The 55,631-nt window shown below is 61.8% G+C and carries 60 protein-coding genes and 1 tRNA gene (2 of these 61 cut by a window edge); 53 read left to right on the top strand and 8 right to left on the bottom strand.

What is annotated here, in order from left to right; all coding sequences use genetic code 11:
• The 3 genes from GCN74_RS13305 to GCN74_RS13295 form a co-directional block, all read left to right on the top strand.
• Positions 1-1,150 carry the 3' portion of a methyl-accepting chemotaxis protein gene (locus tag GCN74_RS13305; protein ID WP_152257116.1) on the top strand. 620 nt of this gene lie to the left of the window's left edge, so 1,150 of the gene's 1,770 nt are visible here — the last part of the coding sequence; the start codon falls outside the window, past its left edge; it ends in the stop codon at positions 1,148-1,150.
• A 204-nt stretch (positions 1,151-1,354) separates the two neighbouring features.
• The gene (locus tag GCN74_RS13300) at positions 1,355-2,035 is read left to right on the top strand and encodes a tRNA-uridine aminocarboxypropyltransferase (RefSeq protein WP_152257115.1); all 681 of its coding nucleotides are present in this window, start codon (positions 1,355-1,357) and stop codon (positions 2,033-2,035) included.
• Between the two features lie 80 nt (positions 2,036-2,115).
• Positions 2,116-3,306, top strand: a complete 1,191-nt coding sequence (locus GCN74_RS13295) for a PA0069 family radical SAM protein (RefSeq protein ID WP_413541542.1) — start codon at positions 2,116-2,118, stop codon at positions 3,304-3,306.
• A 160-nt stretch (positions 3,307-3,466) separates the two neighbouring features.
• Here the strand turns inward: GCN74_RS13295 and GCN74_RS13290 are convergent, their stop codons facing one another.
• Positions 3,467-4,069, bottom strand: coding sequence for a gamma-glutamylcyclotransferase (locus GCN74_RS13290; RefSeq protein ID WP_152257127.1), 603 nt, complete (start codon positions 4,067-4,069; stop codon positions 3,467-3,469).
• A gap of 61 nt (positions 4,070-4,130) precedes the next feature.
• The gene (locus GCN74_RS13285; RefSeq protein ID WP_152257114.1) at positions 4,131-5,108 is read right to left on the bottom strand and encodes a LysR family transcriptional regulator; all 978 of its coding nucleotides are present in this window, start codon (positions 5,106-5,108) and stop codon (positions 4,131-4,133) included.
• Positions 5,109-5,226: 118 nt separating this feature from the next.
• Between GCN74_RS13285 and GCN74_RS13280 the strand changes: the two genes are divergently transcribed.
• The 15 genes from GCN74_RS13280 (at position 5,227) to GCN74_RS13210 (ending at position 17,086) form a co-directional block, all read left to right on the top strand.
• A complete protein-coding gene (locus GCN74_RS13280; protein WP_152249937.1) occupies positions 5,227-5,760 on the top strand; it encodes a VOC family protein in 534 nt (177 codons plus the stop codon).
• A 60-nt stretch (positions 5,761-5,820) separates the two neighbouring features.
• Positions 5,821-6,849: a fumarylacetoacetate hydrolase family protein gene (locus GCN74_RS13275; RefSeq protein WP_152257113.1), complete on the top strand. Its 1,029-nt coding sequence runs from the start codon at positions 5,821-5,823 to the stop codon at positions 6,847-6,849.
• A gap of 11 nt (positions 6,850-6,860) precedes the next feature.
• A complete protein-coding gene (maiA, locus tag GCN74_RS13270; protein ID WP_152257112.1) occupies positions 6,861-7,511 on the top strand; it encodes a maleylacetoacetate isomerase in 651 nt (216 codons plus the stop codon).
• Between the two features lie 141 nt (positions 7,512-7,652).
• Positions 7,653-8,432: a uracil-DNA glycosylase gene (locus GCN74_RS13265; protein WP_152257111.1), complete on the top strand. Its 780-nt coding sequence runs from the start codon at positions 7,653-7,655 to the stop codon at positions 8,430-8,432.
• Positions 8,433-8,470: 38 nt separating this feature from the next.
• Positions 8,471-9,022, top strand: a complete 552-nt coding sequence (locus GCN74_RS13260; protein ID WP_152257110.1) for an NADAR family protein — start codon at positions 8,471-8,473, stop codon at positions 9,020-9,022.
• A 240-nt stretch (positions 9,023-9,262) separates the two neighbouring features.
• On the top strand, positions 9,263-9,739 hold the full coding sequence (gene iscR / locus GCN74_RS13255) for a Fe-S cluster assembly transcriptional regulator IscR (protein WP_065310626.1): 477 nt from the start codon (positions 9,263-9,265) through the stop codon (positions 9,737-9,739).
• 40 nt (positions 9,740-9,779) lie between these two features.
• Positions 9,780-11,036 (top strand): IscS subfamily cysteine desulfurase, encoded by a 1,257-nt coding sequence (locus tag GCN74_RS13250; RefSeq protein ID WP_152257109.1) that lies wholly within the window; start codon positions 9,780-9,782, stop codon positions 11,034-11,036.
• Positions 11,037-11,210: 174 nt separating this feature from the next.
• Positions 11,211-11,597 (top strand): Fe-S cluster assembly scaffold IscU, encoded by a 387-nt coding sequence (iscU, locus tag GCN74_RS13245; RefSeq protein ID WP_034750082.1) that lies wholly within the window; start codon positions 11,211-11,213, stop codon positions 11,595-11,597.
• A 157-nt stretch (positions 11,598-11,754) separates the two neighbouring features.
• Complete coding sequence (iscA, locus tag GCN74_RS13240) at positions 11,755-12,075, top strand: iron-sulfur cluster assembly protein IscA (protein WP_034750079.1); 321 nt, start codon at positions 11,755-11,757, stop codon at positions 12,073-12,075.
• Positions 12,076-12,141: 66 nt separating this feature from the next.
• Complete coding sequence (gene hscB / locus GCN74_RS13235; RefSeq protein WP_152257108.1) at positions 12,142-12,657, top strand: Fe-S protein assembly co-chaperone HscB; 516 nt, start codon at positions 12,142-12,144, stop codon at positions 12,655-12,657.
• Positions 12,658-12,765: 108 nt separating this feature from the next.
• Positions 12,766-14,646: a Fe-S protein assembly chaperone HscA gene (gene hscA, locus GCN74_RS13230; RefSeq protein ID WP_152257107.1), complete on the top strand. Its 1,881-nt coding sequence runs from the start codon at positions 12,766-12,768 to the stop codon at positions 14,644-14,646.
• A gap of 71 nt (positions 14,647-14,717) precedes the next feature.
• Positions 14,718-15,059: an ISC system 2Fe-2S type ferredoxin gene (fdx, locus tag GCN74_RS13225; RefSeq protein WP_034750070.1), complete on the top strand. Its 342-nt coding sequence runs from the start codon at positions 14,718-14,720 to the stop codon at positions 15,057-15,059.
• A 1-nt stretch (position 15,060) separates the two neighbouring features.
• A complete protein-coding gene (gene iscX, locus GCN74_RS13220) occupies positions 15,061-15,255 on the top strand; it encodes a Fe-S cluster assembly protein IscX (protein ID WP_152257106.1) in 195 nt (64 codons plus the stop codon).
• On the top strand, positions 15,242-16,159 hold the full coding sequence (locus tag GCN74_RS13215; RefSeq protein WP_131372694.1) for a class I SAM-dependent methyltransferase: 918 nt from the start codon (positions 15,242-15,244) through the stop codon (positions 16,157-16,159). Before iscX ends, GCN74_RS13215 begins: the two co-directional genes overlap by 14 nt.
• Before the next feature lie 168 nt (positions 16,160-16,327).
• Positions 16,328-17,086, top strand: coding sequence for an rRNA pseudouridine synthase (locus GCN74_RS13210; protein ID WP_152257105.1), 759 nt, complete (start codon positions 16,328-16,330; stop codon positions 17,084-17,086).
• Here GCN74_RS13210 and GCN74_RS13205 read toward each other — a convergent pair.
• From GCN74_RS13205 to GCN74_RS13185, 5 genes are all read right to left on the bottom strand, one after another.
• On the bottom strand, positions 17,083-17,511 hold the full coding sequence (locus GCN74_RS13205; RefSeq protein WP_152257104.1) for a group III truncated hemoglobin: 429 nt from the start codon (positions 17,509-17,511) through the stop codon (positions 17,083-17,085). The two genes, GCN74_RS13210 and GCN74_RS13205, sit on opposite strands and share 4 nt — an antisense overlap.
• Before the next feature lie 63 nt (positions 17,512-17,574).
• Positions 17,575-18,108, bottom strand: coding sequence for an RDD family protein (locus tag GCN74_RS13200; RefSeq protein ID WP_152257103.1), 534 nt, complete (start codon positions 18,106-18,108; stop codon positions 17,575-17,577).
• A complete protein-coding gene (locus tag GCN74_RS13195; RefSeq protein ID WP_152257102.1) occupies positions 18,098-18,868 on the bottom strand; it encodes a DUF3106 domain-containing protein in 771 nt (256 codons plus the stop codon). The genes GCN74_RS13200 and GCN74_RS13195 overlap by 11 nt, the downstream gene beginning before the upstream one ends.
• Before the next feature lie 2 nt (positions 18,869-18,870).
• Entirely contained in the window at positions 18,871-19,275 is a 405-nt protein-coding gene (locus GCN74_RS13190) for a DUF3619 family protein (protein ID WP_152257101.1), read from the bottom strand.
• The gene (locus GCN74_RS13185) at positions 19,272-19,841 is read right to left on the bottom strand and encodes an RNA polymerase sigma factor (RefSeq protein WP_034779551.1); all 570 of its coding nucleotides are present in this window, start codon (positions 19,839-19,841) and stop codon (positions 19,272-19,274) included. The genes GCN74_RS13190 and GCN74_RS13185 overlap by 4 nt, the downstream gene beginning before the upstream one ends.
• A 495-nt stretch (positions 19,842-20,336) precedes the next feature.
• Here GCN74_RS13185 and GCN74_RS13180 point away from each other — a divergent pair, with 495 nt between their 5' ends.
• From GCN74_RS13180 to GCN74_RS13140, 9 genes are all read left to right on the top strand, one after another.
• Complete coding sequence (locus tag GCN74_RS13180) at positions 20,337-22,067, top strand: acetolactate synthase 3 catalytic subunit (RefSeq protein ID WP_152257100.1); 1,731 nt, start codon at positions 20,337-20,339, stop codon at positions 22,065-22,067.
• Between the two features lie 2 nt (positions 22,068-22,069).
• On the top strand, positions 22,070-22,561 hold the full coding sequence (ilvN, locus tag GCN74_RS13175) for an acetolactate synthase small subunit (protein ID WP_010399754.1): 492 nt from the start codon (positions 22,070-22,072) through the stop codon (positions 22,559-22,561).
• Positions 22,562-22,635: 74 nt separating this feature from the next.
• The gene (gene ilvC / locus GCN74_RS13170; protein WP_034750044.1) at positions 22,636-23,652 is read left to right on the top strand and encodes a ketol-acid reductoisomerase; all 1,017 of its coding nucleotides are present in this window, start codon (positions 22,636-22,638) and stop codon (positions 23,650-23,652) included.
• A gap of 191 nt (positions 23,653-23,843) precedes the next feature.
• On the top strand, positions 23,844-24,794 hold the full coding sequence (locus tag GCN74_RS13165) for an alpha/beta fold hydrolase (RefSeq protein WP_413541541.1): 951 nt from the start codon (positions 23,844-23,846) through the stop codon (positions 24,792-24,794).
• A 235-nt stretch (positions 24,795-25,029) separates the two neighbouring features.
• Positions 25,030-26,268: an MFS transporter gene (locus GCN74_RS13160; protein WP_226939023.1), complete on the top strand. Its 1,239-nt coding sequence runs from the start codon at positions 25,030-25,032 to the stop codon at positions 26,266-26,268.
• Positions 26,269-26,487: 219 nt separating this feature from the next.
• Entirely contained in the window at positions 26,488-27,243 is a 756-nt protein-coding gene (locus tag GCN74_RS13155) for an SIMPL domain-containing protein (protein WP_152257099.1), read from the top strand.
• A gap of 112 nt (positions 27,244-27,355) precedes the next feature.
• Positions 27,356-28,111 (top strand): SIMPL domain-containing protein, encoded by a 756-nt coding sequence (locus GCN74_RS13150; protein WP_152257098.1) that lies wholly within the window; start codon positions 27,356-27,358, stop codon positions 28,109-28,111.
• A 158-nt stretch (positions 28,112-28,269) separates the two neighbouring features.
• Positions 28,270-29,121 (top strand): CDP-diacylglycerol--serine O-phosphatidyltransferase, encoded by an 852-nt coding sequence (pssA, locus tag GCN74_RS13145; RefSeq protein ID WP_152257097.1) that lies wholly within the window; start codon positions 28,270-28,272, stop codon positions 29,119-29,121.
• Between the two features lie 48 nt (positions 29,122-29,169).
• On the top strand, positions 29,170-30,714 hold the full coding sequence (locus GCN74_RS13140) for a 2-isopropylmalate synthase (protein WP_152257096.1): 1,545 nt from the start codon (positions 29,170-29,172) through the stop codon (positions 30,712-30,714).
• A gap of 141 nt (positions 30,715-30,855) precedes the next feature.
• Here the strand turns inward: GCN74_RS13140 and bamE are convergent, their stop codons facing one another.
• Entirely contained in the window at positions 30,856-31,353 is a 498-nt protein-coding gene (gene bamE / locus GCN74_RS13135) for an outer membrane protein assembly factor BamE (RefSeq protein WP_152257095.1), read from the bottom strand.
• A 185-nt stretch (positions 31,354-31,538) separates the two neighbouring features.
• On the opposite strand from bamE, the gene rpsO reads away from it, so the two are divergent.
• From rpsO to nuoN, 26 genes are all read left to right on the top strand, one after another.
• Positions 31,539-31,808: a 30S ribosomal protein S15 gene (gene rpsO / locus GCN74_RS13130; RefSeq protein WP_010399743.1), complete on the top strand. Its 270-nt coding sequence runs from the start codon at positions 31,539-31,541 to the stop codon at positions 31,806-31,808.
• 220 nt (positions 31,809-32,028) lie between these two features.
• Positions 32,029-34,146, top strand: a complete 2,118-nt coding sequence (gene pnp, locus GCN74_RS13125) for a polyribonucleotide nucleotidyltransferase (protein WP_152257094.1) — start codon at positions 32,029-32,031, stop codon at positions 34,144-34,146.
• Positions 34,147-34,362: 216 nt separating this feature from the next.
• The gene (locus GCN74_RS13120) at positions 34,363-35,058 is read left to right on the top strand and encodes a hypothetical protein (protein ID WP_152257093.1); all 696 of its coding nucleotides are present in this window, start codon (positions 34,363-34,365) and stop codon (positions 35,056-35,058) included.
• Positions 35,059-35,067: 9 nt separating this feature from the next.
• Positions 35,068-35,364: a hypothetical protein gene (locus GCN74_RS13115; protein ID WP_226939022.1), complete on the top strand. Its 297-nt coding sequence runs from the start codon at positions 35,068-35,070 to the stop codon at positions 35,362-35,364.
• A gap of 121 nt (positions 35,365-35,485) precedes the next feature.
• The gene (locus GCN74_RS13110; protein WP_193317066.1) at positions 35,486-37,432 is read left to right on the top strand and encodes a methyl-accepting chemotaxis protein; all 1,947 of its coding nucleotides are present in this window, start codon (positions 35,486-35,488) and stop codon (positions 37,430-37,432) included.
• A gap of 159 nt (positions 37,433-37,591) precedes the next feature.
• The gene (locus GCN74_RS13105; protein ID WP_152257091.1) at positions 37,592-37,801 is read left to right on the top strand and encodes a hypothetical protein; all 210 of its coding nucleotides are present in this window, start codon (positions 37,592-37,594) and stop codon (positions 37,799-37,801) included.
• A gap of 109 nt (positions 37,802-37,910) precedes the next feature.
• Entirely contained in the window at positions 37,911-38,672 is a 762-nt protein-coding gene (locus tag GCN74_RS13100) for a GIN domain-containing protein (RefSeq protein WP_152257090.1), read from the top strand.
• A gap of 64 nt (positions 38,673-38,736) precedes the next feature.
• Positions 38,737-39,345 (top strand): tetratricopeptide repeat protein, encoded by a 609-nt coding sequence (locus GCN74_RS13095; RefSeq protein WP_152257089.1) that lies wholly within the window; start codon positions 38,737-38,739, stop codon positions 39,343-39,345.
• Between the two features lie 96 nt (positions 39,346-39,441).
• Positions 39,442-40,422, top strand: a complete 981-nt coding sequence (locus tag GCN74_RS13090) for an NAD(P)H-quinone oxidoreductase (protein WP_152257088.1) — start codon at positions 39,442-39,444, stop codon at positions 40,420-40,422.
• Positions 40,423-40,494: 72 nt separating this feature from the next.
• Positions 40,495-41,244 carry a triose-phosphate isomerase gene (tpiA, locus tag GCN74_RS13085; protein WP_152257087.1) on the top strand — a complete coding sequence of 250 codons (750 nt, stop codon included), beginning with the start codon at positions 40,495-40,497 and terminating at the stop codon, positions 41,242-41,244.
• A gap of 28 nt (positions 41,245-41,272) precedes the next feature.
• Positions 41,273-41,677, top strand: coding sequence for a preprotein translocase subunit SecG (gene secG, locus GCN74_RS13080; RefSeq protein ID WP_034749996.1), 405 nt, complete (start codon positions 41,273-41,275; stop codon positions 41,675-41,677).
• Positions 41,678-41,868: 191 nt separating this feature from the next.
• Positions 41,869-41,953 (top strand) — tRNA-Leu (locus GCN74_RS13075).
• Positions 41,954-42,130: 177 nt separating this feature from the next.
• Positions 42,131-42,490 (top strand): NADH-quinone oxidoreductase subunit A, encoded by a 360-nt coding sequence (locus tag GCN74_RS13070; RefSeq protein ID WP_010399734.1) that lies wholly within the window; start codon positions 42,131-42,133, stop codon positions 42,488-42,490.
• 3 nt (positions 42,491-42,493) lie between these two features.
• A complete protein-coding gene (locus tag GCN74_RS13065; protein ID WP_010399733.1) occupies positions 42,494-42,970 on the top strand; it encodes a NuoB/complex I 20 kDa subunit family protein in 477 nt (158 codons plus the stop codon).
• A gap of 17 nt (positions 42,971-42,987) precedes the next feature.
• Positions 42,988-43,581: an NADH-quinone oxidoreductase subunit C gene (locus GCN74_RS13060; protein WP_152257086.1), complete on the top strand. Its 594-nt coding sequence runs from the start codon at positions 42,988-42,990 to the stop codon at positions 43,579-43,581.
• Positions 43,581-44,834, top strand: coding sequence for an NADH-quinone oxidoreductase subunit D (locus GCN74_RS13055; protein WP_010399731.1), 1,254 nt, complete (start codon positions 43,581-43,583; stop codon positions 44,832-44,834). The genes GCN74_RS13060 and GCN74_RS13055 overlap by 1 nt, the downstream gene beginning before the upstream one ends.
• A 12-nt stretch (positions 44,835-44,846) precedes the next feature.
• The gene (gene nuoE / locus GCN74_RS13050) at positions 44,847-45,326 is read left to right on the top strand and encodes an NADH-quinone oxidoreductase subunit NuoE (RefSeq protein WP_034779513.1); all 480 of its coding nucleotides are present in this window, start codon (positions 44,847-44,849) and stop codon (positions 45,324-45,326) included.
• Complete coding sequence (gene nuoF / locus GCN74_RS13045) at positions 45,323-46,618, top strand: NADH-quinone oxidoreductase subunit NuoF (RefSeq protein WP_010399729.1); 1,296 nt, start codon at positions 45,323-45,325, stop codon at positions 46,616-46,618. Before nuoE ends, nuoF begins: the two co-directional genes overlap by 4 nt.
• 22 nt (positions 46,619-46,640) lie before the next feature.
• A complete protein-coding gene (nuoG, locus tag GCN74_RS13040; protein ID WP_152257085.1) occupies positions 46,641-48,974 on the top strand; it encodes an NADH-quinone oxidoreductase subunit NuoG in 2,334 nt (777 codons plus the stop codon).
• The gene (gene nuoH, locus GCN74_RS13035) at positions 48,974-50,056 is read left to right on the top strand and encodes an NADH-quinone oxidoreductase subunit NuoH (RefSeq protein ID WP_152257084.1); all 1,083 of its coding nucleotides are present in this window, start codon (positions 48,974-48,976) and stop codon (positions 50,054-50,056) included. The genes nuoG and nuoH overlap by 1 nt, the downstream gene beginning before the upstream one ends.
• Before the next feature lie 14 nt (positions 50,057-50,070).
• Positions 50,071-50,559, top strand: a complete 489-nt coding sequence (gene nuoI, locus GCN74_RS13030) for an NADH-quinone oxidoreductase subunit NuoI (protein WP_010399726.1) — start codon at positions 50,071-50,073, stop codon at positions 50,557-50,559.
• A gap of 66 nt (positions 50,560-50,625) precedes the next feature.
• Complete coding sequence (locus GCN74_RS13025; RefSeq protein WP_034779507.1) at positions 50,626-51,258, top strand: NADH-quinone oxidoreductase subunit J; 633 nt, start codon at positions 50,626-50,628, stop codon at positions 51,256-51,258.
• Positions 51,255-51,563 carry an NADH-quinone oxidoreductase subunit NuoK gene (gene nuoK / locus GCN74_RS13020; RefSeq protein WP_010399724.1) on the top strand — a complete coding sequence of 103 codons (309 nt, stop codon included), beginning with the start codon at positions 51,255-51,257 and terminating at the stop codon, positions 51,561-51,563. The genes GCN74_RS13025 and nuoK overlap by 4 nt, the downstream gene beginning before the upstream one ends.
• A 46-nt stretch (positions 51,564-51,609) precedes the next feature.
• Positions 51,610-53,709: an NADH-quinone oxidoreductase subunit L gene (gene nuoL / locus GCN74_RS13015; RefSeq protein ID WP_152257083.1), complete on the top strand. Its 2,100-nt coding sequence runs from the start codon at positions 51,610-51,612 to the stop codon at positions 53,707-53,709.
• A 29-nt stretch (positions 53,710-53,738) separates the two neighbouring features.
• A complete protein-coding gene (locus GCN74_RS13010; RefSeq protein ID WP_152257082.1) occupies positions 53,739-55,238 on the top strand; it encodes an NADH-quinone oxidoreductase subunit M in 1,500 nt (499 codons plus the stop codon).
• A 16-nt stretch (positions 55,239-55,254) separates the two neighbouring features.
• On the top strand, positions 55,255-55,631 hold the start of the coding sequence (gene nuoN, locus GCN74_RS13005) for an NADH-quinone oxidoreductase subunit NuoN (protein WP_152257081.1). The gene runs 1,126 nt beyond the window's last position; 377 of the gene's 1,503 nt are visible here — the first part of the coding sequence; it begins with the start codon at positions 55,255-55,257; its stop codon lies beyond the right edge, outside the window.

Raw genomic sequence — 55,631 nt, 5'->3', positions numbered from 1 at the left:
GATCACGCGTTCCATCACGCGGCCCATCACGCGCGCCGTGGAGGTGGCGGAAGCCGTTTCCGCTGGCGACCTGACCAGCCATATCGTGGTGGAAAGCCGCGATGAGACGGGGCAATTGATGCATGCGCTGAAAAACATGAACGATAAACTGGTCAGTATCGTGGGCCAGGTGCGCGCGGGGACCGAGTCCATCAGCACGGCGTCGAGCGAAATCGCCGCCGGCAACCTGGACTTGTCGTCGCGCACGGAAGAGCAAGCCAGCTCGCTGGAAGAGACGGCGTCTTCCATGGAAGAGCTGACGTCCACCGTGAAACTCAATGCCGACAACGCGCGCAGCGCCAACCAGCTGGCCATCGATGCTTCGCAGATCGCCAGCAAGGGCGGCGTGGTGGTGTCGGAAGTGGTCAGCACCATGGGGTCGATCAACGACTCCTCGCGCAAGATAGTCGACATCATCAGCGTCATCGACGCCATCGCCTTCCAGACGAATATCCTGGCCCTGAATGCGGCCGTGGAAGCGGCCAGGGCCGGCGAGCAGGGGCGCGGTTTTGCCGTGGTGGCGTCCGAGGTGCGCAACCTGGCGCAGCGCTCCAGCGCGGCGGCCAAGGAAATCAAGGGCTTGATCGACGATTCCGTGCAAAAGGTCGAGGCCGGTTCGCAACTGGTGGACAAGGCGGGCCGCACCATGGATGAAATCGTGCAAAGCATCAGCCATGTGACGCAGATCATGAACCAGATTACCGACGCCAGCGATGAACAGCGCGCCGGCATCGAACAGGTGAACCAGGCCATCGGCCAGATGGACCAGGTGACGCAGCAAAACGCGGCCTTGGTGGAAGAGGCGGCTGCGGCGGCCGAATCCATGCAGGAACAGGCCGCCAAGCTGGCCGACGTGGTGGGCTTGTTCAAGCTCGATGCCACGCAGCAATATGTGTCGGCCAGCGTGGCGCGCCCGGTGACGGCCAGGTCCGTTGCGCCTGCCGCGCCTGCCGCACGGCGGGCCGTGACCGGTTCTGCGCACACCGCCGCATCCACTGCCGCTGCCCACTCCGCCAGCGGCCCCGCCAAGGCAGCGAAACCGGACACGGCACACAGCAGCAAGCCACGCGCACCGGTCGCTTCCGGCGCTGATGAGTGGGAAGAGTTTTAAAGCGTTCTATTTTAAGTCGTGGTTTGAGTCCTTATGCTCAGCAATGAACAGTTATGCAATTTATCGTTGTTGATTTATCGTTGTTGTCAGCATTGCAGGCCGTTTTCAACGGCCGTTCAGTTGGCCATTCCTGTTGGCCATTCCCGCTGGCATGGCGCGGGCGCTACAATCGCGGCTTGAAGAATCCCGCGCACGCGCTCCGCCATGACCACCAGCCGCTCATCTAGCACCTCCAGCCCCAGCTCTGCATTACCCTCCCACGTTGAACCGGCCAGACGGGCGCGCTGCCAAGTTTGCCTGCGTGCCGCCGCCAGCTGCATCTGCCGCTGGGTCGCACCGCTTGCCCATACGGTGGACGTGCTGATCCTGCAGCATCCGCTGGAAGTCCATAACGCCAAGGGCAGTGCCCGCTTGCTGCACCTGAGCCTGCCCAACAGCCAACTGCTGACAGGCGAGCATTTCGCACCCGCCACCCTGGCCGTATTGCTGGCCGACAAGCACAATGTGCTGCTGTACCCGGATACGCCCGGCGACCGTTCGCTGGGCATCGCGCCGCCGCCAGCGCTCGACCCCGCCCTCTTGCTTGATCCGTCGCGCTTGCGGCTGGTGGTGCTGGACGGCACCTGGCGCAAGAGCCGCAAGATGCTGTACCTGAATCCCCAGTTGCAACAGCTGCCGCGCCTGCCCCTGCGCGATACGCCTGCTTCCCATTACCTGATCCGCAAGGCGCACGCGCCAGACCAGTTATCGACCCTGGAAGCGACTTGCTATGCCCTGATGCAGTTGGAGCAGGACACGTCCCGCTTCGTTCCCTTGATTACGGCATTTGACGGCTTTGTCGCGCAGCAGTTGAGTTACGTCATGCCGCATGGTGAAAAAGCTTGAAATGGCATCACGGTAGCCCTTGATCTTGACCGAACAGCGGCATAGTATACTGTACGTATATACAGTTGATGGGGCCGTTCATGAAAGCAATCATTCCAGAGCACGATGACAGCTTTGCCGGGCAAGCCATGTTGCCGCCGCAATCGCTGAAGGCCCGCAAGGGGCGCGGCGCCGTGTCGAACCTGCAAGGGCGCCACGAGGTGCATGCGCGTGCCGGTTTCGATGACGGCTGGAGCGTGGGCGGCCTGGATGAGGCGGCCGGGGAGGCGGAGGCGCCCACCTGGACGACGCAGGTCAGCGACGAGCAGGCGCGCACCATCCTTACGCGCAATGCGTCGCCCGATTTGCCGTTCAATGTCTCCTTGAATCCGTACCGGGGTTGCGAACACGGCTGCATCTATTGCTTTGCCCGTCCCACGCACAGCTATCTGGGCCTGTCGCCGGGCCTGGACTTCGAAAGCCGCATCTATGCCAAGGTGAATGCGCCCGAACTCTTGCGGCGCGAACTGGCCAAGCCGTCCTATGTGCCCGAACCGATCGCCCTGGGCGTGAACACGGATGCGTATCAGCCGTGCGAACGCGAACGGCAACTGACGCGGCGCGTACTCGAGGTCTTGCAGGAGTGCGACCATCCGCTGGCGCTGATCACGAAATCGTCGCTGATCGAGCGCGATATCGACATCCTGGCGCCCATGGCGGCCAAGCGACTGGCGGCCGTGGCCGTCACTGTCACCACGCTCGACCCGGCCATCGCGCGCACCCTGGAACCGCGCGCGGCCGCTCCGGCCCGGCGGCTGCGCACCATCCGCACCCTCACCGACGCGGGCATCCCCGTGGGCGTCAGCATTGCGCCCATCATTCCCTTTGTCACGGAACCGGAAATTGAGCAACTGCTGGAAGCCGTGCGCGACGCGGGCGCCATCCACGCCCACTACGTCGTGCTGCGCCTGCCGTGGGAAGTGAGTCCCTTGTTCCAGCAATGGCTGGAAGCGCACTTTCCGGAACGGGCCCAGCGCGTGATGAACCGGGTGCGCGAAATGCGTGGTGGCAAGGACTACGACAGCGCGTTTGGCACGCGCATGCGGGGCGAGGGCGTGTGGGCCGACCTCATCCGCCAGCGTTTCGAGAAAGCCGTGCACCGGCTGGGCTTGCATGGCAGGGGCGGCCGCTTCAAGCAGCTCGATTGCACGCAGTTCCGCCGGCCGCTGGTGGTGCCGCCGCTGGGGGCGAAAGCGAAAGGGGGTAATGCGGGCCAGCTGGATCTGTTTTAAGCTACACCGTCGTCCCCGCTGACGCTGCAGGGTTGTGCCCATGCGCTGCAATGCGGACGGCGCTGGCCTGCGGTTGGGGAGGGCGCCGGTCGGCGGAAGTGGCGCGCCGTCGTCCGGGAACCCGGACGCTGGGCTTGGATTCAGCTTGTCTCAGGCTGTCTCAAGTATCTGACGGTGCTGCAGCGCTGTCCTGGGTGTGTGCCTGGAGTTGCGTCAGATGTTGCTCGATGGCAAAGACATGCGGGTCGCTCTTGCCCAGCTCGCGCAGGGCGCTGGCCAGGTGCAGCAGGTATTCGCTGTTCGGGCCGCTGGGGCCGGCCGAGCGGGCGATCTGGCGCGCGATGTCCAGTTCCGGGGCGGCGCCCAGGAAGGCCGCGTTTTCCTCGTTGGCGATGTACACCAGGCCTTCCGCCTTGCCGCCGTCCTCGAAGGTGATCTCGGTGGCCAGGCGCAGGTAGCCGTTCTTTTCGCGGTGGTCGAGGTGGGCGAAGACTTCGGGCGTGATCAGGTAGGCCATACCGTCGCACACGGCACCCGCCTGCGGCACGATGGTGGCGACGCGGCCCGGCGCCATGGGCGTGCCCCGGTGGTCGTGCGAACCCTGCCAGAAGCGCCGCGTCCAGCCCTCGATGCTGGCGGGGCGCCGTTCGATATACGGAAAGTCGGCCTTGTAGATCAGCGAGCCATAGCCGAACAGCCAGACCTGTTCGTGGCCGTCGAATTTGTTCATGCGCCGGTTGATGGCGATGGTGGCGGCGTCGATGGCGGACAGGTCGTGCTGGTCAGGCTGGGTCATGGCGTCAGGGGCAAGGGGCGATGCGCCATTATAAGGCGCTGCCGGCCGCGTTGCCGGCCGCGTTGCCGGCGGGCAGGGCATCGCGTGCGCCGCTGTTGCCGCCGACGTTCCACTCGTGCGTCTCGACGAACTGGAACAGGAAGGCCATGAAGCTTTCGGCGGCCGGCGACAGCGAACGGCCCGTCTTCGTGTACACGAAAAAGCGCCGCGTCAGTTCCGGCTCGTGCAGGGCGCGCATGTGCAAATCATATAGTTTGACCATCGGTTCCGCGTACGGCAGGCACACGGTGATGCCCAGGTTGGCGCTGACCATGGCCAGCGCCGTCGTCATGAACGTCACTTCATTGTAGGGATTGAGCGACAGCTCGCGAAACGCGCCATGCATGTCGCGCAGCAGGCGTTCCGTGAACTGGCCCTGCAGCGAAATGAACGGGTAGTCGCCCACGTCGGCCCAGGTGACGCGCTCTTTCTGCCGCAGCGGGTGCGGCTCGGGGAAGACCAGCACGAAGGGCATCTCGAACAGCACCTGCGCGGCGATTTCCGCCGTCGGATCGCGCTCGGGGCCGATGCCGAAATCGACTTCGCCGCTGAAGACGCGGGCCGACACGTTTTCCACGGGGCAGTCGACCAGGCGCAGCTGCACGTCCGGGTGCGCCTGGCGGTAGGCGGCGATTACTTCCGGCAGCAGGGTGCAGGCCATCATCTGCGGCGCGGCGATGCGCACCATGCCCGTTTTCAGGGCCTTGCGCTGGGCGATGCCGGCCATGGCGCCGTCGAGGTCCTCGATCATCTTTTCGAACAGCGGATACAGTTCGCGGCCGATTTCCGACAGCTGCGTCTTGCGCGTGCTGCGCTCGACCACGCGCACGCCCAGCACGCTTTCCAGTTCCTTGATCAAGCCGCTCAAGGCGGACTGCGTCACGTGCAGGTATTCGGCGGCCAGGGTAAAACTGCCGGTCTTGGCCAGCGCCACGAAGGCGCGCATCTGTCGCAGGCTGGGACTCATAAGATAATCCGATAAATCAATGGTTAAAAATTGTTTGTATGATAGCTGTAACTGGATTCTAATGGTGAAAAGCTGAAAAACATCGCGCCCACGGCGCCATCCATCGGAGACAGACCGCATGAAAATCAAGCAGATCCACCACGTCGCCTACCGCTGCATCGACGCGAAGAAAACCGTCGAGTGGTACGTCAAGCATTTGAACATGAATTTCGTCCTCGCCATCGCGGAAGACCTGGTGCCGTCGACCAAGGCGCCGGACCCGTACATGCATGTGTTCCTCGACGCGGGCCAGGGTAATGTGCTGGCCTTTTTCGAGCTGCCCACGCAGCCGCCGATGGACCGCGACCGCAATACCCCCGCCTGGGTGCAGCACCTGGCGCTGGAAGTGGGCAGCATGGAAGAACTGCTGGCCGCCAAGGAGCGCCTGGTGGCCGGCGGCATCGAGGTGCTGGGCCCCGTGAACCACGCGATCTTCCAGTCGATCTACTTCTTCGACCCGAACGGCCACCGCCTGGAGCTGGCGGCCAACGTGGGCACGCCCGAGATGATGGCCAAACTGGACGCCGTCAAATGGGAAATGCTGGAAGAATGGTCGCAGACGCGCCGCGCGCCCAAGCACGCCGCCTGGATGCATGCGCCGGCCGAGGCCTGAACGCAGCAGATTGAATACGGCAGACCGACACTCCCTGAAAATACATCGAACAAGGAACACATGAAACTCGCAACCCTGAAAAACGGCAGCCGCGACGGCGCCCTGATCCTCGTCAGCCGCGACCTGCGCCAGTACCAGCGCGTGGCCGCCATCGCCCCCACCCTGCAGGCGGCGCTCGACAACTGGGACGCCGTGGCGCCGAAACTGGAACAGGCGTACGCGGACCTGAACGGCGGCAAGGCGCCCGACGCGCAGCCGTTCGACGCCAGCCTGTGCCACTCGCCGCTGCCGCGCGCCTACCAGTGGGCCGACGGTTCCGCCTACATCAACCACGTGGAACTGGTGCGCAAGGCGCGCAACGCGGAAGTGCCGGCCTCGTTCTACACGGACCCGCTGATGTACCAGGGCGGCTCGGACAGCTTCATCGGCCCGCGCGACCCCATCTTTGCCCTGTCCGAAGACTGGGGCATCGACCTGGAAGCGGAAGTGGCCGTGATCACGGGCGACGTGGCCATGGGCGCCGGCGTGGACGACGCGGCGAAGGCGATTCGCCTGGTGATGCTGGTCAACGACGTCTCCTTGCGCAACCTGATCCCGGGCGAACTGGCGAAAGGCTTCGGCTTCTTCCAGTCAAAGGCGGCCAGCGCGTTTTCCCCCGTCGCCGTCACGCCGGACGAACTGGGCGCCGACTGGGCGGACAGCAAGCTGCACCTGCCGCTGCTGGTGGACCTGAACGACAAGCCGTTCGGCAAGCCGAATGCGGGCGAAGACATGACCTTCAACTTTGCCCAGTTGGTCGCGCATGCGGCGAAGACGCGCGAACTGGGCGCCGGCAGCATCGTCGGCTCGGGCACCGTGTCGAACAAGCAGGGCAACCTGTTCGGTTCCAGCATCGACAACGGCGGCGTGGGCTACTGCTGCCTGGCCGAAGTGCGCATGTATGAAACCATCGAACACGGCGCCCCGAAGACGGCCTACCTGAAGTTCGGCGACACGGTGCGCATCGAGATGCGCGACGCGGCCGGCGCCAGCATCTTCGGCAGCATCGAGCAGACGGTGGCCCCGTACGCTGGCGCCACGCGCGCCTGAGGAGGCCGCCCATGAAGCTGTACACCTATTTCCGCAGTTCGGCCGCCTACCGCGTGCGCATTGCCCTCAATCTGAAGGGCATCGCCTACGACAGTATCCCCGTGCACCTGCTGCAGGACGGCGGACAGCAGCTGCTGCCCGCCTACCGCGCCGTCAACCCGTCGGCCCTGGTGCCGGCGCTCGACGACGACGGCGCCATCCTGACGCAGTCGCTGGCCATGCTCGAGTATCTGGACGAGACGCGGCCAGCCGTGCCGCTGCTGCCGCCGGACGCGCTGGGACGGGCCCGCGTGCGCGCGCTGGCGCTGGCGATCGCCTGCGACGCCCATCCGCTGACGAATCTGCGCGTCCTGAAGTACCTGAAAGGCACGCTGGGCGTATCGGAGGAAGTCAAGCAGGAATGGTACCGCCACTGGATGGCCGAGGGGCTGGCGGCCGTGGAGGCGCTGCTGGCGCAGGGCGATCCGGCCGGCACGGCCCTGTTCTGCCATGGCGACCGTCCCACCATGGCCGACTGCTGCCTGGTGCCGCAGGTGTTCAATGCGCTGCGCTTTGCCATCGACCTGGCGCCGTACCCGCGCGTGGCGCGCATCCACGCGCATTGCGCCGGCTTGCCGGCGTTTGCCGCCGCGCATCCGTCGCAGCAGCCCGACGCCGAATAGCTTTGACACGGCGCAATGCGCAAGCCCCGCCCGGCAACCGGCGGGGCTTTTTCATGCGCGATTGATCTGGATCGTGTGTTTTCGTTAATGCCAGCTTGCCGGTGCGCTACAATTTGCGTTTGCCCAAATATTTTACGCGCCATGACCGCAACAACCGTTCCTGCCAGTATCACCGATGCCCTGTCCCTGGCGCATGCTTCCTGGCGTCCCATCCTGCTGCGCGGCCTGCACGCCGTGATGGCGGCCGATCCTGCCTACCTGCCGGCGCTGGCCGTCGACAATTACCTGCCCACGCAGGGCCGCCTGTTTGCCGCATTCGCCCTGCCGCTGGCGCAGGTGCGCCACGTGCTGGTGGGCGAGGGGCCGTATCCGCGCGCCGACAGCGCCACGGGCGTGTGTTTCATGGATGGCGCCGTGGGCAGCCTGTGGTCGGTGAGCGGGCTGTCGAAGCCCGTCAACCGCGCCACGTCGCTGCGCAACTTCATGAAGATGCTGCTGGTGGCCGACGGCCAGCTGCAGGGCGGCGACACGTCCGGTGCGGCCATGGCGCCCGTGGCGGCGGCCGCGCAGCAAGCCGACAGCGGCGTGATCCAGACCCTGCCCGACCTGCAGCGCAAGATGACGGAGCGGGGTTTCCTGCTGCTCAATGCGGCGCTGGTGTTCCGTTCCCACGTGCCGCCCGTGCAGGATGCGCGCGGCTGGCTGCCTTTCCTGCAAGTGGTGCTGGAAGCGCTGGCGCAGCAGGGCGGGCCAGCCTTGCCGCAACTGGTGCTGTGGGGCAAGATTGCCGAGCTGGTCAAACGCCTGCCGGTGGCGGCATCCTTGCCGCAGGTGACGGCGGAACATCCGTATAATCTGTCCTTTATCGGCAATCGTGACATGCAGGCCTTGTTTGGCCCGATGCAACTATTGCGTGCTTGAGCTTGAATCATCGCCTGTCTGGCGGAAGTGCGGGGAATATGCAAATCAGTAACGTGGAAGAATTGAAGGCGTGGATCGCGGCGGGCGGCGTGCCCGACTATCTGTATTTCTGGGGCCACACGCCGGCGCAGCCGCAGGTGCCCGACAAAAGCTGTTTCAGCCAGTGGTTTCCGTCGCCGTTCAACCTTGCAGGCGTGACGTATGCGACGGCCGAGCACTACATGATGGCGCAAAAGGCGGCCCTGTTCGGCGACACGACCGTCCAGGCGCGCATCGTGGCGGCCGAGCGGCCGTCGGAAGTGAAGAAGCTGGGGCGCGAAGTGGCGAACTTCGATGCCAAGGCGTGGGAGGCGGCGCGTGCCGGCATCGTCTTCGACGGCAACTTTGCCAAGTTCTCGCAAAAGCCCGCGCTGCGCAAGTTTTTGCTGGGCACGGGCGAGCGCGTCATCGTCGAAGCCAGTCCCGTCGACCGCATCTGGGGCGTGGGCCTGGCGTCGGACAATCCGCGCATCGGCGACCCCTCGCGCTGGGACGGCTTGAACCTGCTGGGTTTTGAACTGATGAAAGTAAGAAGCGCTTTACGGGGCTGAGCATTGACGCTGCGCATGCCCGCGCTTTCCCGACTGTTGTTTTCCTGATGCCGCCGCGCCTGGCGCGGCCGGCCATGCCCCTGCCAGCCCTGTGGTCATCGAGGGGCGCTCTGACAAACCCCGCCGAATTTGTTATACTTGACTAAATCATTCAACTACTCGGGGTTTGAGGAGTTGAAAAGCGAAGTTGAAAAGCCGCAATATTTTAAACCAGTTATTGAACAGTTGAGCCGAGGATGTATGCGTCTGACTACAAAAGGCCGTTTTGCCGTGACAGCGATGATCGATCTTGCCCTGCGCCAGGGCAAGGGGCCGGTCACCTTGTCCGGCATCAGCCAGCGCCAGTCGATTTCCCTGTCCTACCTGGAACAGCTGTTCGGCAAGCTGCGCCGCCATGAGATCGTCGAATCGATCCGCGGCCCCGGCGGCGGCTACAGCCTGGCGCGCCGTGCCGACAAGGTGACGGTGGCCGACATCATCATCGCCGTCGACGAACCGCTGGACGCCACGCAGTGCGGCGGCAAGGAACATTGCCACGGCGCCGACGCGGCCACGGGCGCGCGCTGCATGACGCATGAATTGTGGTCCACACTCAACGAAAAAATGGTCGATTATCTGGATTCTGTGTCCTTGCAGGACCTGGTCGACCAGCAGAGACAAAAGAATGCCGAGCAAAGCGTGATGGTGATGCACCGTAACCACGCCGCCCTCGGTTGATAATGACAAAAATACCAGTTGCTGATTGCAGGAGTTATTGATGAACGCCCCAGAAAAAAACGTAGGCCAAGTGCACTTTGAAACCGCACCGCATTTCCCGATCTACATGGATTACTCGGCCACCACGCCGATCGATCCACGCGTCGCCGACAAGATGATTCCCTACCTGCGCGAGCAGTTCGGCAATCCGGCCTCGCGCAGCCACATGTACGGCTGGACGGCGGAAAAAGCCGTGGAAGAGGCACGCGGCCACGTGGCGGCCCTGGTGAACGCGGACCCGCGCGAAATCATCTGGACGTCCGGCGCGACGGAAAGCAACAACCTGGCCATCAAGGGCGCGGCACAGTTCTACAAGACCAAGGGCAAGCACATCATCACCGTCAAGACCGAGCATAAATCGGTGCTGGACACGGTGCGCGAACTGGAACGCATCGGCTTTGAAGCGACCTACCTGGAACCGCAGGACAACGGCCTGATCACCGTCGAGCAGCTGGCCGCGGCCGTGCGCCCCGATACCATCCTCGTGTCGGTGATGCTGGTGAACAACGAAATCGGCGTGATCCAGCCGATCGACGAAATCGGCGTGTTCTGCCGCTCGAAAGGCATCATCTTCCATTGCGACGCCGCGCAAGCGACGGGCAAGGTCGTCATCGACCTGCAAAAGACCAAGGTCGACCTGATGACCTTCACGGCGCACAAGACCTACGGTCCGAAAGGCGTGGGCGCCCTGTACGTGTGCCGCAAGCCGCGCGTGCGCCTGGAAGCGCAGATGCACGGCGGCGGCCATGAGCGCGGCCTGCGCTCGGGCACCTTGCCGACGCACCAGATCGTCGGCATGGGCGAAGCGTTCCGCATCGCCAAGGAAGAAATGGACAGCGAAATCGGCCGCATCCAGGCCTTGCGCGACCGCCTGGCCAAGGGCTTGCAGGAGATCGAAGAAGTCTACATCAACGGCGACATGGACCACCGCGTGCCGCACAACCTGAACGTCAGCTTCAACTATGTCGAAGGCGAGTCGCTGATCATGGCGATCAAGGATATCGCCGTGTCGTCCGGTTCGGCCTGCACCTCGGCCAGCCTGGAACCATCGTACGTGCTGCGCGCCCTGGGCCGCAGCGACGAACTGGCGCACAGCTCGATCCGTTTCACCATCGGCCGCTTCTCGACCGAGGAAGACATCGACTTTGCCGTCAACCTGCTGAAATCGAAAGTACACAAGCTGCGCGACCTGTCGCCGCTGTGGGATATGTTCAAGGACGGTATCGACATTAATTCCATTCAATGGGCAGCCCACTAAAAGTACCTGTTAAACCTGCTGCGCGTTGCGATTTGCGGCCTGCGATGCTCACTGTGCTACAGCACAGTTCCGCTTCTCGGCCACAAATCACTGCCGCTCGCGACGGTTTTCCAGGCACTTTACGCTAATCAGGCCCCATGATGGGGCCGGCAAGAATATTAAAGGAGCATCAAAATGGCTTACTCGGACAAAGTACTCGATCACTACGAAAACCCGCGCAACGTGGGCGCTTTCGACAAGGGTGATGAAACCATCGGCACCGGCATGGTCGGCGCACCGGCCTGCGGCGACGTGATGAAACTGCAGATCAAGGTCGGCGCCGACGGCCTGATCGAAGATGCGAAATTCAAGACCTACGGCTGCGGTTCGGCCATCGCGTCGAGCTCGCTGGTGACGGAATGGGTCAAGGGCAAGACCCTGGACCAGGCGCTGGCCATCAAGAACACGCAGATCGCCGAAGAACTGGCCCTGCCGCCAGTGAAAATCCACTGCTCCATCCTGGCGGAAGACGCCATCAAGGCGGCAGTATTGGACTACCAGACCCGCCATCCGGCAGCGTAGAGCGCCTGAGAAAACGCCCATGGCTGCGTTGCATTGCCTTGTCGTACTAGTCGTACTGCCTTCGGCAATGCGCCTTGCCCTGAACGTTTTTCAGGCACTCTAGAATTTGTTGGATTTTGATACCTGTTTCCATGTGGAAACAGGAGCGGAGAAATACATGATCACACTGACCGAAAAAGCGGCGAAGCACATCAACCGTTATATCGAACGGCGCGGCAAGGGCATGGGCCTGCGCTTTGGCGTGCGTACCACGGGCTGCTCGGGCCTGGCCTACAAGCTCGAATATGTCGATGAAGCGGCGGCCGAAGACAGCGTCTTCGAATCGCACGGCGTGAAAGTCTTCGTCGACCCGAAAAGCTTGCCTTACATCGACGGCACGGAACTCGATTTCGCGCGCGAAGGCTTGAACGAAGGCTTCAAGTTCCACAATCCGAACGAAAAAGACGCCTGCGGCTGCGGCGAGTCCTTCAGGATTTAAACAGCTGGCAAGACCCCGGTCGGTGCGCTGTACCCATCGATTGCGGTACAGCGACCACCGACCATTATGCAAAACCACTTCGAATTATTCCAGTTGCCGGCGCAGTTCGGGCTCGACATGAGCGCGCTCGACGCGGCCTACCGCGACGTGCAGGGCAAGGTCCATCCGGACCGCTTCATCAACGCCAGCAGTGCTGAAAAGCGCGTGGCGATGCAATGGGCCACGCGCGCCAATGAAGCCTACCAGACCCTGAAACACCCGCAAAAGCGCGCGCAATACCTGTGCGAGCTCCATGGCGTCGATTTGCAGACGGAATCGAACACGGCCATGCCGGTCAGCTTCCTGATGCAGCAGATGGAATGGCGCGAAGAGCTGGGCGATGCGCGGGCCGGCAAGGATGCCGACGCGCTCGACGCCCTGGACCGCCAGCTGCGCGGCGAACGCAAGGCGCTGCTGGCCCAGGTGGCCGCCCAGCTCGACGGCGGCGATTATGTGAACGCCGCGCAAAGCGTGCGCGCCCTGATGTTCCTCGATAAATTCGGCGAGGAAGTCCGGTTTGCCTATGAATCCATCGAGGCTTGACGCCTTGATCGCTTGACCGGCGTGCCAAGCGCCAGTCTGGCCCGCGTTTTATAATGCGCACCAGGCATCAGCTGCATCACGCACAAAATTAATCGAGGCACGAATACAATGGCACTTCTGCAAATTTCCGAACCAGGCATGTCGACCGCGCCGCACCAGCACCGCCTGGCCGTCGGCATCGATCTGGGCACCACCAATTCCCTGGTCGCCACTGTCCGCAACAGCATTCCCGAGGTGCTCAACGACGAAGACGGGCGCTCCCTGCTGCCCTCCGTCGTGCGCTACCTGCCGAACGGCCATGCGAACATCGGCTACAAGGCCCTGTCCGCGCAAACCACCGACCCGAAGAACACCATCGTTTCCGTCAAGCGCTTCATGGGCCGCGGCCTGGCCGACATCGCCTACGCGGAAAACCTGCCCTACGACTTCCAGGATACGCCTGGCATGGTGCAGCTGAAAACCGTGGCCGGCGTGAAAAGCCCCGTCGAAGTGTCGGCGCAAATCCTCGCCACCCTGCGCCAGCGCGCGGAAGACTCGCTGGGCGACGACCTGGTGGGCGCCGTCATTACCGTGCCGGCGTATTTCGACGACGCGCAGCGCCAGGCCACGAAAGATGCGGCCCAGCTGGCCGGCATCAACGTGCTGCGCCTGTTGAGCGAGCCGACGGCTGCCGCCATCGCCTACGGCCTCGACAACGCTTCCGAAGGCGTGTATGCCGTGTACGACCTGGGCGGCGGCACCTTCGACATTTCGATCCTGAAACTGAGCAAGGGCGTGTTCGAAGTGCTGTCCACGGGCGGCGACTCGGCCCTGGGCGGCGACGATTTCGACCGCCGCCTGTTCTGCTGGATCAGCGAGCACGCCAAGCTGGCGCCCCTGTCGGATGAAGACACGGCCATCCTGATGGTGAAAGCGCGCGAGATCAAGGAATTGCTGTCGACCAAGTCGGAAACGATGATCGATGCGGCCCTGAACTCGGGCGAAGAGATTCACTTGCGCATCACGGCCGAGGAATTCGTCAAGATGACGGCGCACCTGGTCGCCAAGACCATGAACGCCATCAAGAAAGCCTTGCGCGACGCGAACGTGGATGCGGACGACGTCGACGGCGTGGTGATGGTGGGCGGCGCCACGCGCATGCCGCACGTGCAGCGCGCCGTCAGCGAATTCTTCCACACGACGCCGCACGCGAATATCGACCCGGACAAGGTGGTGGCGCTGGGCGCGGCCATCCAGGCGAACTTGCTGGCTGGCAACCGCGCCGCCGGCGACGACTGGCTGCTGCTGGACGTGATCCCGCTGTCCCTGGGCATCGAGACCATGGGCGGCCTGGTGGAAAAGATCATCCCCCGCAATTCGACCATCCCGTGCGCCCGCGCGCAGGAATTCACGACCTTCAAGGATGGCCAGACGGCCCTGGCCGTGCACGTGCTGCAGGGCGAGCGCGAGCTGGTGAGCGACTGCCGTTCGCTGGCGCGCTTCGAGCTGCGCGGCATTCCGCCGATGGTGGCGGGCGCCGCGCGCATCCGCATCACCTACCAGGTCGATGCGGACGGCTTGCTGTCCGTCTCGGCGCGCGAGCTGCGCTCGGGCGTGGAAGCGTCGATCAGCGTCAAGCCCGCCTACGGCCTGGGCGACGACGACATCGCGCGCATGTTGCAGGATTCGTACACGTCGGCCGACGTCGACATGGTGGCGCGCGCGCTGCGCGAAGAGCAGGTGGAAGCGGAACGCATCCTGCTGGCCACGCAGTCGGCGCTGGACGAAGACGGCGCCTTGCTCGATGCGGACGAACGCGCAGCCGTCGACGGCCTGATGCAGAAGGTGCGCGATGCCATCGTGCAATCGCAAAGCGGCGCCATCGACCACCAGGCATTGAAGCTGGCGATCGAGCTGCTGGCCGACGGCACCGAGGATTTCGCCTCGCGCCGCATGGACCGTAGCGTGCGCACGGCACTGACGGGCAAAACGCTCGACCAGGTCGTATAAAACTAATTGAACAGCGCGCCGCAGGCACTCGCCGCGGCCGCGCCCCGAATGACAGATTGAAAGAAGACACCATGCCACAAATCGTTATCCTGCCGCACGCCAAGCTTTGCCCGGACGGCGCCGTCATCGAAGCACCGGCCGGCAAGTCCATCTGCGACATCCTGCTGGAAAACGACATCGACATCGAGCACGCCTGCGAAAAATCGTGCGCCTGCACCACCTGCCACGTGCTGGTACGCGAAGGCATCGAATCCCTGAACGAAGCGACGGAACTGGAAGAAGACATGCTGGACAAGGCCTGGGGCCTGGAAGCCGTGTCGCGCCTGTCGTGCCAGTCCATCGTGGCCGAGGCCGACCTCGTCGTCGAAATCCCGAAATACACGATCAACCAGGTCAGCGAAGGCAGCCACTAACATGAAATGGTCCGACATCAGCGCGATTGCCGAGGCTTTGTACGACACGCATCCGGACATCGATCCCCTGACCGTGCGTTTCACCGACCTGCATAACTGGGTGGTGGAACTGGACGGCTTCGACGATGACCACACGCGCGGCGGCGAAAAAGTGCTCGAAGCGATACAGATGGCGTGGATCGATGAAGCGCGCTAAGGGCGCGGCAGCCGCCGCCACCGCAGTCGCCGCACCGAAAGACGTCATCACCGCCGCCAGCAACATGCCCGAGATCAAGGACGGCCAGTCGGTCGCCTTGCTGCAGGAATTGCACATCCTGACGCGCGACGGCAAGATGAACCAGGACAGCCGCCGCAAGCTCAAGCAGGTGTATCACCTGACGCAGTTCATCGAACCGCTGCTGCGCGAAGTGCAGCTGGACCACCCCGGCGTGTCCCTGGTCGACCACGGCGCCGGCAAGTCCTACCTGGGTTTCATCCTGTACGACCTGTTCTTCAAGAACGGCAACGACGGTTCGCACATCTACGGCATCGAGACGCGCGAAGAGCTGGTGCAGCGTTCGCAGGAATTGGCAAAAAAATTCAACTTCCCCGGCATGTCGTTCTTGCCCCTGTCCGTGGCCGAATCGACGGAATCGAACTTGCTGCCGAAACAGATCGACATCGTCACGGCCTTGCACGCGTGCAACACTGCCACCGATGACGCCATTCACTTTGCCTTGAAGAAGAAGGCGAAATTCATGGTGCTGGTGCCATGCTGCCAGGCGGAAGTCGCCTCCGTCCTGAAGAAGAACAAGGGCAAGAGCCTGGGCAAGAATGTCTTGACGGAACTGTGGCGCCACCCGCTGCACACGCGCGAGTTCGGCAGCCAGATCACCAACGTGCTGCGATGCCTGCAGCTGGAAGCGCACGGCTACCAGGTCAGCGTGACGGAACTGGTGGGCTGGGAGCATTCGATGAAGAATGAACTGATCATCGCCAGCTACAAGAACCTGCCGCGCCAGCGGCCGACGGAGCGCCTGCAGGAAGTGCTGCAAACCTTGGGCCTGGAAGAGATGGGCCACCGCTTCTTTGCGGAGGAACTGGCGAAGGCGCAAGCCTGATTGTTGGCTTACGCGGCAAGCCGCCAAGCCAAGCTGCGGCGCCGCACATGGTCGGGTAGGTCGGATTAGCGCAGCGTAATCCGACAATCAGCAGCGCAAGTCGTAAAAGGGGAGGAGCGGGTCGGTTACAATACCGGCTTTCTCCTCCCTTGCTTTTTGCGCCTCCCCATGACCACACCACACGAAATGCCCACCGTCCGCCTGGCCAAGCGCCTGTCCGAAGACGTGCCCTGCTCGCGCCGCGAGGCCGAGCTGTATATCGAGGGCGGCTGGGTCACGGTCGATGGCGTGCTGGTGGAAGAGTCGGGCGCGCGCGTGGCGGACAAGCAGGAAGTGCTGCTGTTGCCGAACGCCACCCTCGACGAAATGCCGCCCGTGACGATCCTGCTGCACAAGCCGGCCGGCATCAATGGCGGCCTGGGCAGCGAAGGCAAGCCGGCCCTGAGCTGTTTGCGTCCCGACGACATTTTCACGCCCGAGAACGTGGCGCCCAGCGCCGTCACGCGCTTCCTGAAACGCCACCTGATCGGCCTGACCATCACCAATCCGCTGGACACCATGGCTTCCGGCCTGCTCGTGTTCACGCAGGATTTCCGCGTGGCCCGCAAGCTGGTCGACGAAGCGAAAACGGTGGAGCAGGAATTCATCGTGGAAGTGGCCGGCGCCATCATGGACAACGGCCTGGCGCTGCTCAATCACGGCTTGCCCTTCAATGGCAAGCCTTTGCCGCCGATCAAGGTCAGCTGGCAGAATGAAACGCGTCTGCGTTTCGCCCTGAAAAACGTGCAGCCGGGCCAGATCGCCCACATGTGCAAGATGGTGGGCCTGGAAGTCGTCGGCATGAAGCGTTTGCGCATCGGCCGCATCCCGATGGGCGCCATGCCCGTGGGGCAATGGCGCTATCTGCAGGGCTACGAACGCTTCTAAAGCTGCGGCGCCGTGATGGCGTGGCTTTCCGCAAAGCTTTTCCATAGCCGTTCGGCAATATTCAAGGCGATGGTGTCGGCCTTCTCCTGCAGGGCCGCATTGCCCATGCTCTCGGTCGTGGCAAAGAACAGGGTCAGCCAGCGGCGGAACATGCAGGGCGTGAGGTGTTCCATTTGCGCGTGCTGGGCCAGCGGCTTGCCGTGGTAGCGCATGGTGCCGCGCAGCAAGCCTGACCAGAAATCGACCAATGTTGCCAGGTGGGCATCCCAATCCTTGACCTCGGCGGCAAAGATGGGGCCCAGCATGGCGTCGTCGCGCGCGGCTGCATAAAAGGTGTGGACGAGCTGCTTGACTTCGTCTTCGCTGCAGACTTCCGCGCGGTATGGGGCGAAGCGTGTGTGGGGGAGGGGGGCGGTATTGTTCATGGCATGCCATGATCGCAGAGCCCCCGTGGCGCTTCAATGACGCAGGTCAAGCCGCCGGAAAACTCAGGCGGCGACTTTCTTTGCTTTCTTCGCCGGTGCCGGCAGTTGCACGATCTGCGTGCCCAGCAGCTTGTCGTGCAGGAACTGGCCATTGCCCGTGAACAGGGCCGTGGCCGACCAGGCCAGGATGCCCGCGCCGATGGCGCCCAGGGCCGTCCAGTGCTGCAAGTCGAAGGCATAGGCCACCAGCAGGGCTGGCAGCAGCCACATCCATGACAGCACATAGCGGCAGGCGGCCACGCGCAGGGGCACGTGGGCATGGCCTGGCAGCACCAGTTGCAGGCGCCACGTCTTCATGGCCAGGGTTTGCCCTTCGCGGCTCCATTGGTGGATGAAATACGCGCCCATGACGAGGAAGGCCAGGCATTGGCGCATGTGTTCCGTCAACGGCGTATGCGCGCCTTGCACGGCCAGCTCGAACAGCAGGAAGGGCAGGAACAGCACGGCCAGGGCCAGCAGCGATTCGTACACCATGGAAATCAGGCGGCGCTTGATCGTGGGATGGGTGATGCTGGCGGCAGGCGTGCTATTTGACATTGGTCGGCAGTGGGGCAGGCGTGGTCGGTGGCGTGGCGGGCACGGTGGCGGGAGCCGCGGCAGGATCGGCGACGGGCACGCTTGCTGCCGCGGGAGCGGGCGGCAGGGCAGGCGCAGGCGCAGCAGCGACGGGCGCTGCCGGCGTGGCAGGCAGCAGGATCGCGGCCGGTTTGCTCGTATTCGAATTGATCGCAGGCACTTTTTCCAGCGGCTTCTTCGGCACGAGTTCCGTCGCCAGCTTTTTCTTTTGATCTTCCGGCAATTGCTGGTATTGCTCCCATTGCGCGGTCTTTTGACCAGGATCAATTTTCTTCGTGCGCGCATAGTTTTCGCGCACGAGGCGGCGCTGCTCCGGCGTCAGCTTGATCCATTCGCGCATGCGTTCATGCACGCGGGTTTGCTCGTCCGGCGTCATGGAGGCAAAGCGGTTGGCGATATCGAGCCATTTCTGCTTGCGCAGCGCTTCGAGCTTGTTCCATTCGCCCGCCAGCGGCTGCAGGGCTTCCTGCTGCGCGCGCGACAGCTTGTTCCAGGACGGGTTGTCGCTGGCCTTGGGCGGCGTGCCGCCCTTGCCGGACGTGCGGGGCGAGCCGGGTTTGACGGCCGGGGGCGGCGCCACGGCCGCTGCGGGCGTGGCCGCCACAGGGGCGGCGGCAGGCGGCGCCTGGTGCTGGCCCACCCAGGCGGCGCCCGCCAGGGCGCAGGCGCCCAGGCCGATGCCGCCGGCCAGCCAGCCTTTGCGTACGCTCAAGCGTGCCATGCTTATTGCTCGCGTTTCGTCAGATAGGCATTGAAGCCATGGTCCATATAGGCGGAGAGCGGCAATTCATCCGACAGCACGGCGGCGTCGATTTCTGCCAGTTCGGCAATATGTTGTTCTTGCTCAAACTGATAGATGCCCACCATGCCGCCGACCAGCAGCAGCAGGGGGATGACGACGCTCATGCGGCCCAGCCACGACAGCGGTTCGACAAACAGGCTGCTGGCCACGCCGGCGAACACGCTCTGGCGCACGGTGACGGCGGCGGGTGCGTCCGCCTTCTTGCGCGACAGGGCCAGCTTGCGTGCCGCTGCCAGGCGATCGGTGGCCGATGCGGGCAGGTCGTCGAGTTTTTCGTTCAGTGCATGGCGCACTTTGTAAGCGAAATTGAGATCGTCGGTGTTCATAATTTAATTCCCTTGGCTTTCAGCGATTCGGCGAGCGTGTGGGTAGCTCGAGAGCAATGTGTTTTCACGCTACCTTCGGAGCAACCCATCGCTTCCGCTGTTTCAGCCACATCCATGTCCTGCCAATAACGCATGAGGAAGGCTTCGCGTTGACGTGACGGCAGTTTTTGTACCTCTGCATCAATCAAATCAAGGATTTGCGCGCGTTCGACCTGGTCGGCCGACGATTCGGCGGCGCTGGAGCCCTGTTCCGATTCATAAGTGTCAAGTATATCAAAATCCTCATGCTCGTCACCCGAGGGCTTCATGCCGGAAAACAGGCTGACCCAGGTATTGCGAACTTTTTCGCGGCGGAAATAATCGAGTATGGTGTTCTGCAAGATGCGCTGGAATAGCATCGGCAGTTCGGCGGCCGGCTTGTCGCCGTACTTCTCGGCCAGCTTGATCATGGCATCCTGCACGATGTCGAGTGCCGATTCTTCCTTGCGGACCGCGTAGGCGGCTTGCTTGAAAGCGCGCCGCTCGACATTTTCTAGAAAGTCGGATAATTCTTTGTCTGTTGCCATGCGGTATGGGGGATCTTAGCGGCTGCGGGTGCGGTGGGCGAAATGGGGCGGGTATGCTTTTTGCAACCCCGTGCATGCTAGCAAAAAATGTGCGTTTCCGCAGAGTTTTTGCACTGCGTGCGCGCAAAAAGGCCATTCGGCTGACATTTTCCTTGACCATAATGGTGCGACGCGATACCGTATAGGACGCTTTGAACACCCCAAAGCCCTATGGTCAGGTCGCGACCGGCACACAAGGCCATCCGCGGCAAGACGCGCTTTCATTTGTAGGCAGTTTGTTCTAACCCGCGCCACAAGCGCGAGCGGTTCGTACAGGCGCCACAGAAACTCCGGCCAAACGAGTTGCGTTAAGCGTTGTTTTGTAAGGTATCTATGGGTGCCCAAAGAAATTGCGTGACCGCATGAAAAGGGAAGCAGGAGCACTGTCGCGCACAGCGAACTTCGTCAGGAAAGAACATCCGATCAATCTCCAATGGACCTTGAAAGGAATGTTTCATGAATACCGAAGCAGCAGCAGGACCAATTACGGGCGCAGAAATTGTCGTGCGCTGTCTGGCTGAAGAGGGCGTCGAGCACGTCTTTGGATATCCGGGCGGAGCCGTACTCTACATCTACGACGCCATCTTCCAGCAAAACAAATTCCAGCATATCCTGGTACGCCACGAGCAGGCCGCGATTCACGCCGCCGATGCCTATTCGCGCAGCTCGAACAAAGTCGGTGTCGCCATCGTCACGTCCGGTCCGGGCGTCACGAATGCCGTCACGGGCCTGTCGACCGCGTACATGGACTCGATTCCCATGGTGGTGATCTCCGGCCAGGTGCCGAGCCACGCCATCGGGCAGGATGCGTTCCAGGAATGCGACACGGTCGGCATCACGCGCCCCGTCGTCAAGCACAATTTCCTCGTCAAGGATGTCAAGGACCTGGCGGCCACGATCAAGAAAGCCTTCTTCATCGCCCGTACCGGCCGTCCGGGACCCGTGCTGGTCGATATCCCCAAGGATATCAGCATGCACAAATGCCATTTCGACTATCCGAAGGAAGTCGAGATGCGTTCCTACCGTCCCGTCGACAAGGGCCACTCGGGCCAGATCCGCAAGGCCGTGCAGCTGCTGCTGCAAGCCGAACGCCCGATGATCTACACGGGCGGCGGCGTGATCCTGGCGAACGCATCGGCCGAGCTGAACAAGCTGGTCGACCGCCTGGGTTTCCCGTGCACCAACACCTTGATGGGCCTGGGCGCCTACCGCGCCTCGAGCGAGCAGTTTGTCGGCATGCCCGGCATGCACGGCACCTACGAAGCGAACATGGCGATGCAGAATTGCGACGTGCTGATCGCCATCGGCGCCCGTTTCGATGACCGCGTGATCGGCAACCCGAAACATTTCGCCTCGCATCCGCGCAAGATCATCCACGTGGACATCGATCCTTCGTCGATTTCCAAGCGCGTGAAGGTCGATATTCCCATCGTCGGCAACGTCAAGGATGTGCTGATCGAGTTCCTCGCGCAACTGGACGCGACCGAAGCCAGGCCGAACGTCAATGCGCTGTCGAACTGGTGGAAGCAGATCGCCGAATGGCGTGGCCGCGAATGCCTGAAATACCCGACCTCCGACCTCGTCATCAAGCCGCAATCGGTGGTCGAGAAAGTGTTCGAGATCACCAAGGGCGACGCCTTCATCACGTCCGACGTGGGCCAGCACCAGATGTGGGCGGCACAGTATTACCGCTTCGACAAGCCGCGCCGCTGGATCAATTCCGGCGGCCTGGGCACCATGGGTGTCGGCTTGCCGTACGCCATGGGCGTGCAGATGGCCAATCCGGACGCCACCGTTGCCTGCATTACCGGCGAAGGCTCGATCCAGATGTGCATCCAGGAGCTCGCCACGTGCAAGCAGTATCACCTGACGCCAAAGATCATCATGCTCAACAACCGTTTCCTCGGCATGGTGCGCCAGTGGCAGGAAATCGATTACGGTTCGCGCTATTCCGAGTCGTACATGGATTCGCTGCCCGACTTCGAGAAGCTGGCCGAGGCATATGGCCACGTGGGCATGAAAATTGAAAAACCGGGCGACGTCGACGGCGCCCTGAAAGAGGCGTTTGGCATGAAAGACAGGCTGGTATTCATGAACTTCATTACCGACCAGTCCGAAAACGTGTGGCCAATGGTGAAAGCCGGCAAGGGCCTGTCCGAAATGATGCTCGGCTCGGAGGATCTCTAATCATGCGCCATATTATTTCTGTCTTGCTGGAAAACGAAGCGGGCGCCCTGTCGCGCGTGGTGGGCCTGTTCTCGGCACGCGGCTACAACATCGAAACCCTGACCGTGGCGCCGACGGAAGACTCGACCCTGTCGCGCATGACCATCGTCACCAGCGGCTCGGACGACATCATCGAGCAGATCACCAAGCACTTGAACCGCCTGATCGAGGTGGTCAAGGTGGTGGACTTGACCGAAGGCCAGCATATCGAACGCGAGTTGATGCTGATCAAGGTCCGTGCCGTGGGCAAGGAGCGCGAGGAAATGAAGCGCACCGCCGATATCTTCCGTGGCCGCATCATCGATGTCACCGAAAAGACGTACACGATCGAACTGACCGGCAACAAGGTCAAGCTCGACGCGTTCATCGATTCGATCGACCGCGCCGCCATCCTGGAAACCGTCCGCACGGGCGGTTCCGGCATCGGCCGCGGCGAACGCATCCTCAAAGTATAAAAATATAAGCAGCTCTACGCGGCCCTGGCGCCGCATTTAAAACAACAACGCATCATCAAATGATAGGAAATACCATGAAAGTTTTTTACGACAAAGACGCTGACCTCTCCTTGATCAAAGGCAAAAACGTTGCCATCATCGGCTACGGTTCGCAAGGCCACGCGCACGCGCAAAACCTGAACGATTCGGGCGTCAACGTCACCGTCGGCCTGCGCAAGGGCGGCGCTTCGTGGACCAAGGTCGAGCAAGCGGGCCTGAAAGTAGCGGAAGTCAACGACGCCGTGAAAGCGGCCGACGTCATCATGATCTTGCTGCCGGATGAAAACATCGCCCAGGTCTACAACGAAAACATCGCCCCGTTCGCCAAGCAAGGCGCCGTACTGGCCTTCGCCCACGGCTTCAACGTGCATTACGGCCAAGTCGTGCCACGCGCCGACCTGGACGTGATCATGGTTGCGCCGAAAGCCCCGGGCCACACCGTGCGCGCCACCTACACCCAGGGCGGCGGCGTGCCCCACCTGATCGCCGTGTACCAGGACAAGTCGGGCATCGCCCGCGATATCGCCCTGTCGTACGCGTCGGCCAACGGCGGCGGCCGTGCCGGCATCATCGAAACGAACTTCCGTGAAGAAACCGAAACGGACTTGTTCGGCGAACAGGCCGTGCTGTGCGGCGGCGCCGTGGAACTGATCAAGGCCGGTTTCGAAACCCTGACGGAAGCGGGCTACGCGCCGGAAATGGCCTACTTCGAGTGTCTGCACGAACTGAAGCTGATCGTCGACCTGATCTATGAAGGCGGCATCGCCAACATGAACTACTCGATCTCGAACAACGCCGAATACGGCGAATACGTGACGGGCCCGAAAGTCGTGACCTCGGCCACCAAGGATGCGATGCGTCAATGCCTGAAAGATATTCAAACGGGCGAATACGCGAAGAGCTTCATCCTGGAAAACAAGGCAGGCGCACCGACCCTGATCTCGCGCCGCCGCCTGACGTCCGAGCACCAGATCGAAGAAGTGGGCGCCAAACTGCGCGCCATGATGCCTTGGATTGCGAAGAACAAGATGGTTGACCAGTCGAAAAACTAAACAATTTTTGCGGATTCACCATGAAAAGCCGGCGCAAGCCGGCTTTTTTTTTCGTCAGCGATGGCGCCCGCTTCCCGCCTGCCGCGCATTGCTCCACATTTACTTTTTTATCAATGAGGTGCGGCACTGGTGCCTGCCGGTGTTACCCTGAATGCTGCCGGTTTCGGCACCATCTTGATCAGGAGGCGTACGTGCACACGATAGCCCTGGCTTCGCTCCCAACTCGTCTGTTGGGCCTGTTTCTGACCACCGTTCTGACCTTGTTTTCCTTTAGCAGCGCGCAGGCGGGCGTTCCCGCCTTTCCCAAGAGCTTCAAGACCATGAATGTCGCCACGCCCGACGGCACGATCCACGTGCGCGTGGGCGGTTCCGGCCCGGCCGTGCTGTTGCTGCACGGCTTTGGCGATACGGGCGACATGTGGGCGCCGCTGGCGGCGGCGCTGGCCGGCGAGCACACGGTGGTGGTGCCCGACTTGCGCGGCATGGGCCTGTCTTCGCGTCCGGCGGGCGGCTATGACAAGCGCACGCAGGCGGCCGACATGCGTGCCGTGCTCGACAAGCTGGGCATCGACCGCGCCGACGTTGTCGGGCACGATATCGGCACGATGGTGGCGTACGCGTATGCGGCCCGCTACCCGGACAAGACGGAGCGGCTGATCGTCATGGATGCGCCCGTGCCCGGCATTCCGCCGTGGGAACAGATCGTGCGCAGTCCGCAACTGTGGCACTTTTCGTTTGGCGGCCCCGATGCCGAACGCCTGGTGGCGGGGCGCGAGCGCATCTACCTGGACCGCTTCTGGAATGAATTCGCCGGCACGCCAGCCAAGATCGACGAGGAAACGCGGCGCCATTACGCCAGATTGTATGCGCGCAAGGGCGCCATGCATGCGGCCTTCGCGCAATTCCTTGCGATACCGCAAGATGCCGAAGACAATCTGCGCTCGATGGCAAGCAAGCTGACCATGCCCGTGCTGGCGATCGGCGGCGCCAAGTCCTTCGGCGCCAACGAGGCGGTGGTCATGCGCAATGCCGCCGCCAACGTCACGGAACTGGTGGTGCCCGATGCGGGCCACTGGCTGATGGAAGAGCAGCCGGCCGCGACGGTGGATGCCATCCAGGCTTTCCTGCGGCGCGGCAAATAGGGCGCTGCCCTGGCCCCCCGGAAACCGGGTTTTCTTGCGGAAGCCCGGTTTTTTCTTGCCCGCCCGCTTTTCGCCCGCCTCCTGTCTTTTCATATTCCTATATAATCCCGCCCTTCCTTTGCAGTTTTACATGGACTGCATCTGTTTCGGTATCTGCCGGCCGCAACGCGCATCACCGCTTTCGTAGCACGCCAGGCGCTGCTTATCAGCCGCCTGCGCAACCAGAAGGACCCCTATGACTGACCGCATTCCCGCGGCAGTGCCCATGCCGGGCGCTGCAGAATCTTCCATTTCCGATCGCCTTCCCGTCCTGGCCTTGCTGGCCCTGGCCATGACGGCGTTTCTTGCCCTCCTGTCGGAAACCTTGCCGGCCGGCTTGCTGCCGCAGATTGCCCGGGACCTCGGCATTTCCGAGGTCATGACGGGCCAGCTGGTGACCGTCTATGCCATCGGTTCCATCCTGACGGCCATTCCCCTGACGGCGCTCACCAGCACCTGGCGCCGGCGCAATGTCTTGCTGCTGGCCATCGTCGGCTTCCTGGTCTTCAATACGGCGACGGCCCTGGCGCCGAACTACCTCGTCGCCCTGGTGTCGCGCTTCGTGACGGGCATGGCGGCCGGGCTGGCCTGGGGCCTGATGGCCGGCTACGCGCGCCGCATGGTGGGTGTCGAGCAGCAGGGCAGGGCGATGGCCATCGCCATGATCGGCACGCCGCTGGCCCTGTCGCTGGGCGTGCCCCTGGGCACCCTGATGGGCGGCATGCTGGGCTGGCGCAGCATCTTCGGCATCATGTCCGGCCTGGCCGTGGTGCTGGTCGCGTGGGTGCTGCTGGCCGTGCCCGATTATCCGGGGCAAAAGAACGGCGAACGCCTGAGCATACGCCAGGTGTTCATGACGCCGGGCGTGCGGCCGATTTTGGCGGTCATCGTCGCCTGGATGCTGGCGCATAACATTTTATATACGTATATCGCACCGTTCCTGGCGCCGTCGGGCTTGCGTCCCCGCGTCGACCTGGTGCTGCTCGTGTATGGCGCGGGCTCGCTGGCCGGCATCTGGCTGGTCAGCCAGCTGATCGACCGCTGGCTGCGCAAGCTCGTGCTTGGCTGTATCGCCGCGTTTGCGCTGGTGGTGGTGGCGCTGGGGCTGGCGATGGACGTGCCGGCCGTCATCTATGTCAGCATGGCCATCTGGGGCGTCACCTTTGGCGGCGCCGGCACTTTGCTGCAGACGGCGTCGGCCGATGCGGCCGGCGACGGCATGGACGTGGCGCAAGCCATGGTGGCAACCATCTGGAACGTGGCCATCGCGGGCGGCGGCCTGGCGGGCGGCATGCTGCTGGACGGCTATGGCGCGGCCTCGTTCCCGTGGGCCATGCTGGCCTTGCTGCTGGTGGCGCTGGCCATCGCCTGGCGCGCGCGCCGCCATAGCTTCAAGCCGGGCCGCCGCAGCGGCGGCGTGGTGGCGGGGCATTGATATCAATGTTATATAAAATAACGTTGTTATTTAAATGTGAGCAGATGTGACTGGTTGACGCATTTTGTGACGATTTGTTAATTTGCGCCACGGGAACGAGTGAGGCGTTAGAATCTACACAGTTTGACAAGTTTCTCAAGCGCATGTGACACCGCAGTCCAGTACGGCTGCGGCTGCATGCCTTGTTGTCAGCCATTATTAACCACCTAGGAGTACCCTATGACCGTGATGAAATCCGTCCTTGTTGCCGCCGCTGCCACCGTTGCCTTGAGCGCACAAGCCCAATCCTTGCCGACCAACGGCACCCTGGTGGTCGTACCCGCATTTGGCGAAGTCAAGCATGTTAACGACCAGGTCGTCGCGACGCTGGCCGTCGAAGAACAGGACAAGGACAAGGCCGCCGCCGCGTCGCGCGTGAACCAGAAGATGAACAAGGGTATCGCCATCGTCAAGCAGGCCGATCCTTCTGCCGCGCTGAAATCGTACGGCTATTACACCTATCCCGTGTATCCGGAAGAGCGCCCATTGCCAGCCGGCGCCGTCGCCAAGCCACGCTTGCCTACGGCCTGGCGCGTGGGCCAGTACCTGGAAGTGACGACGGCCAACCTGGCTGCGCTGCCAAAAACCGTGTCGGCAGCGCAAGGCGTGCTGACCCTGAACGGCTTGAATTTCGGCCTGAAGCCGGAAACCATCCGCGTGCTGGACGACCAGCGCATCGCCGCCACGTATAAAAACCTGAACGAGCGCGTAGCCGCCATCGCCAAGGCCATGGGCCGCAATGTTTCCGACGCCGTGCTCGATACGGTGGACTTCGAAGGTTCGGGCAATTACGCCAATGAAAGCCGTCCGGCCGCCGCACCGATGATGATGCGCAGCGCCAAGATGGCCGATGACAGCGCCGTTGCCGAACCTAGCTTCGAGCCAGGCGAAACGACCCTGGACATGCGCGTCGTCGGCAAGGTCAAGTTCAAGTAAGCACGCGTTTGAGCTGCGTAAAGCGGTAGTTTTCCGCAGTAGATTGTTTGAAAAATCATGGGGCTTCTGGCCCCATGGTCGTTTTTGCCCCATTATTTTCCAGGAGAATACTATGACCGTCATGAAATCGTTGCTGGCTGCGGCCGTTGCTACCGTTGCCCTGGGCGCACAAGCCCAGGCCTTGCCCACCGCGGGCACCCTCGTGGTGGTGCCCGCGAATGGCGAAGTGGTGCATGCGAATGACCAGGTGACCGTCACCCTGGCCATCGAAGAGCAGGACAAGGACAAGGCCGCCGCCGCCTCGCGCGTGAACCAGAAGATGAACCAGGGCGTGGCCATCGTCAAGAAAGCCGATCCGCAAGCCGTGCTGAAGACCCAGGGCTACTACACGTATGCCGTGTACCCGGAAACGGCGCCTTTGCCGCCGGGTGCCGCCGCCAAGCCGCGCGTGCCGACCGGCTGGAGAGTGGGCCAGTACCTGCAGGTAACGACGAGCAACCTCGCTGCCTTGCCGAAAACCGTGTCCGCGGCACAAGGCGTGCTGACCTTGAACCGCCTGAACTTCGGCCTGGCGCCCGCCACCGTCCGCAAGCTCGACGACCAGCGCATCGCCGCCGCCTACAAGAACCTGAACGAGCGCGTGGCCGCCATCGCCGGCGCCATGGGCCGCAACGTCAATGACGCCGTGATCGACACCATCGATTTCGAAGGTTCGGGCAACTACGCGCAGCGCGTCAACGTGGCCGGCGCACGCGCCATGAGCGCCGATATGGCGGCTTATGGCGGCAGCCAGGTGGCCGAACCGAGTTTCGAGCCGGGCGAAACGACCCTGAACATGGGACTGGTAGCGAAAATCAAGTTCAAGTAAGCACGTGAATGGCCTTCAATGTTGCCAGGTCTGCTACGCCGCGCTTTTCTTTGGCGGCGGCTCCTCTATAATGGCAACATCGGCAGGCGCATGGTGTAGTGGCCGTGCGCCCGTCATCTGGCACCGAATCCCCGGCAGTACACAAGATATGGAACAACATGGCAAACTTCCCCCGTCGTAGAGGCAAGAACGGCACCCCCGCAGCATCCAAAGCGTCCCGCTTCAGCAAATTCGTGCGCCAGCCGGTGACCGATGGCACTGGCAAGAAAACCTTGCGTCGCCGCGGCATCTACCTGTTGCCGAACGCCTTCACGACGGCAGCCTTGTTTTGCGGCTTCTACGCCATCGTCATGGCCATGAACCAGAAATTCGAGCACGCGGCCTGGGCCATCTTCATCGCCATGATCCTTGACGGCCTCGACGGCCGCATCGCGCGCCTGACGAATACGCAGAGCGAATTCGGCGCCCAGTACGACAGCCTGTCCGACATGGTGTCGTTTGGCGCCGCGCCGGCGCTGGTGATCTATGAATGGTCGCTGCGCGGCATGGGCAAGCTGGGCTGGCTGGCTGCCTTCGTGTATTGCGCCGGTGCCGCCCTGCGCCTGGCCCGCTTCAATACGAATATCCAGGTGGTCGACAAGCGCTTCTTCCAGGGCTTGCCCAGCCCGGCGGCAGCGGCCATGGTGGCCGGCTTCATCCTGCTGATGAACGACCTGGAATTTGCCGGCAACCAGCTGGCCTGGGTGTCGTGGGCGATCGCCCTGTTCGCCGGCCTGACCATGGTCACCAACGTGCCGTTCTACAGTTTCAAGGATGTGAATTTCCGCAAGTCCGTGCCCTTCATCGTGGTATTCCTGCTGGCATTGTTCTTTGCGCTCATTTCCATCGACCCGCCGAAAGTGCTGTTCCCGATTTTCGTCGCCTATGGCCTGTCCGGCTACGCCGTGTTTTTCTGGCGCATGGCGAAGGGCAAGCCCGTCAGCATCATACAGACCGACCCCGAGCATTGACGCGCCGAGTCGGTAGCGCCGCCAGTCTTCAGCCAGCCAGGAGCAGCCATGAGCACCAGCAACCGACTCATCATTTTTGACACCACCTTGCGCGACGGCGAGCAATCGCCGGGCGCTTCCATGACGCGCGAAGAAAAGCTGCGCATCGCCAAGCAGCTCGAACGCATGAAGGTCGATGTGATCGAAGCGGGCTTCGCCGCTGCCTCGCAGGGCGATTTCGAGTCGATACGGGCAATTGCGGGCGCCGTGCGCGAATCGACCATCTGTTCGCTGTCGCGCGCCAATGACCGCGACATCGCCCGCGCCGCCGAAGCGCTGGCGCCGGCCGAGCGCAAGCGCATCCACACCTTTATTGCCACCTCGCCCCTGCACATGCAGATGAAGCTGCGCATGACGCGCGAGGAAGTCTTGCTGCAGGCGCGGAACGCCGTGCGCTTTGCCCGCCAATTCACGGACGACATCGAATTCAGCCCCGAGGACGGCAGCCGCTCCGACGAGGATTTCCTGTGCCGCGTGCTGGAAGGCGTGATCGCCGAGGGTGCCACCACCATCAATTTCCCCGACACGGTGGGCTATGCCGTGCCTGAAATCTTCGGCAATACCATCAAGCGCTTGCGCGAACGCATACCGAATTCCGATAAGGCCATCTGGTCTGTCCATTGTCATAACGACCTGGGCCTGGCCGTGGCCAATTCGCTGGCCGGCGTCATGATCGGCGGCGCGCGGCAGATCGAGTGCACGGTCAATGGCCTGGGCGAGCGGGCCGGCAATACGGCGCTGGAAGAGGTGGTGATGGCGTTGCGCACGCGCGCCGCCTATTACAACTTGACGGTGGGCATCGACACGACGCAAATCGTGGCCGCGTCAAAAATGGTGTCGCAGATCACGGGCTTTGCCGTGCAGCCGAACAAGGCCGTCGTGGGCGCGAACGCCTTTGCGCACGCTTCCGGCATCCACCAGGATGGCATCTTGAAGGCGCGCGAGACGTATGAAATCATGCGCGCCGAAGACGTGGGCTGGACGGCCAACAAGATCGTGCTGGGAAAATTGTCGGGCCGCAATGCCTTCAAGCAGCGGCTGCAAGAGCTGGGCATCGCGCTGGAATCGGAAGCGGACATCAACGCCGCTTTCATCCGCTTCAAGGAGCTGGCGGACCGGAAATCCGAGATCTTCGATGAAGATATCATGGCCCTCGTCAGCGAGGAGCAGCAGGCGCAGGAGAGTGAGCACTACCGTTTTATTTCGCTGACGCAGCAATCGACGACGGGCGCCGTGCCCCGCGCCCGCGTGGAATTTCTTGTCGGCGGCAAGCAGCGCAGCTGCGAAGGGCAGGGCGACGGCCCCGTCGACGCCACCGTCAACGCCATCGAAAGCGCAGCCGCCAGCGGGGCGGAACTGGTCTTGTTCTCCGTCAATGCCATCAGCACGGGCACGCAGTCGCAGGGCGAAGTGACGATGCGGCTGTCGCGCGACGGGCGCATCGTCAACGGCGTGGGCGCCGATCCGGACATCATCGTCGCCTCGGCCAAGGCGTATCTGTCGGCGCTGAACAAGCTGCACGCCAAGGACGAGCGCATCGATCCGCAGCCGTAGGCAGGACGCCTGATCAAACCTGCTGCGCGTCGCGCTTTGCGGCCGGCGATGCTCACCGTGCTTCAGCACGGCTGCGATTCTCGGCCACAAATCACTGCCGCTCGCTATGGTTTTATCAGGCGTCGTTACGCCGGTAATGCTTTACCAGAAGAAACGCCGCTCTTCCTTGTCCGGATCGGGCCCGTTCATCATCATGCGCACGATGCCGTCCTGGTCGAAGTGCACATGCATCATGGAATCCCACACGCCCGACTCCTTGTAGCGGTAGGACCAGACGTAGAGCTTGGGCAGCGGCAGGTAGGATTTTTCCGTCGGGCGGCCCAGGGTGTGCAGCACGTCCTGCTGGGTCGACACGCCCACCTTGATGCGGGCAAAGCCCGGCGTGTCGAGTACTTGCTCATAGGAAATTAACCTGTCGTCGGGGCCGAAGCGGGCCATATAGGTGTACTGGCCGTACGGTCCCGTCGCGTATTCCAGTTCCAGCCCCGTGGGCAGCTGGTAGATGCCGGTTGGCCGGCCCAGGCGCGCTTCCACGGCGGTGCGCGCTTCGCCCGCCTGCGGCGGCGGGGCATTCCAGCTGGCGCAGCCGGCCAGCGCGGCAAGCAGCAGCGGTGTTGCTAATTTGAGCAGCTTTTTCATGTTTGACCTCCTGAAATGCAGGAAAACCCTATCATGCACCGAGAAAAGCGCGCGCGGCAGGATACAGGCGGGCATTTTTCCGATATACTTGCGCGTCTGGTTGGAAGCATCGGCCAGTATTTTAATAATCGTAGTTCACGGTGGATAGGGTTCAGACTCTGTGCACCGCATGTGAAAGGTTTATCATGACAGTAGAAAACATCAACAAAGCCGCTATCATCGCGGACAACGCACGTGGTCAAAACGACACGGGCTCCCCTGAAGTGCAAGTTGCACTGCTGACAGCTCGCATCAACGAACTGAACGGCCACTTCAAAGCCCACTCGAAAGATCACCACTCCCGCCGCGGCCTGATCATGATGGTCAACCGTCGTAAGAGCCTGTTGTCCTACCTGAAGGCTAAAGACGCTACCCGTTATCGCGACCTGATCGCTAAACTTGGTCTGCGCAAGTAATTTTTGCCGTACAAGGTTTATACAGAAATGCCTGCGCCAGTTCGCTGACGCGGGCATTTTGTCATTTGAATTCCGGATTTCTGTCGGTAAGTGAAGTATGCTCTACCGATATCATGTTTTAAAAGTAAAGTAGTAAAGGCGGCAACGGTTTTTCCGCCGCCTGTGGTGAGGTGAACGACAGCCCCTGAAAATCTGTCGGCAATTAGAAAAGGGATACCCCATGTTTAACAAAGTTACGAAAACCTTCCAGTACGGTCAACATCAAGTGACCCTGGAAACCGGCGAAATCGCACGTCAGGCATCCGGCGCAGTGCTGGTGTCGATCGAAGATACCGTCGTTCTGGCAACGGTGGTGGCACGCAAAGATGCCAAGCCAGGCCAGGATTTCTTCCCTTTGACGGTTGATTATGTCGAGAAAACCTATGCTGCCGGTAAAATCCCGGGCGGTTTTTTCAAGCGCGAAGGCCGTCCTTCCGAAAAAGAAACACTGACATCCCGTCTGATCGACCGTCCTATCCGTCCGCTGTTCCCGGAAGGCTACCTGAATGAAGTGCAAGTCATCATTCACGTGCTGTCGGTCAACCCTGAAATCGATCCGGACATCGCCGCCATGATCGGCGCATCGGCTGCCCTGTGCGTATCGGGCGTGCCTTTCAACGGCCCGATCGGCGCTGCGCGCGTCGGTTACGCCAATGGCCAGTACATCCTGAACCCGACCGTCCAGCAACTGAAGACGTCGCAGATGGACCTGGTTGTCGCCGGTACCGAAACGGCCGTGCTGATGGTCGAATCGGAAGCGCAGCAGCTGTCCGAAGAAATCATGCTGGGCGCCGTGGTCTTCGGCCACGACCAGATGAAAGTCGTCATCGACGCGATTCACGACCTGGTGCGTGACGGCGGCAAGCCGGAAGTGGAATGGGCGCCTGCGCCGAAAAACGAAGCACTGATCGCCCGCGTCGCGCATTTCGCCAACGCCAAGATCAACGATGCGTATCAAACCAAGGACAAGCAGGAACGTACGGCCAAGCTGAAAGCAGCGACGTCGGAAGTGATCGCCGACCTGAGCGCTGAAGCGGCTGCCGCCGGCGGCGCAGCGATCGACAGCGCCGAAGTGAACAACATCCTGTTCGACATCGAAGCGAAAATCGTGCGGTCGCAAATCCTGGACGGCGAACCACGCATCGATGGCCGCGACACGCGCACCGTGCGTCCGATCTCGATCCGCACCAGCGTGCTGCCACGCACCCACGGTTCGGCCCTGTTCACGCGCGGCGAAACGCAGGCACTGGTCGTCGCCACCCTGGGCACCGCCCGCGACAGCCAGAAGATCGACGCGCTGATGGGCGAGTTCACCGATTCGTTCATGCTGCATTACAACATGCCTCCGTTCGCCACCGGCGAAACGGGCCGAGTCGGTACGCCAAAACGCCGCGAAATCGGCCACGGCCGCCTGGCCAAGCGCGCGCTGATCGCCGCCCTGCCAGCCGCTGAAGAGTTCAGCTACTCGGTGCGCCTGGTGTCGGAAATCACGGAATCGAACGGTTCCTCGTCGATGGCTTCCGTCTGCGGCGGCTGCCTGGCACTGATGGACGCCGGCGTGCCGATGAAAGAACACGTGGCCGGTATCGCCATGGGCCTGATCAAGGAAGGCGGCAAGTTTGCCGTGCTGTCCGACATCCTGGGCGACGAAGATCACCTGGGCGACATGGACTTCAAGGTAGCCGGTACCCGCAACGGTATCACGGCGCTGCAGATGGACATCAAGATCATGGGCATCACCAAGGAAATCATGCAAGTGGCACTGGCGCAAGCCAAGGAAGGCCGCGAGCACATCCTGGGCGAAATGCAAAAAGCCATGCCGCACGTCAAAACCGAACTGTCCGATTTCGCACCGCGTTTGATCACCATCAAGATCAACCCGGAAAAAATCCGTGACGTGATCGGCAAGGGCGGCGCTGTGATCCGCGCGCTGACCGAAGAGACGGGCACCCAGATCGACATCAGCGACGAAGGCGTGGTCACCATCGCATCCGTCGATGCTGCTGCCGGCCAGGAAGCCAAGCGCCGCATCGAAGAACTGACCGCCTCCGTCGAAGTGGGCAAGACCTACGAAGGCACCGTGCTGAAACTGCTGGACTTCGGCGCCATCGTGCAAGTCATGCCAGGCAAGGACGGCTTGCTGCACATCAGCCAGATCGCCAACGAGCGCGTCAACGCCGTGGCCGATTACCTGAAAGAAGGCCAGCTGGTCCGCGTCAAGGTTCTGGAAACGGACGACCGCGGCCGCCTGAAACTGTCGATGAAAGCTGCCGAAGGCAACGAAGCGCCAGCCGCTTGATGTCCTTCAGGTTCGCCTGAGTGCGGCTTCGGCCGCATGCTTAAAAACCGCCAGCGCGCAAGCCCTGGCGGTTTTTTTATGCGCATCGTTTGCGCTGCATCGAAGGTGGATGCCGCCTTGTGCATCGGCCTTGATCCTGCGCGTATCGGCGGCCGCTGCGCCTTGTAGATTCGGGATGGGATCTTCCCCTGAACGAGTCTTCCAAGGAGATGCAGCATGCTGAAACCCTACTGGCTGGCCGCCGCCTTTTTGCTTGCCGTCGCGCCCGGTGTCCGGGCACAGTTGGACAACGCGCCCACGCCGGTGCCGCTGCCCATCCCCATTGCGGCCGCCTCCGCGGCCATGCCGGCGCAAGACCTGGACGCCCTGCGCGTCGTGCATGCGCGCGAAATCAACGACCTCAGCACTTTCAAGACGGCGGGCCTGCAGCGGGAAGCCATCGACCCCTACCTGGACGGCGCGGCAGGTCAGCAGTTCCTGCGCGAATTGCGCGCGGCCGATCCTGCCGCCCCGGCAGAGACGATATACGCGCGGGCGGTCGAGCAGATCGCTTCCGGCAGCACCTTGCCCGACGTGCAGGCCATGTCGGCCGCGCTGGTGAAAATCGTGCCGCATGGGCAGAGCGTCTCGCCGTATTCGCCGTACTTCACCACCAGCGCGCAGCTGCAGCTGGCCTCGGGCCAGTGCACCAGCCTGGCCGACTGTTTCGGTTTGCCCTTGAAGAGCGAAGCGCCGCTGTATGATGTGTACCAGATCATGCCCAAGGGCACGGTGAACGTTTTCGTCAGCCAGGTGGCGCCCACGCAGGAGCTGGGCGGCCTGGTGCGGCGCAAGGGCGGCGCGCAACAGTATTTGCTGCCGAACCGCAACTTGTGGTCGGCCCCCGTGCTGATCGGCACGATCAGGAACTGAGGAGAGATGATGGACCAGCTGCGCTTGCAGGCCCTTGCCGCCGAACTGGAACAGTGGCTGGCGCGCCTGGCGCCCGCCGATGGGGAAGTGGCCGGCCTGCGCAGCGCGCTGGCGCCGCTGCTGGCGCAGGCCGCTGCCGGCGCCTTGGTCGCTCCCGTGGCCTGGGGCGACATCCCCGGCGGGCCGTATTTTACGGAAGGCGGCTTGCGTCGTCACCCCGAGCTGGAACAGGCATTTGCCCGTTTCCGCATCGAGGCGACGGGCGGCGAATCGGCTGCCCTGCGCAAGTTGCGCGGCGAGATATGATTAATATATGGTATCAATTGTTGTTTATGAGTAATTGAGAGTCAGTATTGCTTGACGACAAAATCTTATTCACCGACCATGGCGCATCCCTCCCGATTTTCTCTTTTTTATTGGATGCACCATGTTGTCCTCTCTTAAGGCGCGGCTGATCGCCATCGCCGTTTCCATCGTCGTGCTGGCCATGCTGGCCGTCGCCATCGCCAATTTTTACACCACGCGCTCCAGTACCCTGGCCGCGCTCGACACGCAGATGCTGCAGCTGTCGCACAGCCACGCGCAAGCGATTGCCGAATGGCTGCGTTCCAAGCAAGCCGTCGTGGGCTCGCTCAAGCAGGGCGCCACGGCGGCCGATCCGTTGCCGGCCCTGAAGGCGGCCGAGCAGGCGGGCACGTTTGACATGGCGTATATCGGCTTTGCCGACAAGCATGCCGTCTTTTCGCAGGAGCGCCAGCGCGCCGCCGACTACGATCCCACGGCGCGGCCCTGGTACAAGCTGGCGTCCGCAGCGGGCGGCCCCGTCATCACGGCGCCGTACATCGGCGCCAGCACGGGCAAGCTGGTGGTGACGTTTGCCGAGCCGCTGGGCGGCAAGGGCAGCGTGACGGGCGTGCTGGCGGCCGACGTGATGATGGATGCGGTGGTGCAGAACGTCGCCTCGATCAAGCCGACGGCGGCCAGCTACGCCTTCCTCGTCGATGGCGGCGGCAAGATCATCGCCCACCCGGACGGCAAGCTGACCCTGAAACCGCTGGCCGAGCTGGACCCGGGCCTGAGCGCGCAGGCGCTGGCCGATATCGAAAAGAGCGGCGATGGCGCCGCCATCCGCCTGGGCGAGCGCGACGGCATCTTGCATGTAAGTAAGGTGCCGGGCAGCGACTGGCTGCTGGCTACCGTGCTCGACCGTTCGGAAGCGACGCAGGCGCTGAGTTCCATGCTGCGCGCCTCGGCCCTGACGGCCTTGCTGGTGCTGGCCCTGGCCGCCGCCGTATTGAGCGCACTGGTGGCGCGCGCCCTGCGCCGCCTGGGACTGGTGCGCGATGCGATGGAAGCGATCGCCACGGGCGACGGCGACCTGACCAGCCGCCTCGATGCGGAAGGCGCGGATGAGCTGGCGCAGATCGCCCAGGCGTTCAATTTGTTCGTGGAAAAGATCGCCACCGTGCTGGTGCAGATCCGCAGCATCAGCACCCTGGTGCGCAGCGAATCGGCCGATATTGCCGCCGGCAACGCCGACCTGTCCTCGCGCACGGAAGCGCAGGCGGGGGCGCTGGAAGAGACGGCCAGTTCGATGGACGAGCTGACCTCGACCGTCAAGCAGAATGCGGAAAACGCGCATGCGGCCAACGAGCTGGCCGTGTCCGCCTCGGAAGTGGCGGCCAAGGGCGGCCGCGTGGTGCAGCAGGTGGTGGGGACCATGGCGGGCATCCAGGAAAGCTCGCGCAAGATCGTCGACATCATCGGCGTGATCGACGGCATCGCCTTCCAGACGAATATCCTGGCCTTGAACGCGGCCGTCGAGGCGGCGCGCGCGGGCGAGCAGGGCAGGGGCTTTGCCGTGGTGGCATCCGAAGTGCGCAACCTGGCGCAGCGTTCGAGCCAGGCGGCCAAGGAAATCAAGGAGCTGATCGGCGACTCGGTGGAGAAGGTGGGCGCCGGCGGCAGGCTCGTCGATGAGGCGGGCCAGACCATGGACCAGGTGGTGGCGTCGGTGCAGCAACTGACGTCCATCATGAGCGAGATCACGGTGGCCAGCCGCGAACAGAGCGCCGGCATCGGCGAGATCAATACGGCCGTCACGCACATGGATACCATGACGCAGCAAAATGCGGCCCTCGTCGAACAGGCGGCGGCGGCCGCGGAAAGCTTGCAGGAGCAGGCGGTGGACCTGGCGCAGGCCGTCGGCATGTTCCGCCTCGGTGATGCGGGCCCTGCCGCGGCGCCTGCGCCCGTGACGCGCCTCAAGGCCAAGCCGGCCGCGCCAGCGCCGCACGCGCCGGCCCGCGCGCTGCCGCCGGCCCGGCCCGTCAAGGCGGCCAGGTCCGGCGCCGACGAGTGGGAAGAGTTTTAAGCGCCTGTAAGCGCAGCAGCAAATCGGCGTTTATCCGCGTTTTTGTCAGGCCAGCCTGCCAAAAACGCAGTTCGTCGCAATCGGCGTGTCTGCCGGGGCCGGTATGGCTATAGTGACACCATACCGCAAACCCACTGCCAGACACCCGAGGAGATACAAATGAACGTCGCTAAAAACATGGAAGTCATCGCCGTTGCCGCCGCCATCCTGGTCAGCGCCAGCTGCTACGCCATCGCCCCGGCCGCCCCGGCCCTGCAAGTGGCCAGCACCACGGCCACCCTGGCCGCACCGGCGGGCAAAGCCGCCATGCAAGTGGTGGTAGTCAAGGCCAAGCGCCTGAGCGGCGCCGAAAAAGCCCGTTTCGCGTAATCGATTGTCAGCAGTTTTCTGCGCTGCTACAGTGTTGGCCAGTGGCAATGCGCGGGCGTCCCGCGCGGACGCCACGACACATAAAAACAAGATACCGAGGATGCACTACATGAAAAAGACACTGCAACTGGCGCTGCTGTTCCTGGCGACATTGGGCCTGGTGCGCGGCGCGGCCGCCGAGACCCGCCTGCTGGAAATGCGCAACATCGACGCCCGCGTGGTGCGCGTCAAGCTCGATGGCGTGATGGAAGTGCGCATTCGCCAGGGCAATGTGCCTTCGCTGAGCATCACGGCCGACAAGCGCTACATCGCCGATGTCAGCACGGCGCAAAGCGGCGACACCCTGCACATCGAAACGGAAATACGCGGCATCAAGATCGGCCCGTCGTCGATACGCGCCGACCTGGTCTTGCCGAACTTGCGCGAACTGAGCTCGGAAGGCTTTGGCAGCACGGATATCACGGGCTTCAAGGGCGAGGAACTGACCTTGTCGCTGGAAGGGGCGGGCAGCATCAAGCTGGTGGGCGACTACCGCAAGCTCAATGCCAGCCTGGGCGGCGTGGGCAGCATGCAGATCTGGATCGGCAACAATGAGCGCGCGGAACTGGACTTGCAGGGCGCCGGCTCGGTGGTGCTGGGCGGGCGCGGGCGCCTGCTGAAGGCCAGCCTGGGCGGCCTGGGCAGCCTGAATGCGCAGCAATTCGAAGCCGATGCCGTCAACCTGGAGTTGAGCGGCCTCGGTAATGCCACGGTGAATGCCCATACGAATGCCAAGCTGAACCTGAGCGGACTCGGTTCGGTGGTGGTGTACGGCAAGCCGGCCAACCGCGATGTCAGCGTCGAGGGCCTGGGCAAAGTGAGCTGGAAATAAGGATGTCCGTGCATGCCGCAAGGCGTGTTCCGATAAAAGTACAGTCAGACCTCTTCCCATTCCGATGAAAAAACTGATCATTACATTACTCATGCTGTGCGTCATACAGCTACCTGCGCGGGCGGGCTTTGTCGAAGGCGCCAGCGCCTACAACAACAAGAATTACGCGCTGGCCTACAAGGAAATATTGCCCCTTGCCAAGACCGGCAACGCCGACGCCCAGCATTTGCTGGGCCTGATGTATTACATGGGCCGGGGCTTGCCGCAGGATTACAAGCAAGCCATGTTCTGGCACCGCAAGGCGGCCGACCAGGGCAAGGCCGATGCCCAGTATGTGGTGGGCGCCATGTATTACACGGGCAACGCCGTGCTGCAGGACCACAAGCAGGCCGTGGGATGGTTCCGCAAGGCTGCCGAGCAGAACCATGCGGAGGCGCAGCAGGTGCTGGGCCTGATGTACCGCTACCACATGGGCGGCGTGCAGCAGGACAACGTGATCGCCTACATGCTGTGGAACCTGGCGGCGGCGAATGGCAATGCGAATGCGGCCGACCAGCGCGCCGCCGTGGTGCGCAAGATGACGCCCGAGCAAGTCGAGGAGGGCCAGACCCTGTCGGCAAAATGGAAACCGGGCACGCCCTTGCCGCGCCAGTCGAAAACGGGCGCCGGCTAAGGGCGGCGGTGGCGTCGGGAGGGCTCCTGGGGAGGGGGCCTGCAAGGCTGGGCGGCTTGGCGTACAATCGCCGTTTTGCCTAGAAAGAGTCCCGCCATGCGTGCAGTTGCCATCAGCCAGCCAGGTCCCGCCGACGTTCTGCAGATCGCCGAGCGGCCCGTTCCCGCCTTCAAGGCAGGCGAATTGCTGATCAAGGTGCACGCGGCCGGCATCAACCGCCCCGACGTGCTGCAGCGCCTGGGCAAGTATGCGCCGCCGGCGGGCGCCTCGGACTTGCCGGGCCTGGAGGTGGCGGGCGAAGTGGTCGATGGCGATTTCGCCAATACCGCATTCAGCAAGGGCGACCTGGTCTGCGCGCTGGTGCAGGGCGGCGGCTATGCCGAGTACTGCGCGGCGCCTCCCGGCCAGTGCCTGCCCTTGCCGAAAGGCTTGACGGCGCTGGAAGGCGCGTCCCTGCCGGAAAACTTCTTTACCGTGTGGAGCAATGTCTTCGACCGCTGCGCGCTGGCCGATGGCGAAACCCTGCTGGTGCAGGGCGGCACGTCCGGTATCGGCGTGGCGGCCATCCAGCTGGCGGCCGCGCTGGGTCATCGCGTGTTCGCCACGGCGGGCAGCGACGACAAGGCGCGCGCCTGCGAAGCGCTGGGCGCCGAACGGGGCATCAATTACCGCACGGAAGATTTCGTGGCGGTCGTCAAGGAACTGACTGGCGGCCGCGGCGTCGACGTCATCCTCGACATGGTGGGCGGCGACTACCTGCCGCGCGAAATCGATTGCCTGGCCGACGATGGCCGCATCGGCCTGATCGCCGTGCAGGGCGGCACCAAGGCGGAGCTGGACCTGGGTAGCTTGCTGCGCCGTCGCCTGACGGTGACGGGTTCCACCCTGCGTCCCCGTTCCGTCGCCTTCAAGGCAGCCATCGCCAACCATCTGCGCACGACCGTCTGGCCCCTGATCGAGGCGGGCAAGATCAAGCCCGTGATCTACAAAACTTTCCCTTTGGAAAAAGCCAACGAGGCGCATGCCTTGATGGAGGCGAGCACGCACGTGGGCAAGATCATGTTGCAAGTTGCCTGAAACGGGGCACTGCCTGTTTGACCGGCATCGGTGCCGGAGTTAGAATGACGGGTTATTAGAATTTAGGCTACTATGCGTCGCAAACTCGTCGTCGGAAATTGGAAAATGAACGGCAGTCGCACCTCGAACGTGGTGTTATTGTCTGAAATAGTTGCTGGCCTGGCTGCCTCTGGCGCCGCCAGCGCCGTCTGCGTGCCCGCGCCGTATCTGGCGCAGTGCCAGGCGCAATTGGCAGGCTCGGCTCTGGGCTGGGGCGCGCAGGATGTGTCCGCGCACGCCAGCGGTGCCTACACGGGAGAAATCTCGGCCGCCATGCTGCAGGATTTTGGCTGCAGCTATGTAGTGATCGGGCATTCCGAGCGCCGTGCCTACCATGGCGAGAGCGATGCGCAAGTGGCGGCCAAGACGGTTGCCGCGCTGGCGGCGGGCATCACGCCCATCGTCTGCATCGGCGAGACGCTGGCGCAGCGCGAAGCGGGCCAGACGAATGCCGTGGTGGCGCAGCAGCTGGGCGCCGTGCTGGCAGCCATCGGCGGCGACGACGTGGCGAAACTGGTGCTGGCCTACGAGCCGGTCTGGGCCATCGGCACGGGCAAGACGGCGACGCCGCAAATGGCGCAGGACGTGCATCAGGAGTTGCGCGGCCAGCTGGCGGCAAAGAATGCGGTAGCGGCGGCCGGCGTGCAGATCCTGTATGGCGGCAGCATGAAGCCGGAGAACGCAAAAGAATTGATGGCGATGCCGGATATCGATGGCGGTCTGATCGGTGGAGCAGCATTGAAGGCGGCGGATTTCCTGGCGATTATTCACGCTGCTGATTGAATTACTTTAAACTAAGAATGGAATTGCAATGAACATGATGTTCAATCTGGTAGTGGTGGTACAGGTTATTTCGGCATTGTCGATTATCGCGCTGGTGTTGCTGCAGCACGGCAAGGGCGCCGACATGGGTGCCGCCTTCGGTTCGGGCGCATCGGGCAGCCTGTTCGGTGCGACGGGTTCGTCGAACTTCATGTCGAAGTCGACGGGCGTTGCCGCCGCGATCTTCTTCGGCGCCACCCTGGCCCTGTCGCTGATGGCCAATCAGCGCGCCACCACGGTGGGCGGCGGCGTGATGGATAAAGTCGTCAAGCCAGTGCCGGTGACCGGCGCGGGCGCGATCCCGACGACGGTGCCTGCAGCAGCTCCGGCTGCCAGCGCTCCGGCAGCGGCAGCCCCGGTTGCCAGCACCCCGGCCGGCGCGATTCCGAAGTAATTCTGTATCAGCTCGATACCTCATCGAGAGTAATTCTCATTACGGGCAGATTATTGCTCAATGTTTTGGCAGTGCGGCAGGAAAAAATCGTGGCGCGCTGGAAGATGTAAAAATTTATCGTTTTTATCTGTGTTTTGATGCATTTGTGCATTAACTTTAGCGCCAAAGCAGAGTAGAATACGGGCCTTACCGCCGACGTGGTGAAATTGGTAGACACGCTATCTTGAGGGGGTAGTGGCGAAAGCTGTACGAGTTCGAGTCTCGTCGTCGGCACCAGAAATCAGAAGCCAGCAACGGCGCACGAGCCATGGCTCGTACAAAGTTGCTGGCTTTTTTTACGAGGATGTGTCGTTCGATCCTGGTCTTAGCTTTGATTGGGGTCGTGCGTTAGATACGCTGCAAATGATCGCAGCGTCCTCATTTAACCGATCGTTCAATATAAGCTCATCAATCGTGAACCTCGAAAATTACTTCCCCGTCCTGCTGTTCATTATTATCGGCCTTGGTGTCGGTATCGCTCCCCAGCTCCTGGGGCGCCTGTTAGGTCCTAACAAGCCTGACGCAGCAAAACTCTCCCCGTACGAATGTGGCTTTGAAGCATTCGAAGACGCGCGCATGAAATTTGATGTGCGCTACTATCTGGTCGCAATCCTGTTTATTTTGTTCGATCTGGAAACGGCATTCTTTTTCCCGTGGGGCGTTGCAATGCGCGACCTGGGCTGGGCCGGTTTCGTCACGATGATGGTGTTCATCGCTGAATTCGTGGTCGGATTTTGGTACATTTGGAAGAAAGGTGCCCTTGACTGGGAATAAGCCATGGCTATTGAAGGCGTATTAAGCGAAGGTTTCATCACCACCTCGGCCGACAAGCTGATCAACTGGGCGCGCACCGGGTCTATGTTCCCGATGACGTTCGGTCTGGCCTGCTGTGCGGTCGAAATGATGCATGTGGGCGCAGCCCGCTACGATATGGACCGTTTTGGCGTCGTGTTTCGTCCGTCGCCGCGTCAGTCCGACGTCATGATCGTTGCCGGTACCCTGTGCAACAAGATGGCGCCGGCCCTGCGCAAGGTCTACGACCAGATGGCAGAGCCACGCTGGGTCATCTCGATGGGTTCCTGCGCCAATGGCGGCGGGTACTACCATTACTCCTACTCTGTGGTGCGCGGCTGTGACCGCATCGTGCCCGTCGACGTGTATGTGCCTGGCTGTCCTCCGACCGCTGAAGCCTTGTTGTACGGCATCATGCAGTTGCAGAACAAGATCAAGCGTACCAGCACGATCGCACGCTAACGGGGCCGCTTCAGATTATGACAACACATTTAGAAGTATTGCAAAACGCCCTCGGCACTGCCCTGGGCGAACGCGTTAGCACGACCGTTGCGCTGGGCGAAGTCACCTTGCTCGTCAAGGCCGAGGACTACCTGGGCGTGATGCAGACCCTGCGCGACGATCCGGCCCTGCATTTCGAGCAATTGATCGATCTGTGCGGTGTCGACTACTCGACCTACGGCGACGGTAGCTGGGATGGCCTGCGTTACGCGGCCGTCTCGCACCTGCTGTCGGTCAAGCACAACTGGCGCGTGCGCGTGCGCGTGTTCGCGCCGGATGACGACATGCCGCTGCTGCCTTCCGTAGTGGGCATCTGGCGTGCCGTCAACTGGTACGAGCGCGAAGCGTTCGACCTGCTGGGCATCCTCTTCGAAGGCCACAACGACTTGCGCCGCCTGCTGACCGACTACGGTTTCATCGGCCATCCGTTCCGCAAGGATTTCCCCGTCTCCGGCTATGTCGAGATGCGCTACGATCCGGAACAAAAGCGCGTGATTTACCAGCCCGTGACGATCGAGCCGCGGGAAAACGTGCCGCGCGTGATCCGCGAAGAACATTACGGGATGAAATAATGGCTGAGATTAAGAACTACACCCTGAACTTTGGGCCGCAGCATCCGGCCGCGCACGGTGTGCTGCGCCTGGTGCTGGAGATGGATGGCGAAGTCATCCAGCGCGCCGACCCGCATATCGGCCTGCTGCACCGCGCCACCGAGAAGCTGGCCGAGCAAAAGACCTATCTGCAATCCGTGCCGTACATGGACCGTCTCGACTATGTGTCGATGATGTGCAATGAACACGCGTACGTGATGGCCATCGAAAAGATGCTGGGCCTGGAAGTGCCCCTGCGCGCGCAATACATCCGCGTCATGTTCGACGAGATGACGCGCATCCTGAATCACCTGATGTGGCTGGGCACCCACGCGCTGGACGTCGGCGCCATGGGCCCGTTCCTGTATTGCTTCCGCGACCGCGAAGACTTGTTCGACGCCTACGAGGCAGTGTCGGGCGCGCGCATGCACGCGGCCTACTACCGTCCGGGCGGCGTGTACCGCGACCTGCCGGACGCGATGCCGCAGCACAAGGCGTCGATCATCCGCAACGCAAAAGCGATTTCCAAGCTGAACGAAAACCGCCAGGGTTCGCTGCTGGACTTCATCGAAGACTTCGCGCGCCGTTTCCCGAACTCGGTGGACGAGTACGAAACCCTGCTGACCGACAACCGTATCTGGAAACAGCGTACCGTCGGCATCGGCGTGGTCTCGCCGGAAGATGCGCTGGCCATGGGCTTTACGGGCGCCATGCTGCGCGGCTCGGGCGTGCAGTGGGACTTGCGCAAGAAACAGCCGTACGAAGTGTACGACCTGATGGATTTCGACATTCCTATCGGCACCAACGGCGATTGCTACGACCGCTACCTGGTCCGCGTGGAAGAGCTGCGCCAGTCGAACCGCATCATCAAGCAATGCGTGGAGTGGCTGCGCAACAATGAAGGTCCTGTCATGACCAGCAACCGCAAGGTGGCGCCTCCGGGCCGCGTCGACATGAAGACCAACATGGAATCCTTGATTCACCACTTCAAGCTGTTTACGGAAGGTTTCCACGTGCCGCCAGGCGAGGCCTACAGCGCCGTGGAACATCCGAAGGGCGAGTTCGGCGTGTACCTGGTGTCCGATGGCGCCAACAAGCCGTACCGCATGAAACTGCGCGCGCCAGACTACGCCCACTTGCAGTCGCTCGACGAGATGGCGCGTGGGCACATGCTTGCCGACGCCGTGACCATCATCGGGACGCAAGATATCGTGTTCGGCAGTATTGACCGCTAAGAGGCAAAAAGTATGTTGTTATCAGAGCAATGCTATAAGAAAATTGACCGCGAGCTGGCCAAGTACCCGGCCGACCAGCGTCAGTCGGCCGTCATGGCCGCTCTGGCCCACGCCCAGGATGAACTGGGCTGGCTGGCGCCGGAAACCATGAAGGAACTGGCCGATTACATCGGCATGCCGGCGATTGCCGTGCAGGAAGTGGCCACGTTCTACAATATGTACAACGTGAAACCCGTGGGCAAGCACAAGATCACCGTGTGCACCAACCTGCCATGCGCCCTGTCGGGCGGCGTGCGCGCTGCAGACTACCTGAAGCAGAAACTGGGTATCGATTTCCGCGAAACCACCCCTGACGGCCAGTTCACCCTGGTTGAAGGCGAGTGCATGGGTGCTTGCGGCGATGCGCCTGTCTTGCTGGTCAGTAATAAAACCATGTGCAGCTGGATGTCGAACGAGAAAATCGACGCCATGCTGGAGGAACTCAAGAAATGACGTCACTCCACAACCGCCATATCGATCCATTGATCCTGAAGGATCTGGATGGCAAGAACTGGCATTTGCAAGATTATGTGAACCGCGGCGGCTATTCGGCCCTGCGGCGTATCCTGGAAGAGAAAATCACGCCGGAACAGATCATCGCCGACCTCAAGGCTTCGTCCTTGCGCGGCCGTGGCGGCGCGGGTTTTCCTACCGGCTTGAAGTGGAGCTTCATGCCGCGCCAGTTCCCGGGTCAAAAATACCTCGTCTGCAATACAGATGAAGGCGAACCGGGCACTTTCAAGGACCGCGACATCATTCGTTACAATCCCCATGCGCTGATCGAAGGCATGGCCATTGGCGCTTATGCGATGGGCATCACCGTCGGCTATAACTATATCCACGGTGAAATCTTCCAGGAATACCTGCGTTTCGAAGAAGCGCTGGAAGAGGCGCGCGCCGCCGGTTTCCTGGGCGACAAGATCATGGGCAGCGAGTTCTCGTTCCAGTTGCATGCGCACCATGGTTATGGCGCCTACATCTGCGGCGAAGAAACGGCCCTGCTGGAATCGCTGGAAGGCAAGAAAGGCCAGCCGCGCTTCAAGCCGCCTTTCCCTGCCTCGTTTGGCCTGTACGGCAAGCCGACGACGATCAACAACACGGAAACCTTCGCGGCCGTGCCATTCGTGCTGAACATCGGTCCGGAGAAATACCTGGCCATGGGCAAGCCGAACAATGGCGGTTCGAAGATCTTCTCGATCTCGGGCGACGTGGAAAAACCGGGCAACTACGAAGTGCCGCTCGGCACCCCGTTTGCGACCCTGCTGGAACTGGCAGGCGGCATGCGCGGTGGCAAAAAGATCAAGGCCGTGATCCCTGGCGGTTCGTCCGCTCCGGTGATCCGCGGCGACATCATGATGCAGACCGACCTGGACTATGACTCGATCGCGAAAGCCGGTTCGATGTTGGGTTCGGGCGCCGTCATCGTGATGGACGAAACACGCTGCATGGTAAAGGCGCTGGAACGCCTGTCCTACTTCTACTTTGAAGAATCGTGCGGCCAGTGTACGCCTTGCCGTGAAGGCACAGGCTGGATGTACCGCATGGTGCACCGCATCGAGCAGGGGCAGGGTCGTCCAGACGACCTGGACATGCTCAACTCGATCGCCGACAACATCCAGGGCCGCACCATTTGCGCGCTGGGCGATGCGGCTGCCATGCCGGTACGGGCCTTCATTAAGAATTTCCGTGAAGAATTTGAATATCATATCGAGCACAAGCATTGCTTAGTGCCCGCATATATCTAAGCTGCGTCAGGTAACGATCACCATGGTTGAAATCGAAATAGACGGCAAAAAAGTCGAAGTCCCTGCTGGTAGCATGGTGATGGACGCCGCCAACAAATTGGGAACCTACATTCCGCACTTCTGCTATCACAAGAAATTGTCGATTGCAGCGAACTGCCGCATGTGCCTGGTCGAAGTGGAAAAGGCGCCCAAGCCTTTGCCCGCTTGTGCGACCCCGGTCAGTGCCGGCATGATCGTGCGCTCCGCCAGCGATAAAGCTGTGCAGGCGCAAAAGTCGGTCATGGAATTCTTGCTGATTAACCACCCGCTCGATTGCCCTATCTGCGATCAGGGCGGCGAATGCCAGTTGCAAGACTTGGCCGTGGGCTACGGCAAGAGCGAATCGCGCTACAAGGAAGACAAGCGCGTCGTGCAGCCGAAGGAAGCCGGTCCGCTGGTCTCCATGCAGGAAATGTCGCGCTGCATCCAGTGCACCCGCTGCGTACGCTTTGGCCAGGAAGTGGCCGGCGTGATGGAGCTGGGCATGATCGGCCGCGGCGAACACTCGGAAATCGTGTCCTTCGTGGGCCAGACGGTCGACTCCGAACTGTCGGGCAACATGATCGACCTGTGCCCCGTCGGCGCACTGACCTCGAAGCCGTTCCGCTACAGCGCCCGTACGTGGGAACTGTCGCGCCGCAAATCGGTCAGCCCGCATGACGGCCTGGGCGCGAACCTGATCGTGCAAGTGAAAGCTGGCAAGGTCAAACGCGTATTGCCGCTGGAAAACGAAGCCGTCAACGAGTGCTGGATCTCGGACAAGGACCGTTTCTCGTACGAAGCGCTGGACAGCGCCGAGCGCCTGACCACCCCGATGCTGAAACAAGGCAACGAGTGGAAGGAAGTCGATTGGCAAACGGCGCTGGAATACGTGGCGCACGGTTTGAAAAACATCAAGCACGAGCATGGCGCCGACGCCATCGCCGCGCTGGCAACGCCGCATTCGACCGTCGAAGAGCTGGTCCTGCTGCAAAAAGTGGCCCACGGTCTCGGTTCCGAGCACGTCGACTTCCGCCTGCGCCAGACCGACTTCGCGCTGGACGCGTCCGTCAAGCCATGGCTGGGCATGCCGATCAACGAATTTGGCCAGATCAAGCGCGCCTTCGTCATCGGCTCGTTCCTGCGCAAGGACCACCCGTTGCTGGCCACGCGTTTGCGCGCGTCCGTCAAGGGCGGCGCCAAGCTGTCGATCCTGCACGCCTCCGACGATGAGCAGCTGATCACCATCGCCAACAAGATGATCGTCGCGCCTAGCGATTGGCTGGCGGCCTTGTCGGAAGTGGTCGTCGCTGTTGCTAAAGCGAAAGAAGTCGCCGCGCCAGCCGGTTTCGAAGCGATTGCCGCTTCGGACGTGGCCGTTGCGATTGCCGCCAGCCTGATGGCGGGCGACAACGGCGCCGTGCTGCTGGGTAACGCGGCAACGCAACACCCGCAAGCGTCGCAGCTGCATGCTGCTGCGCAATGGATCGCCGAACAGACGGGCGCCAAGCTGGGCTACCTGACGGAAGCGGCCAACACGGTCGGCGCGCACCTGGTCGCCAAGCCGCGCGCCAATGCGCAAGCTGCGTTTGCCGTGCCGAAGAAAGCCTACGTGCTGCTGCACGCGGAGCCGGAACTCGATGCCGCCAATCCACATGCGGCCCGCGCCGCCCTGGACAAGGCCGAGATGGTCGTGGCCATGTCGGCCTTCAAGCACGGCATGGATTACGCCGATGTCTTGCTGCCGATCGCCCCGTTCGCTGAAACCTCGGGCACCTTCGTGAACTGCGAAGGCCGCGCGCAAAGCTTCAACGGCACCGTGAAACCGCTGGCGGAAACCCGTCCAGCCTGGAAAGTGCTGCGCGTCCTGGGCAACATCCTGGGCTTGGCCGGTTTCGACTACGACACTTCCGAAGCGATCCGCGACGAAGCGTTTGGCGCCGGTGTGACCGACCTGTCGGCACAGCTGAACAACATCGCCAAGAACGCGCCGGAAGCGGCAGCGTACGCACCGGCATCGTCGGCGCTGCAACGCATCGCCGACGTGCCGATCTACTTCGCCGACGCTCTGGTACGCCGCTCCGAACCGCTGCTGCGCACGGTCGATGGCGCCGCGCCGCAAGCCCATCTGTCGCCAGCATTGGCCGAGACGCTGGGCATCAAGGCCGGCGACAAGGTCAAAGTGGCGCAAGGCTCCGGCAGCGCCATCCTGGTGGCGGCACTCCATGCCGGCCTGCCAGCCAATGTGGTCAAAGTGTCGGCGGCGCATGCCTCGACGGCTGGCCTGGGCGGCATGTTCGGTGACATCACAGTTGAAACAGCAGAGGGGAAAATCTGATGGCTCTGCCTGAATTTGTAAACGTCATCAACAGCAGCGGCCAGGATTTGCTGGGCGGCTCCTGGCCGTTCTTCTGGACCCTGATCAAGATCGTCTGCGTGCTGCTGCCGCTGATGGGCCTGGTTGCCTACCTGACCTTGTGGGAACGCAAGCTGATCGGCTGGATCCAGATCCGCGTGGGTCCGAACCGCGTGGGCCCGCTGGGCTTGCTGCAACCGATCGCCGATGCGCTGAAACTCTTGTTCAAAGAGATCATCATCCCGTCCAAGGCCGCCAAGGGCCTGTTCGTGATCGGCCCGATCATGACCATCATGCCGGCCCTGGCCGCCTGGTCGGTCGTGCCCTTCGGTCCGCAAGCCGTGCTGGCCAACGTCAACGCAGGCTTGCTGATGCTGCTGGCGATTACCTCGATGGAAGTCTACGGCATCATCATCGCCGGCTGGGCTTCGAACTCGAAGTACTCGTTCATGGGCGCCATGCGCGCTTCGGCACAGATGATTTCGTATGAGATCCCGATGGGCTTCGTGATGGTCATCGTGCTGATGGTCTCGGGCAGCCTGAACTTCATCGACATCGTCGGCGGCCAGCAAATCGGCTTCTTCGCCGACAAGGGCGTGAACTTCATGTCGTGGAACTGGCTGCCGCTGCTGCCGATGTTCGTCATCTACCTGGTGTCGGGCCTGGCCGAAGCCAACCGCCACCCGTTCGACGTCGTCGAAGGCGAGTCGGAAATCGTGGCCGGCCACATGGTTGAATATTCGGGCATGGCCTACGCCATGTTCATGCTGGCCGAATACGCCAACATGATCCTGATCGGCGCCCTGGCTTCGATCATGTTCCTCGGTGGCTGGTCCGCACCATTTGCTTTCCTTGAGTTCTGGGGTGGTTTCGGCGGCTTCTTCTGGCTGTTCGCCAAGACCTTCTTCATCGTGTCGGTGTTCATCTGGGTGCGCGGTACTTTCCCACGCTACCGTTATGACCAGATCATGCGCCTCGGCTGGAAAGTGTTTATCCCGTTGACGCTGGTCTACCTGGTCTTCGTCGCTGCCTGGATGCAGACATCCTGGAATATTTGGAAGTAAGAGAGTGCATACGAATGGATAAGGTAAAAGATTTCTTCAGCAGCCTCTTGTTAGGCGAGCTGATCAAGGGCATGGCGTTGACAGGCAAGTACATGTTTTCGCGCAAGATCACGGTGCAATTCCCGGAAGAGAAGACACCGATCTCGCCGCGTTTCCGTGGCTTGCACGCGCTGCGCCGCTACCCGAACGGCGAGGAACGTTGCATCGCCTGCAAACTGTGCGAAGCGGTTTGCCCGGCGATGGCCATCACGATCGAATCGGAACAGCGTGACGACGGCTCGCGCCGCACCACGCGTTACGATATCGACTTGACCAAGTGCATCTTCTGCGGTTTCTGCGAAGAGTCCTGCCCGGTCGATTCGATCGTCGAGACGCAAATCCTGGAATACCACGGCGAGAAACGCGGGGATTTGTATTACACGAAAGAGATGTTGCTGGCCGTGGGTGATCGTTATGAAAATGACATCGCCGCTGCGCGCGCCGCCGACGCACCTTATCGCTGATGGATGCGCCGCAGCTGAAAAGCTGCGGCGCGCCCCTCGTTCATCTGTACGTCTATTGGGTTTTTTATGGACTTTAAAACAATTTTGTTTTACGCCTTCGCGCTGATCTTGATTCTGGCAGCGACGCGCGTCATCACGGCCCGTAATCCGGTCCACGCAGTACTGTTCCTGGTGCTGTCCTTCTTTTCCGCAGCGGGCATCTGGATGCTGCTGCAAGCTGAATTCCTGGCCATCGTGCTGGTATTGGTGTACGTCGGCGCCGTGATGGTGCTGTTCCTCTTCGTGGTCATGATGCTCGATATCAATATCGACCGCATGCGCGAAGGTTTCTGGGGCTATCTGCCGCTGTCCGTGACGGTGGGCGTGATCATCGTGCTGGAAATGGCTGCCGTCCTGTGGCACGGTTTCCGCAACTTTGCGCCGAGCATCGCTCCCGTGAACGTCAACCTGGGCGGCACCAAGGAACTGGGCCTGCTGATCTACACGAAATATGTGTTTGCTTTCGAGATCGCCGCCGTCGTGCTGCTGGTGGCTATCGTTGCCGCGGTTGCACTGACCCTGCGCAAACGCAAGGACACCAAGCATTTTGCTCCAGGCGATGCGGTACGCGTCAAGCGCAACGACCGCCTGAAGATCATCAAGATGGACGCGGTCGTCGAGCGTCCTGCAGCTGAGCCGGAAGTTAAGGAGGCACCATGACATTATCGCTCACACATTTTCTGGTCCTGGGCGCGATCCTGTTCGCAATCTCGATCGTCGGTATTTTCCTGAACCGCAAGAACATCATCGTATTGCTGATGGCAATCGAATTGATGCTGCTGGCGGTGAATATGAATTTCATCGCGTTCTCCCATTTCATGGGCGACGCGGCCGGTCAGATCTTCGTTTTCTTCATCCTGACGGTTGCCGCCGCTGAGTCGGCTATCGGTCTGGCTATTCTGGTGGTGATGTTCCGTAATCTGGATACCATCAACGTCGAAGACCTGGACAGCCTCAAAGGCTGATGTTTTTCAGACTCGATCTCTCGAATAATAACGATTAAGGTTCATCATGGCGGGGCAACTCCTCAACCCTAACCTCCTTCTTGCCGTACCGCTGGCGCCGCTGGCCGGTGCCGCGATTGCAGGCTTGCTTGGCACCCAGTTCCTGGGTAATTTGGTCGGACGCAAGACGTCGCATACCGCGACGATCCTGGGCGTACTGATTGCGTTCATCCTGTCCGTGCAGACACTGCTGGCAGTGATGGATGGCGCGACATTCAATGGCACGATCTATAACTGGATGACGATCGGCACCCTGAAGATGGAAGTGGGCTTCCAGATCGATTCGCTGTCGGCGATGATGATGTGCGTGGTCACCTTCGTCTCCCTGATGGTGCACATCTACACGATCGGCTACATGAAGGACGACGAAGGCTACAACCGCTTCTTCGCCTACATCTCGCTGTTCACGTTCTCGATGCTGATGCTGGTCATGGCCAACAACTTCCTGCAGCTGTTCTTCGGCTGGGAAGCCGTCGGCCTGGTCTCCTACCTCTTGATCGGTTTCTGGTACCAGCGTCCGACGGCCATCGTGGCCAACATGAAGGCTTTCCTCGTCAACCGCGTGGGCGACTTCGGCTTCATCCTGGGCATCGGCCTGCTGCTGGCGTTCGCCGGCACCATGAACTACCAGGAAGTATTCGCCAAGAAAGACGAACTGGCGCTGCTGACGATGCCAGGCACCGACTGGGCCCTGCTGACCGTGGCCTGCATCTGCCTGTTCATCGGCGCGATGGGCAAGTCGGCGCAGTTCCCGCTGCACGTGTGGCTGCCTGACTCGATGGAAGGTCCTACCCCGATCTCGGCACTGATCCACGCCGCGACGATGGTAACGGCGGGTATCTTCATGGTCTCGCGCATGTCGCCGCTGTTCGAACTGTCCGACACGGCACTGTCCTTCATCCTGGTGATCGGCTCCATCACGGCGCTGTTCATGGGCTTCCTGGGCATCATCCAGAACGACATCAAGCGCGTCGTCGCTTACTCAACCCTGTCGCAGCTGGGCTACATGACCGTGGCGCTGGGTTCGTCCGCGTACTCCGTGGCCGTGTTCCACCTGATGACGCACGCATTCTTCAAGGCACTGCTGTTCCTGGGCGCCGGTTCCGTCATCATCGGCATGCACCATGACCAGGACATCCGCAACATGGGCGGCCTGCGCAAATACATGCCGATCACCTGGATCACTTCCCTGATCGGTTCGCTGGCCCTGATCGGCACGCCGCTGTTCTCCGGTTTCTACTCGAAAGACAGCATCATCGAAGCCGTCGAAGCGACGCACATCTGGGGCGCTGGCTTTGCCCAGTTCGCCGTGCTGGCTGGCGTGTTCGTCACCGCGTTCTACTCGTTCCGCATGTATTTCCTCGTCTTCCACGGCAAGGAACGTTTCGGCCAGGCGCATGCGCATGGCCATGACGACCATCACGCACCGAAAGCGGCCCATGGCGCGCACGGCGATGCGCATGACGACCATCACGAAGAGGAAGAGGACGACCACGGCCACCACGGTCTGGAACCTGGCCAGAAGCCGCATGAGTCGCCGTTCGTCGTATGGTTCCCGCTGGTGATGCTGGCGATCCCGTCGCTGATCATCGGCTACCTGACGATCGGTCCGATGCTGCATGGCGATTTCTTCAAGGGCGTGATCTTCGTCGGCGAAAACCATCCAGCAATGGAAGAGTTGTCGCATGAATTCCACGGCGCAATGGCGATGGCGATCCACGGCCTGTCGACGGCACCGTTCTGGCTGGCATTGTCCGGCGTGGTGGCAGCCTACTACTGCTACATGGTCAACCCGCGCGTACCGGCCTGGTTCTTTGCCAAGTTCCACGCGATCCACACCCTGCTGGACAACAAGTACTACATGGACAAGTTCAATGAAGTCGTGTTCGCCGGCGGTGCCCGCTTGCTGGGTAATGGCCTGTGGAACTTCGGTGACAAGAAGCTGATCGATGGCCTGCTGGTCAACGGTAGCGCCAAGGTCGTCGCCTGGCTGTCCTCGCTGTCGCGGGTGCTGCAGACCGGCTACATCTATCACTATGCATTCGTGATGATCCTGGGCGTGCTGGGCTTCCTGATCTATTTCCTGCCATTCTGGCCCGCTAAGTAAGCTGACCTGATAAAAGAATACTGAGAACCATGATGCAGTCTACGATTTCTACACTACCTCCTTACCTGAGTCTGTCAATCTGGGTGCCGATCATTTGCGGCGTCCTGGTCCTGGCTCTCGGCCGTGACAGCAAAGCGGGCTTTACCCGCTGGCTGTCGCTGGCTGGCGCCGTGCTCAGCATGCTGTGCACCTTGCCGCTGATCCAGCATTTCGACAACGCCGCCCACGGCATGCAATTCGTCGAGAAGTCGCCCTGGATTGAAACCTTCAATATCTGGTACTCGCTGGGCATCGACGGCCTGTCCCTGTGGTTCGTGCCGCTGACGGCCTTCATCACGGTGATCGTGGTGATTTCTGCATGGCAAGTGATCGAGAAGCGCATCGCCCAGTACATGGGCTCCTTCCTGATCCTGTCGGGCCTGATGATCGGCGTGTTCTGCGCGCTGGACGGCTTGCTGTTCTACTTCTTCTTTGAAGCAACCCTGATTCCGATGTTCATCATCATCGGTATCTGGGGCGGCTCGAACCGCGTGTACGCGTCGTTCAAGTTCTTCCTGTACACCTTCTTCGGCTCGCTGCTGACCCTGGTTGCCATCATCTACCTGCGCAATGTGTCGGGCACCTTCGACATCCTGGCCTGGCATGCGTTCAAGCTGACGATGAACGAACAGATCTTCATCTTCCTGGCCTTCCTGATGGCGTTTGCCGTCAAGGTGCCGATGTTCCCCGTGCACACGTGGTTGCCGGACGTCCACGTGGAAGCGCCAACGGGCGGTTCCGCCGTGCTGGCCGCCATCATGCTGAAACTGGGCGCATATGGGTTTCTCCGCTTTTCGCTGCCGATCACGCCGGACGCCAGCCACTACCTGTCGGGCTTCATGATCGCCTTGTCGCTGATCGCCGTCATCTACATCGGTCTGGTTGCCCTGGTGCAAACCGACATGAAAAAACTGGTCGCCTATTCGTCGATCGCCCACATGGGTTTCGTCACCCTGGGCTTCTTCATGTTCAACGACATCTCGGTGCAGGGCGGTATCGTGCAGATGGTGTCGCACGGCTTCATCTCCGGCGCCATGTTCCTGTGCATCGGCGTGCTGTATGACCGCATGCATACCCGCAACATCGCCGACTACGGCGGCGTCGTGAACCGCATGCCGAAATTTGCCGCCTTCTTCGTGCTGTTCTCGATGGCCAACTGCGGTTTGCCTGCCACGTCCGGCTTCGTCGGCGAGTTCATGGTGATCCTGGGCGCGGTGAAATTCAACTTCTGGATCGGCTTGCTGGCTGCAACGGCACTGATCTGGGGCGCGGCGTACTCGCTGTGGATGGCCAAGCGCGTGGTATTCGGCAAGATCAAGAACAAGCACGTGGCCGAACTGACCGACATCAACAAACGTGAATTCTTCATGCTTGCTGTGCTGGCCATCGCCGTGCTCGTGATGGGTCTGTACCCAGCCCCGTTCACCGACACGATGCAAACTTCGGTTGCCGACCTGCTGCAGCATGTCGCCACCAGCAAGTTGCCTTAAATAGAAGACCGATAACATGACTAATGCACCTAATCTGGTACCGCTGTACGCGGAAATCTTTCTGCTGATCGCCACGTCGGCGCTCTTGCTGATCGATATGTTCTTGCCTGCGGCGAAGCGTTCGATCACCTACGCGCTGTCCCTGCTGACGTTGGCAGGCTGCGCCTTGCTGACCGTGGGCGACTTCAACGCGGGCACCACCGTCTACACGTTCCACAACATGTTCGTGTCGGACCCGATGTCGCAGCTGCTGAAACTGTTCTCGTACGGCGCCGTGGCGCTGACCCTGATCTACTCGCGTGCCTACGCTACCGACCGCAACATGCTGTCGGGTAACCTGGGCGGCGAGTTCTACGTGCTGGCCCTGTTTGCACTGCTGGGCCAGATGATCAT

The organism is Janthinobacterium sp. FT14W, from assembly GCF_009208755.1.
Classification (GTDB): Bacteria; Pseudomonadota; Gammaproteobacteria; order Burkholderiales; family Burkholderiaceae_D; genus Janthinobacterium; species Janthinobacterium violaceinigrum.
The sequence above is the reverse complement of the archived record's forward strand: the minus strand, read 5'-3'. Positions and strand labels throughout refer to the sequence as shown.

Excerpts from the sequence above, each read along its gene's own strand:
- GCN74_RS13300 (WP_152257115.1), top strand. The coding sequence starts at position 1,355 with ATGACCACCAGCCGCTCATCTAGCACCTCCAGCCCCAGCTCTGCATTA.
- GCN74_RS13295 (WP_413541542.1), top strand. The coding sequence starts at position 2,116 with ATGAAAGCAATCATTCCAGAGCACGATGACAGCTTTGCCGGGCAAGCC.
- GCN74_RS13285 (WP_152257114.1), bottom strand. The coding sequence starts at position 5,108 with ATGAGTCCCAGCCTGCGACAGATGCGCGCCTTCGTGGCGCTGGCCAAG.
- GCN74_RS13280 (WP_152249937.1), top strand. The coding sequence starts at position 5,227 with ATGAAAATCAAGCAGATCCACCACGTCGCCTACCGCTGCATCGACGCG.
- GCN74_RS13275 (WP_152257113.1), top strand. The coding sequence starts at position 5,821 with ATGAAACTCGCAACCCTGAAAAACGGCAGCCGCGACGGCGCCCTGATC.
- maiA (WP_152257112.1), top strand. The coding sequence starts at position 6,861 with ATGAAGCTGTACACCTATTTCCGCAGTTCGGCCGCCTACCGCGTGCGC.
- GCN74_RS13265 (WP_152257111.1), top strand. The coding sequence starts at position 7,653 with ATGACCGCAACAACCGTTCCTGCCAGTATCACCGATGCCCTGTCCCTG.
- GCN74_RS13260 (WP_152257110.1), top strand. The coding sequence starts at position 8,471 with ATGCAAATCAGTAACGTGGAAGAATTGAAGGCGTGGATCGCGGCGGGC.
- iscR (WP_065310626.1), top strand. The coding sequence starts at position 9,263 with ATGCGTCTGACTACAAAAGGCCGTTTTGCCGTGACAGCGATGATCGAT.
- GCN74_RS13250 (WP_152257109.1), top strand. The coding sequence starts at position 9,780 with ATGAACGCCCCAGAAAAAAACGTAGGCCAAGTGCACTTTGAAACCGCA.
- iscU (WP_034750082.1), top strand. The coding sequence starts at position 11,211 with ATGGCTTACTCGGACAAAGTACTCGATCACTACGAAAACCCGCGCAAC.
- iscA (WP_034750079.1), top strand. The coding sequence starts at position 11,755 with ATGATCACACTGACCGAAAAAGCGGCGAAGCACATCAACCGTTATATC.
- hscB (WP_152257108.1), top strand. The coding sequence starts at position 12,142 with ATGCAAAACCACTTCGAATTATTCCAGTTGCCGGCGCAGTTCGGGCTC.
- hscA (WP_152257107.1), top strand. The coding sequence starts at position 12,766 with ATGGCACTTCTGCAAATTTCCGAACCAGGCATGTCGACCGCGCCGCAC.
- fdx (WP_034750070.1), top strand. The coding sequence starts at position 14,718 with ATGCCACAAATCGTTATCCTGCCGCACGCCAAGCTTTGCCCGGACGGC.
- iscX (WP_152257106.1), top strand. The coding sequence starts at position 15,061 with ATGAAATGGTCCGACATCAGCGCGATTGCCGAGGCTTTGTACGACACG.
- GCN74_RS13215 (WP_131372694.1), top strand. The coding sequence starts at position 15,242 with ATGAAGCGCGCTAAGGGCGCGGCAGCCGCCGCCACCGCAGTCGCCGCA.
- GCN74_RS13210 (WP_152257105.1), top strand. The coding sequence starts at position 16,328 with ATGACCACACCACACGAAATGCCCACCGTCCGCCTGGCCAAGCGCCTG.
- GCN74_RS13205 (WP_152257104.1), bottom strand. The coding sequence starts at position 17,511 with ATGAACAATACCGCCCCCCTCCCCCACACACGCTTCGCCCCATACCGC.
- GCN74_RS13200 (WP_152257103.1), bottom strand. The coding sequence starts at position 18,108 with ATGTCAAATAGCACGCCTGCCGCCAGCATCACCCATCCCACGATCAAG.
- GCN74_RS13195 (WP_152257102.1), bottom strand. The coding sequence starts at position 18,868 with ATGGCACGCTTGAGCGTACGCAAAGGCTGGCTGGCCGGCGGCATCGGC.
- GCN74_RS13190 (WP_152257101.1), bottom strand. The coding sequence starts at position 19,275 with ATGAACACCGACGATCTCAATTTCGCTTACAAAGTGCGCCATGCACTG.
- GCN74_RS13185 (WP_034779551.1), bottom strand. The coding sequence starts at position 19,841 with ATGGCAACAGACAAAGAATTATCCGACTTTCTAGAAAATGTCGAGCGG.
- GCN74_RS13180 (WP_152257100.1), top strand. The coding sequence starts at position 20,337 with ATGAATACCGAAGCAGCAGCAGGACCAATTACGGGCGCAGAAATTGTC.
- ilvN (WP_010399754.1), top strand. The coding sequence starts at position 22,070 with ATGCGCCATATTATTTCTGTCTTGCTGGAAAACGAAGCGGGCGCCCTG.
- ilvC (WP_034750044.1), top strand. The coding sequence starts at position 22,636 with ATGAAAGTTTTTTACGACAAAGACGCTGACCTCTCCTTGATCAAAGGC.
- GCN74_RS13160 (WP_226939023.1), top strand. The coding sequence starts at position 25,030 with ATGACTGACCGCATTCCCGCGGCAGTGCCCATGCCGGGCGCTGCAGAA.
- GCN74_RS13155 (WP_152257099.1), top strand. The coding sequence starts at position 26,488 with ATGACCGTGATGAAATCCGTCCTTGTTGCCGCCGCTGCCACCGTTGCC.
- GCN74_RS13150 (WP_152257098.1), top strand. The coding sequence starts at position 27,356 with ATGACCGTCATGAAATCGTTGCTGGCTGCGGCCGTTGCTACCGTTGCC.
- pssA (WP_152257097.1), top strand. The coding sequence starts at position 28,270 with ATGGCAAACTTCCCCCGTCGTAGAGGCAAGAACGGCACCCCCGCAGCA.
- GCN74_RS13140 (WP_152257096.1), top strand. The coding sequence starts at position 29,170 with ATGAGCACCAGCAACCGACTCATCATTTTTGACACCACCTTGCGCGAC.
- bamE (WP_152257095.1), bottom strand. The coding sequence starts at position 31,353 with ATGAAAAAGCTGCTCAAATTAGCAACACCGCTGCTGCTTGCCGCGCTG.
- rpsO (WP_010399743.1), top strand. The coding sequence starts at position 31,539 with ATGACAGTAGAAAACATCAACAAAGCCGCTATCATCGCGGACAACGCA.
- pnp (WP_152257094.1), top strand. The coding sequence starts at position 32,029 with ATGTTTAACAAAGTTACGAAAACCTTCCAGTACGGTCAACATCAAGTG.
- GCN74_RS13120 (WP_152257093.1), top strand. The coding sequence starts at position 34,363 with ATGCTGAAACCCTACTGGCTGGCCGCCGCCTTTTTGCTTGCCGTCGCG.
- GCN74_RS13115 (WP_226939022.1), top strand. The coding sequence starts at position 35,068 with ATGGACCAGCTGCGCTTGCAGGCCCTTGCCGCCGAACTGGAACAGTGG.
- GCN74_RS13110 (WP_193317066.1), top strand. The coding sequence starts at position 35,486 with ATGTTGTCCTCTCTTAAGGCGCGGCTGATCGCCATCGCCGTTTCCATC.
- GCN74_RS13105 (WP_152257091.1), top strand. The coding sequence starts at position 37,592 with ATGAACGTCGCTAAAAACATGGAAGTCATCGCCGTTGCCGCCGCCATC.
- GCN74_RS13100 (WP_152257090.1), top strand. The coding sequence starts at position 37,911 with ATGAAAAAGACACTGCAACTGGCGCTGCTGTTCCTGGCGACATTGGGC.
- GCN74_RS13095 (WP_152257089.1), top strand. The coding sequence starts at position 38,737 with ATGAAAAAACTGATCATTACATTACTCATGCTGTGCGTCATACAGCTA.
- GCN74_RS13090 (WP_152257088.1), top strand. The coding sequence starts at position 39,442 with ATGCGTGCAGTTGCCATCAGCCAGCCAGGTCCCGCCGACGTTCTGCAG.
- tpiA (WP_152257087.1), top strand. The coding sequence starts at position 40,495 with ATGCGTCGCAAACTCGTCGTCGGAAATTGGAAAATGAACGGCAGTCGC.
- secG (WP_034749996.1), top strand. The coding sequence starts at position 41,273 with ATGAACATGATGTTCAATCTGGTAGTGGTGGTACAGGTTATTTCGGCA.
- GCN74_RS13065 (WP_010399733.1), top strand. The coding sequence starts at position 42,494 with ATGGCTATTGAAGGCGTATTAAGCGAAGGTTTCATCACCACCTCGGCC.
- GCN74_RS13060 (WP_152257086.1), top strand. The coding sequence starts at position 42,988 with ATGACAACACATTTAGAAGTATTGCAAAACGCCCTCGGCACTGCCCTG.
- GCN74_RS13055 (WP_010399731.1), top strand. The coding sequence starts at position 43,581 with ATGGCTGAGATTAAGAACTACACCCTGAACTTTGGGCCGCAGCATCCG.
- nuoE (WP_034779513.1), top strand. The coding sequence starts at position 44,847 with ATGTTGTTATCAGAGCAATGCTATAAGAAAATTGACCGCGAGCTGGCC.
- nuoF (WP_010399729.1), top strand. The coding sequence starts at position 45,323 with ATGACGTCACTCCACAACCGCCATATCGATCCATTGATCCTGAAGGAT.
- nuoG (WP_152257085.1), top strand. The coding sequence starts at position 46,641 with ATGGTTGAAATCGAAATAGACGGCAAAAAAGTCGAAGTCCCTGCTGGT.
- nuoH (WP_152257084.1), top strand. The coding sequence starts at position 48,974 with ATGGCTCTGCCTGAATTTGTAAACGTCATCAACAGCAGCGGCCAGGAT.
- nuoI (WP_010399726.1), top strand. The coding sequence starts at position 50,071 with ATGGATAAGGTAAAAGATTTCTTCAGCAGCCTCTTGTTAGGCGAGCTG.
- GCN74_RS13025 (WP_034779507.1), top strand. The coding sequence starts at position 50,626 with ATGGACTTTAAAACAATTTTGTTTTACGCCTTCGCGCTGATCTTGATT.
- nuoK (WP_010399724.1), top strand. The coding sequence starts at position 51,255 with ATGACATTATCGCTCACACATTTTCTGGTCCTGGGCGCGATCCTGTTC.
- nuoL (WP_152257083.1), top strand. The coding sequence starts at position 51,610 with ATGGCGGGGCAACTCCTCAACCCTAACCTCCTTCTTGCCGTACCGCTG.
- GCN74_RS13010 (WP_152257082.1), top strand. The coding sequence starts at position 53,739 with ATGATGCAGTCTACGATTTCTACACTACCTCCTTACCTGAGTCTGTCA.